This is a genomic window from Phytopseudomonas daroniae (assembly GCF_004327275.1).
Classification (GTDB): domain Bacteria; phylum Pseudomonadota; class Gammaproteobacteria; order Pseudomonadales; family Pseudomonadaceae; genus Aquipseudomonas; species Aquipseudomonas daroniae.
Genome location: NZ_QJUJ01000003.1, coordinates 1 through 57,671, shown reverse-complemented (window position 1 = coordinate 57,671; position 57,671 = coordinate 1). Strand labels below are relative to the sequence as shown.

General features: G+C 62.3%; 49 protein-coding genes (1 of these 49 running past the window's edge). 28 read left to right on the top strand and 21 right to left on the bottom strand.

The genetic code is table 11. The features are described 5' to 3' along the window. Nucleotides 1-2,205, top strand: partial view of a penicillin acylase family protein gene (locus DNK10_RS08280; RefSeq protein ID WP_131191220.1) — the 3' portion only. The gene continues 180 nt to the left of window position 1, outside the view; only the last 2,205 of its 2,385 coding nucleotides appear in the window; its start codon lies off the left edge, out of view; its stop codon occupies nucleotides 2,203-2,205. An 82-nt stretch (nucleotides 2,206-2,287) separates the two neighbouring features. On the opposite strand, the gene rpmG is transcribed toward DNK10_RS08280, so the two are convergent. Next, entirely contained in the window at nucleotides 2,288-2,443 is a 156-nt protein-coding gene (gene rpmG / locus DNK10_RS08275) for a 50S ribosomal protein L33 (RefSeq protein WP_083723973.1), read from the bottom strand. A gap of 9 nt (nucleotides 2,444-2,452) precedes the next feature. Then, nucleotides 2,453-2,689 (bottom strand): 50S ribosomal protein L28, encoded by a 237-nt coding sequence (gene rpmB / locus DNK10_RS08270; protein WP_084303647.1) that lies wholly within the window; start codon nucleotides 2,687-2,689, stop codon nucleotides 2,453-2,455. Between the two features lie 381 nt (nucleotides 2,690-3,070). On the opposite strand from rpmB, the gene DNK10_RS08265 reads away from it, so the two are divergent. After that, nucleotides 3,071-4,648, top strand: coding sequence for an ABC transporter substrate-binding protein (locus tag DNK10_RS08265; protein WP_131191219.1), 1,578 nt, complete (start codon nucleotides 3,071-3,073; stop codon nucleotides 4,646-4,648). A gap of 317 nt (nucleotides 4,649-4,965) precedes the next feature. Continuing rightward, nucleotides 4,966-6,192, top strand: a complete 1,227-nt coding sequence (locus DNK10_RS08260) for an esterase-like activity of phytase family protein (RefSeq protein WP_244216230.1) — start codon at nucleotides 4,966-4,968, stop codon at nucleotides 6,190-6,192. Nucleotides 6,193-6,210: 18 nt separating this feature from the next. Here the strand turns inward: DNK10_RS08260 and radC are convergent, their stop codons facing one another. Beyond that, a complete protein-coding gene (gene radC, locus DNK10_RS08255) occupies nucleotides 6,211-6,885 on the bottom strand; it encodes a RadC family protein (RefSeq protein ID WP_131181627.1) in 675 nt (224 codons plus the stop codon). Between the two features lie 176 nt (nucleotides 6,886-7,061). Between radC and coaBC the strand changes: the two genes are divergently transcribed. The 4 genes from coaBC (at nucleotide 7,062) to argB (ending at nucleotide 12,292) form a co-directional block, all read left to right on the top strand. Then, nucleotides 7,062-8,270 (top strand): bifunctional phosphopantothenoylcysteine decarboxylase/phosphopantothenate--cysteine ligase CoaBC, encoded by a 1,209-nt coding sequence (gene coaBC / locus DNK10_RS08250; protein WP_131181626.1) that lies wholly within the window; start codon nucleotides 7,062-7,064, stop codon nucleotides 8,268-8,270. A 31-nt stretch (nucleotides 8,271-8,301) separates the two neighbouring features. Next, nucleotides 8,302-8,757 carry a dUTP diphosphatase gene (gene dut, locus DNK10_RS08245; protein ID WP_131181625.1) on the top strand — a complete coding sequence of 152 codons (456 nt, stop codon included), beginning with the start codon at nucleotides 8,302-8,304 and terminating at the stop codon, nucleotides 8,755-8,757. A gap of 1,213 nt (nucleotides 8,758-9,970) precedes the next feature. Beyond that, nucleotides 9,971-11,362 carry a phosphomannomutase/phosphoglucomutase gene (gene algC, locus DNK10_RS25995; protein ID WP_207389948.1) on the top strand — a complete coding sequence of 464 codons (1,392 nt, stop codon included), beginning with the start codon at nucleotides 9,971-9,973 and terminating at the stop codon, nucleotides 11,360-11,362. A 24-nt stretch (nucleotides 11,363-11,386) separates the two neighbouring features. Next, entirely contained in the window at nucleotides 11,387-12,292 is a 906-nt protein-coding gene (gene argB, locus DNK10_RS08235) for an acetylglutamate kinase (RefSeq protein ID WP_131181623.1), read from the top strand. Between the two features lie 240 nt (nucleotides 12,293-12,532). Here argB and DNK10_RS08230 read toward each other — a convergent pair whose 3' ends face one another. After that, nucleotides 12,533-13,630: a TRAP transporter substrate-binding protein gene (locus tag DNK10_RS08230; RefSeq protein ID WP_131181622.1), complete on the bottom strand. Its 1,098-nt coding sequence runs from the start codon at nucleotides 13,628-13,630 to the stop codon at nucleotides 12,533-12,535. A gap of 311 nt (nucleotides 13,631-13,941) precedes the next feature. On the opposite strand from DNK10_RS08230, the gene DNK10_RS08225 reads away from it, so the two are divergent. From DNK10_RS08225 to yihA, 4 genes are all read left to right on the top strand, one after another. Then, entirely contained in the window at nucleotides 13,942-14,487 is a 546-nt protein-coding gene (locus DNK10_RS08225) for a TRAP transporter small permease subunit (protein WP_131181621.1), read from the top strand. Next, entirely contained in the window at nucleotides 14,480-15,856 is a 1,377-nt protein-coding gene (locus DNK10_RS08220) for a TRAP transporter large permease (protein WP_131181620.1), read from the top strand. Before DNK10_RS08225 ends, DNK10_RS08220 begins: the two co-directional genes overlap by 8 nt. Nucleotides 15,857-16,045: 189 nt before the next feature. Further along, on the top strand, nucleotides 16,046-16,942 hold the full coding sequence (locus DNK10_RS08215; RefSeq protein ID WP_131191216.1) for a D-hexose-6-phosphate mutarotase: 897 nt from the start codon (nucleotides 16,046-16,048) through the stop codon (nucleotides 16,940-16,942). 82 nt (nucleotides 16,943-17,024) lie between these two features. Next, a complete protein-coding gene (gene yihA / locus DNK10_RS08210) occupies nucleotides 17,025-17,669 on the top strand; it encodes a ribosome biogenesis GTP-binding protein YihA/YsxC (RefSeq protein WP_131181618.1) in 645 nt (214 codons plus the stop codon). Between the two features lie 632 nt (nucleotides 17,670-18,301). Here the strand turns inward: yihA and polA are convergent. Further along, nucleotides 18,302-21,124 (bottom strand): DNA polymerase I, encoded by a 2,823-nt coding sequence (gene polA, locus DNK10_RS08200; RefSeq protein WP_131191214.1) that lies wholly within the window; start codon nucleotides 21,122-21,124, stop codon nucleotides 18,302-18,304. A 75-nt stretch (nucleotides 21,125-21,199) separates the two neighbouring features. Here polA and DNK10_RS08195 point away from each other — a divergent pair, with 75 nt between their 5' ends. Next, a complete protein-coding gene (locus DNK10_RS08195) occupies nucleotides 21,200-21,484 on the top strand; it encodes a DUF2782 domain-containing protein (protein ID WP_131181616.1) in 285 nt (94 codons plus the stop codon). A 12-nt stretch (nucleotides 21,485-21,496) separates the two neighbouring features. Beyond that, nucleotides 21,497-22,447, top strand: coding sequence for a homoserine kinase (locus tag DNK10_RS08190; RefSeq protein WP_131181615.1), 951 nt, complete (start codon nucleotides 21,497-21,499; stop codon nucleotides 22,445-22,447). Nucleotides 22,448-22,492: 45 nt separating this feature from the next. Here the strand turns inward: DNK10_RS08190 and znuA are convergent, their stop codons facing one another. Then, nucleotides 22,493-23,467 (bottom strand): zinc ABC transporter substrate-binding protein ZnuA, encoded by a 975-nt coding sequence (znuA, locus tag DNK10_RS08185; RefSeq protein WP_131191213.1) that lies wholly within the window; start codon nucleotides 23,465-23,467, stop codon nucleotides 22,493-22,495. 180 nt (nucleotides 23,468-23,647) lie between these two features. Here znuA and DNK10_RS08180 point away from each other — a divergent pair, with 180 nt between their 5' ends. From DNK10_RS08180 to DNK10_RS08130, 11 genes are all read left to right on the top strand, one after another. Next, entirely contained in the window at nucleotides 23,648-24,148 is a 501-nt protein-coding gene (locus tag DNK10_RS08180) for a Fur family transcriptional regulator (RefSeq protein WP_131181613.1), read from the top strand. After that, nucleotides 24,145-24,948: a zinc ABC transporter ATP-binding protein ZnuC gene (znuC, locus tag DNK10_RS08175; RefSeq protein ID WP_131191212.1), complete on the top strand. Its 804-nt coding sequence runs from the start codon at nucleotides 24,145-24,147 to the stop codon at nucleotides 24,946-24,948. Before DNK10_RS08180 ends, znuC begins: the two co-directional genes overlap by 4 nt. Beyond that, nucleotides 24,941-25,729 carry a zinc ABC transporter permease subunit ZnuB gene (znuB, locus tag DNK10_RS08170; RefSeq protein WP_131191211.1) on the top strand — a complete coding sequence of 263 codons (789 nt, stop codon included), beginning with the start codon at nucleotides 24,941-24,943 and terminating at the stop codon, nucleotides 25,727-25,729. Before znuC ends, znuB begins: the two co-directional genes overlap by 8 nt. A gap of 71 nt (nucleotides 25,730-25,800) precedes the next feature. Then, a complete protein-coding gene (locus DNK10_RS08165) occupies nucleotides 25,801-26,712 on the top strand; it encodes a LysR family transcriptional regulator (protein ID WP_131191210.1) in 912 nt (303 codons plus the stop codon). 100 nt (nucleotides 26,713-26,812) lie between these two features. Then, nucleotides 26,813-27,859: a putative urea ABC transporter substrate-binding protein gene (locus DNK10_RS08160; protein WP_131191209.1), complete on the top strand. Its 1,047-nt coding sequence runs from the start codon at nucleotides 26,813-26,815 to the stop codon at nucleotides 27,857-27,859. After that, nucleotides 27,856-28,569, top strand: a complete 714-nt coding sequence (locus DNK10_RS08155; RefSeq protein WP_131191208.1) for a cysteine hydrolase family protein — start codon at nucleotides 27,856-27,858, stop codon at nucleotides 28,567-28,569. The genes DNK10_RS08160 and DNK10_RS08155 overlap by 4 nt, the downstream gene beginning before the upstream one ends. Nucleotides 28,570-28,895: 326 nt before the next feature. Beyond that, the gene (locus tag DNK10_RS08150; RefSeq protein ID WP_131191207.1) at nucleotides 28,896-29,717 is read left to right on the top strand and encodes a hypothetical protein; all 822 of its coding nucleotides are present in this window, start codon (nucleotides 28,896-28,898) and stop codon (nucleotides 29,715-29,717) included. A 235-nt stretch (nucleotides 29,718-29,952) separates the two neighbouring features. Beyond that, nucleotides 29,953-30,957: a methionine ABC transporter ATP-binding protein gene (locus tag DNK10_RS08145; RefSeq protein ID WP_131191206.1), complete on the top strand. Its 1,005-nt coding sequence runs from the start codon at nucleotides 29,953-29,955 to the stop codon at nucleotides 30,955-30,957. Next, nucleotides 30,957-31,622: a methionine ABC transporter permease gene (locus tag DNK10_RS08140; protein WP_090423656.1), complete on the top strand. Its 666-nt coding sequence runs from the start codon at nucleotides 30,957-30,959 to the stop codon at nucleotides 31,620-31,622. The genes DNK10_RS08145 and DNK10_RS08140 overlap by 1 nt, the downstream gene beginning before the upstream one ends. A 62-nt stretch (nucleotides 31,623-31,684) precedes the next feature. After that, nucleotides 31,685-32,461, top strand: a complete 777-nt coding sequence (locus tag DNK10_RS08135; RefSeq protein WP_131191205.1) for a MetQ/NlpA family ABC transporter substrate-binding protein — start codon at nucleotides 31,685-31,687, stop codon at nucleotides 32,459-32,461. A gap of 196 nt (nucleotides 32,462-32,657) precedes the next feature. After that, nucleotides 32,658-33,476, top strand: a complete 819-nt coding sequence (locus DNK10_RS08130; protein ID WP_131191204.1) for an alpha/beta fold hydrolase — start codon at nucleotides 32,658-32,660, stop codon at nucleotides 33,474-33,476. Nucleotides 33,477-33,518: 42 nt separating this feature from the next. Here DNK10_RS08130 and DNK10_RS08125 read toward each other — a convergent pair whose 3' ends face one another. From DNK10_RS08125 to DNK10_RS08115, 3 genes are all read right to left on the bottom strand, one after another. Then, a complete protein-coding gene (locus DNK10_RS08125) occupies nucleotides 33,519-33,965 on the bottom strand; it encodes a GFA family protein (RefSeq protein WP_131191203.1) in 447 nt (148 codons plus the stop codon). 75 nt (nucleotides 33,966-34,040) lie between these two features. Beyond that, nucleotides 34,041-34,469: a YbaN family protein gene (locus DNK10_RS08120; protein WP_423228073.1), complete on the bottom strand. Its 429-nt coding sequence runs from the start codon at nucleotides 34,467-34,469 to the stop codon at nucleotides 34,041-34,043. Then, complete coding sequence (locus DNK10_RS08115) at nucleotides 34,462-35,052, bottom strand: biliverdin-producing heme oxygenase (protein ID WP_131191202.1); 591 nt, start codon at nucleotides 35,050-35,052, stop codon at nucleotides 34,462-34,464. Before DNK10_RS08115 ends, DNK10_RS08120 begins: the two co-directional genes overlap by 8 nt. A gap of 470 nt (nucleotides 35,053-35,522) precedes the next feature. On the opposite strand from DNK10_RS08115, the gene DNK10_RS08110 reads away from it, so the two are divergent. The 3 genes from DNK10_RS08110 to DNK10_RS08100 all read left to right on the top strand — a co-directional run bounded on the left by DNK10_RS08110 (nucleotide 35,523) and on the right by DNK10_RS08100 (nucleotide 39,781). Beyond that, nucleotides 35,523-36,044 (top strand): RNA polymerase sigma factor, encoded by a 522-nt coding sequence (locus DNK10_RS08110; protein WP_131191201.1) that lies wholly within the window; start codon nucleotides 35,523-35,525, stop codon nucleotides 36,042-36,044. Between the two features lie 62 nt (nucleotides 36,045-36,106). After that, entirely contained in the window at nucleotides 36,107-37,054 is a 948-nt protein-coding gene (locus tag DNK10_RS08105) for a FecR family protein (protein ID WP_244216229.1), read from the top strand. Between the two features lie 108 nt (nucleotides 37,055-37,162). Then, the gene (locus DNK10_RS08100) at nucleotides 37,163-39,781 is read left to right on the top strand and encodes a TonB-dependent receptor (RefSeq protein WP_131181602.1); all 2,619 of its coding nucleotides are present in this window, start codon (nucleotides 37,163-37,165) and stop codon (nucleotides 39,779-39,781) included. Between the two features lie 169 nt (nucleotides 39,782-39,950). Here DNK10_RS08100 and DNK10_RS08095 read toward each other — a convergent pair whose 3' ends face one another. The 11 genes from DNK10_RS08095 to DNK10_RS08045 form a co-directional block, all read right to left on the bottom strand. Continuing rightward, the gene (locus tag DNK10_RS08095; RefSeq protein ID WP_131181601.1) at nucleotides 39,951-42,944 is read right to left on the bottom strand and encodes a TonB-dependent receptor; all 2,994 of its coding nucleotides are present in this window, start codon (nucleotides 42,942-42,944) and stop codon (nucleotides 39,951-39,953) included. A 314-nt stretch (nucleotides 42,945-43,258) separates the two neighbouring features. Then, the gene (locus tag DNK10_RS08090; RefSeq protein ID WP_242674630.1) at nucleotides 43,259-44,257 is read right to left on the bottom strand and encodes a FecR family protein; all 999 of its coding nucleotides are present in this window, start codon (nucleotides 44,255-44,257) and stop codon (nucleotides 43,259-43,261) included. A 46-nt stretch (nucleotides 44,258-44,303) separates the two neighbouring features. After that, entirely contained in the window at nucleotides 44,304-44,810 is a 507-nt protein-coding gene (locus DNK10_RS08085) for an RNA polymerase sigma factor (RefSeq protein ID WP_165493585.1), read from the bottom strand. Between the two features lie 346 nt (nucleotides 44,811-45,156). Next, complete coding sequence (locus DNK10_RS08080) at nucleotides 45,157-46,506, bottom strand: TolC family outer membrane protein (protein ID WP_131191199.1); 1,350 nt, start codon at nucleotides 46,504-46,506, stop codon at nucleotides 45,157-45,159. Nucleotides 46,507-46,508: 2 nt separating this feature from the next. Continuing rightward, nucleotides 46,509-47,840 (bottom strand): HlyD family type I secretion periplasmic adaptor subunit, encoded by a 1,332-nt coding sequence (locus tag DNK10_RS08075; RefSeq protein ID WP_131191198.1) that lies wholly within the window; start codon nucleotides 47,838-47,840, stop codon nucleotides 46,509-46,511. Nucleotides 47,841-48,074: 234 nt separating this feature from the next. Further along, on the bottom strand, nucleotides 48,075-49,841 hold the full coding sequence (locus tag DNK10_RS08070; protein WP_131191197.1) for a type I secretion system permease/ATPase: 1,767 nt from the start codon (nucleotides 49,839-49,841) through the stop codon (nucleotides 48,075-48,077). Between the two features lie 224 nt (nucleotides 49,842-50,065). Further along, a complete protein-coding gene (locus DNK10_RS08065; RefSeq protein WP_131191196.1) occupies nucleotides 50,066-50,641 on the bottom strand; it encodes a heme acquisition protein HasA in 576 nt (191 codons plus the stop codon). Between the two features lie 114 nt (nucleotides 50,642-50,755). Then, a complete protein-coding gene (locus DNK10_RS08060; protein WP_131191195.1) occupies nucleotides 50,756-53,704 on the bottom strand; it encodes a TonB-dependent hemoglobin/transferrin/lactoferrin family receptor in 2,949 nt (982 codons plus the stop codon). A gap of 678 nt (nucleotides 53,705-54,382) precedes the next feature. Continuing rightward, complete coding sequence (locus tag DNK10_RS08055; protein WP_131191194.1) at nucleotides 54,383-55,360, bottom strand: FecR family protein; 978 nt, start codon at nucleotides 55,358-55,360, stop codon at nucleotides 54,383-54,385. 90 nt (nucleotides 55,361-55,450) lie between these two features. After that, on the bottom strand, nucleotides 55,451-55,954 hold the full coding sequence (locus DNK10_RS08050) for an RNA polymerase sigma factor (RefSeq protein WP_131181593.1): 504 nt from the start codon (nucleotides 55,952-55,954) through the stop codon (nucleotides 55,451-55,453). Between the two features lie 59 nt (nucleotides 55,955-56,013). Further along, nucleotides 56,014-56,877: a LysR family transcriptional regulator gene (locus tag DNK10_RS08045; protein WP_131191193.1), complete on the bottom strand. Its 864-nt coding sequence runs from the start codon at nucleotides 56,875-56,877 to the stop codon at nucleotides 56,014-56,016. Nucleotides 56,878-56,973: 96 nt separating this feature from the next. Here DNK10_RS08045 and DNK10_RS08040 point away from each other — a divergent pair, with 96 nt between their 5' ends. Continuing rightward, nucleotides 56,974-57,399, top strand: coding sequence for a VOC family protein (locus DNK10_RS08040; RefSeq protein WP_131181591.1), 426 nt, complete (start codon nucleotides 56,974-56,976; stop codon nucleotides 57,397-57,399). 1 nt (nucleotide 57,400) lies between these two features. On the opposite strand, the gene DNK10_RS25990 is transcribed toward DNK10_RS08040, so the two are convergent. Beyond that, a partial coding sequence (locus DNK10_RS25990) for a hypothetical protein (RefSeq protein WP_208738799.1) occupies nucleotides 57,401-57,671 on the bottom strand: 271 nt, incomplete at its 5' end.

The following is a 57,671-nucleotide window of genomic DNA, read 5'->3' as shown; positions in this document are numbered from 1 at the left end:
GCCGACATGTATCGTGCCCTGGGCTTCGTGCAGGCCCAGGATCGTCTGTTCCAGATGGAAATGCTGCGCCGCCTGGCCCGTGGCGAACTGGCAGAAATTCTCGGCGCCAGGCTGCTGCCCACCGACCGTCTGTTCCGCAGCCTGGAAATCCGCGTGCGCGCCGACCAACAGGCCCGCGAGCTGGATGCCAATAGTCCCCACGCCAGGGCACTCGCCGCTTACCTGGACGGCATCAACCAGTATCAGAGCAGCCGCCCGGCGCCGCTGGAGTTCGACCTGCTGGGCATCGAGAAACGCCCCTTCACCGCGGCGGACACCCTGTCCATCGCCGGCTATCTGGCCTACAGCTTCGCCGCGGCGCTGCGCAGCGAACCGCTGCTGACCCATATTCGCGACGAGTTTGGCAGCGACTACCTGAAGATCTTCGATATCGACTGGCACCCTGAAGGCGTGATCGATACTTCGCTCAGGCAGAGCGATTGGCAAATGCTCGAACGCCTCGCCCAGCTCAGCCAGCAGGCCCTGGCCGACAGCGGTCTGCCGCAGTTCGAGGGCAGCAATGCCTGGGCGGTGTCGGGCACGCGCACCGCCAGCGGCAAGCCGCTGCTGGCCGGTGACCCGCACATTCGTTTCGCCGTGCCGTCCGTGTGGTACGAGGCTCACCTCAAGCATCCGGGCTTCGAGTTGTACGGCCACCACCAGCCTGCGACGCCGGTGGCCTTTCTCGGCCATAACCGCGACTTCGCCTGGAGCCTGACCATGTTCCAGAACGACGACATGGATCTGATCGCCGAGCGCGTCAACCCGAACAATCCCGAGCAGGTCTGGTACCAGGGTCGCTGGGTCGATCTGCAACATCGCCAGGAGATCATCCAGGTCAAGGACGGCGAGCCGGTGCTCCTGGAGCTGCGCCGTTCGCCCCACGGCCCGATCATCAACGATGCGCTGGACAACGCTGACGGCACGACACCGATCGCCATGTGGTGGGCCTTTCTGGAAACCGAGAATCCGCTGCTCGATGCCTTCTACCGCCTGAACCGTGCCGACACCCTGGACAAAGGCCGCGCGGCCGCAGAACGCATCCATGCACCGGGCCTCAATGTGGTCTGGGCCAATGCCCGTGGCGATATCGCCTGGTGGGCCGCGGCGAAATTGCCCAAGCGGCCATTGGGAGTGAATCCGGCGTTCATTCTCGACGGCAGCAGCGACGCGGCGGACAAGCTCGGCTTCCAGCCTTTCAGCGCCAACCCTCAGGAAGAGAATCCAGCACGCGGCTATATCGTTTCGGCCAACTTTCAGCCGCGCTCGCCCAGCGGCATCGAGATTCCCGGTTATTACAACCCGCCGGAACGCGGCCAGCGCCTGAATCAGCACCTGGCCAACCCGGACGTGCGCTGGGATCTGCACAACAGCCAGGCCCTGCAGCTGGAGACCGGCACCGATTATGGCCCACGGCTATTGGCACCGATCCTCGACGACCTGCGCGCCGCCGCGGCGGATGAGCATGAGCATGAGCACAAACTGGTGGAATCGCTGGCGACCTGGACGGGTGATCATCCACTGGATTCGCTGGCCGCTACCCTGTTCAACCAGTTCACCTTCGAGCTGAGCCGCGCCACCATGGCCGAAAGACTCGGCCAGACTTCCTTCGAACAGTTGCTGTCGACCCGCATGATCGACAGCGCGTTACCGCGTCTTACCGCCGATCCGCAGTCGCCCTGGTGGACGCGTGCCGACGGCCAGCCCCGCAGCCGTGCCGATGCGGTAGCCGAGGCCTGGCGCGCTTCCCTGCAGCACCTGCGAGCGACCCAGGGCGAGAACAGTGAACAATGGCGCTGGGGCCTGCTGCACACCCTCACCCATCAACATCCGCTGGGCGTGCAATGGCCGCTGAACGCGTTGCTCAACGTTGGCCCGCTGGCAGCGCCTGGCGGTCATGAAACGCCCAACAACCTGTCACACCGTATCGCCAGCGCGCCCTGGCAGGTGGGCCACGGCCCCTCGACGCGGCGCCTGGTCGATATGGCCGATGCCAGCCGAAGCCTGGGCATCAACCCGCTCGGCCAGAGCGGCGTGCCCTTCGACCGCTATTACCGCGACCAGGCGCAGCACTTCATCGGCGGCGAATACGTGCCGCAGCACTTGAGCACTGAGGACGTCATCGCCAATACGCGCGGTACGCTGACCTTGCAACCTGCGCCCTGACAGACATCGACAGCCCGCCGAGGCAAATCCCAGGCATGAAAAAGCCCGCCAGGCGGGCTTTTTCAACAGGGTCGCCGATCAATTACTTGATCTTGGCTTCCTTGTAAGTCACGTGCTTACGTACGACCGGATCGAATTTCTTGATTTCGATCTTGTCGGGCGTGGTGCGTTTGTTCTTGTCGGTGGTGTAGAAGTGGCCGGTACCGGCACTGGACACCAAACGGATCAGTTCGCGCATGATAGCTCCTTAAACCTTTTCGCCGCGGCTGCGGATTTCAGCCAGCACTACGTCAATACCACGCTTGTCGATGATGCGCATGCCTTTGGCAGTAACGCGCAGACGAACGAAGCGTTTTTCGGACTCGACCCAGAAGCGGTGATGCTGCAGGTTCGGCAGGAAACGACGACGGGTTTTGTTGTTGGCGTGGGAAATGTTATTCCCGGTTACCGGACCCTTACCGGTAACTTGACAGACTCTCGACATACCTCAGCCCTCTAAAACCACATGCCCAACCCGGCATGGGTTGGCCGCTTAATCTCTGTTTTTCGGCGCTGGGCGCCGCGTTTCTTCAGGGTCTTACCGGCGATAGATCGTAATCAAGCAACCGGGCCCCTAGAAAAGAGCGCTGCTTTATACCAGAAAGCCCCCGGAGCAACAAGCGCGAACACACTTTAATGGCGGGCCCAATGGCGCGCCGGCCCAGCCATGCAGGCGCGACCGGCAACGACCATTCGTCGCCACGATACGTTGTTCCCCTGCGACTTATCGCTTAGTGTCTGTTCACGCGTCAACGCGACCCACCTCAGTCAGCGTTTTCCATTCGACGGCCCGCCGGATGCGCGCCGTCCCGTTCAGGAGTTCACCATGCGTCTCGCTCTTTTGCCGCTGCTCATCGCCCCGCTGTTCGCCCAGGCCGCCACGCTCAGCGTCTGCACCGAAGCCAGCCCGGACGGGTTCGACGTGGTGCAGTACAACTCCCTGACCACCACCAACGCATCGGCCGACGTGCTGATGAACCGCCTGGTGGAGTTCGATGCCGCCAGCGGCAAGCTGGTGGCGAGCCTGGCGAGTGATTGGGAAATATCCCCGGACGGCCTTACCTATAACTTCACCCTGCGCCCCGACGTCCAATTCCATCGCACCGACTACTTCAAGCCCAGCCGCCCTCTGGAAGCCGACGACGTGCTGTTCAGCTTCCAGCGCATGCTCGACCCCGTCCAACCCTGGCACAAGGTCGCCACCAGTGGTTATCCCCACGCCCAGTCCATGCAATGGCCGGAGCTGATCAAGGCAGTCGAGAAGCTGGACACGCATCACGTACGCATCGTCCTCAACAAACCCGATGCGACCTTCCTTGCCACCCTGAGCATGGGCTTCGCCTCGATCTATTCGGCTGAATACGCCGACCAGCTGTTCAAGGCAGGCACTCCGGAGAAATTCAACAGCCAGCCCATCGGCACCGGCCCCTTCGTGTTCAGGCGCTTCCAGAAGGATGCGGCGGTGCGTTACGTCGCCAACGCCGACTACTTCGGCGGCAAGCCGAAAGTCGACGCGCTGGTGTATGCCATCACCCCGGACGCCAACGTACGTCTGCAGAAGCTGCGCCGAGGCGAGTGCCATATAGCCCTGTCGCCCAAACCGATGGATGTCGAAGCGGCCAGCAAGGATGCCAACCTCACCAGCGTGAAGACCGCAGCCTTCATGACCGCCTTCGTCGGTATCAACAGTCAGCATCCGCCGCTGGACAAGCCTGCCGTGCGCCAGGCCATCAACCTGGCGTTCGACAAGGCCAGCTACCTGAAAGCGGTATTCGAGAACAGCGCAGAACCCGCCAGCAGCCCTTATCCGCCCAACACCTGGAGCTACGCCAACGACCTGCCGGGCTATGCCCATGACCCGCAAAAAGCCCGTGCGCTGCTGGCCGAGGCGGGTCTGGCCGACGGTTTCAAGACCACCATCTGGACACGCCCGTCCGGCAGCGTGCTCAATCCCAATCCCAGCCTTGGCGCACAACTGCTGCAGGCCGATCTGGCTGGAGTCGGCATCACGGCAGAGATTCGCGTGATCGAGTGGGGCGAGCTGATCCGCCGGGCAAAGGCCGGCGAACACGACCTGTTGTTCATGGGCTGGGCGGGCGACAACGGCGACCCGGACAACTTCCTCACCCCGCAATTTTCCTGCGCCTCGGTGGAGTCCGGCCTGAACTTCGCCCGCTACTGCGACGCCAAGCTCGACAAGCTGATCGCCGACGGCAAGGCGATCAGCGATCAGGCAAAACGCAGCGCGCTATATAAGGACGCTCAGGCGATCATCCAGCAGCAGGCGCTGTGGCTACCCCTGGCCCACCCGACGGCCTATGCCCTGACCCGCAAGGATGTCGAGGGCTACAGCGTCAGCCCGTTCGGCCGCCAGGATTTCTCCAGGGTCAGCGTAAAGCCCTGATACACCGCTCGTTGATCGCCGCCCGCCAGCGTCAGATCCATGAACGTGGCAGGCAGCGGTTGCCAACCCGCAGGGCTCGGGCAGCCCTGGGCCAGCAGTTCGGCGACAGGCAGTTGTCACAGTCATGACATACGCCTGTTCCACCCTGTCCGTTCTTCATAGACGGGGTTGTTCAGGCCATGCGCTTCAATGTCAGTGTTTGCAAACTGCTAGCCACCACACTCTGCTGCGTCCCGCTCCTCTCTCACGGGCAGGACACGGCCACCGCCTACCCCGCGATACTGGCCGGGCACGCCGTGCTGCCGGCAGCCAGCTTCGTGAGCCCACCTGCGGATGCACCGGCAGATTTCGCCGTCAGCGGCAAATTCTCCAATGGCCAGCGCACGGAGAAAATCGGCAGCGTCGAGGGGATGTCGGCCAATCGTCCCACGGGCATGTCGCTGCCTTTCGAAGGCCAGCCGCTGCAGGGCCATTCCGGCATCAAGCACATGCCCGACGGCAGTTTCTGGATACTGACCGACAACGGCTTTGGCACCAAGGCCAACTCCGCCGACTCGATGCTCTACCTCAACCACTATGACGTCGACTTCCAGACAGGCGAGTTCGAGCGGTTGGCGACTGTATTTCTCAGTGACCCGGACAAGAAGGTGCCGTTTCGAATCGTTCATGAGGGCTCGAAAGCGCGCTACCTGACGGGCGCCGATTTCGACCCCGAGAGTTTCCAGTTCGCAGGTGATGCCATCTGGATCGGCGACGAGTTCGGGCCTTACCTGATCAAGACCGACCTGCAGGGCCGGGTGCTGAACGTATTCGACCTGCAGGTAGCGGGCAAACCGGTGCGCTCGCCCGACAACCCCGCGGTGAAGCTGCCTGGCTGGCCTGCCGAACCGATGAGCTTCGAGGTGCGTCGATCCAAGGGCCTGGAGGGCATGGCGGCCTCCAGCGACGGCAGCAAACTCTATGCACTGCTCGAAGGCCCCTTGTGGGATGCAGCCAGCAACGACGCCGAGCAGCACGATAGCAAGAGCGTGTTGCGCATGATCGAGTTCGACGTCCAGCGCGAGGCCTGGACGGGCCGCCACTGGCTGTACCCCCTGGAGCAGCCCGGCCACGCCATCGGCGACTTCAACATGATCGATGCCACCAGCGGGCTGATCATCGAACGCGACAATGGCGAAGGCACGCCCGACAAGGCCTGCCCTGCAGGCGAGACCGGCAGCACCTGCTTCTCGGACATCGCCCGCTTCAAGCGCGTATACAAGGTGGCCCTCGACGACAGCAACCTAGGCAAGCCGGTGCGCAAGGTCGGCTATGTCGACCTTCTCGCGATCCAGGATCCGCAAGGCCTGGCACGTAAGCCGTTGAACGACGGGGTGCTGACCTTTCCGTTCTTCACCATCGAGAACGTCGACATCGTCGATGATACGCACATCGTCGTCGGCAACGACAACAACCTGCCGTTCTCCAGCAGTCGCGAGCCCAACCGCGCGGATGACAGCGAACTGGTTCTGCTGAAAGTGGGCGAGCTGCTGCAAGCCAGATAGCCGGCATGGCCATGCAGGCTACATCCAGCCGCGCTCGGCCATGGACAACGGTTCGCCGTCGCCGACGATGAAATGATCGAGAATACGCACCTCGACCAGGGCCAGGGCATCCTTCAGTCGCCGGGTCAGCACGCGATCCGCCTGGCTCGGCTCGGCGACGCCTGACGGATGGTTGTGGGTAAGAATCAACGCGGCGGCATTGTGTGCCAGGGCACGTTTAACGACCTGTCGCGGGTAAACGCTGGCGCTGTCGATGGAGCCCTGGAACAGCGCCTCGAACGCCAGCACGCGGTGCTTGGCATCGAGAAACAGGCAGCCGAACACTTCGTGGGGTTCGTGACGCAGCAGCGCCTTGAGGTAATCACGCACCGCCTGCGGGCTTTCCAGGGCCGAATCACGGCGCAACTGCTCGGCCAGGTGCCGACGGGCCATTTCCAGCACCGCCTGCAACTGGGCGAACTTGGCGGGCCCAAGCCCGAGGCGTTGACTGAATGAAGGCAAGTCGGCCTGTAACAGCGACCGCAAGCTGCCAAAGTCGGCGAGCAGATGACGCGCCAGATCCACCGCACTCTGCCCCGCTACACCGGTTCGCAGGAAGATCGCCAGCAACTCGGCATCGGTCAGGCTGGCTGCGCCCTGAACCAGTAATTTTTCCCGCGGGCGCTCTGCCGCGGGCCACTCACGAATACTCATAAGACGCTCCTTGTCCTTCCAATTCGGCATCGCGTACCGCCGGCAACAGGCTTGCCCGGCACGCCGCTGCTCCCCTGCTGCCGCTGTGCTATCGTAGCCCGGTTTTTCGCGTGGTGCCGGGCCTGGGGAGGTCTCGGTCACCTGCGTCTGTAACTACACACGACAAAGGCAGAGTTATGCAGCGGCTGTATCGCAAACGCATCATCCTCGGCGTGGGTGGCGGCATCGCGGCGTACAAGAGCGCCGAGCTGGTTCGCCGACTCAAGGATCAGGGCGCCGAAGTGCGCGTGGTCATGACCCAGGGCGGTCGCGAGTTCATTACCCCCCTGACCCTGCAGGCGCTGTCTGGCCACCCGGTGCATCAGGATCTGCTCGACCCGGCTGCAGAAGCCGCCATGGGGCATATCGAACTGGCGCGCTGGGCCGATCTGGTATTGATCGCGCCGGCGACCGCCGACCTCATGGCACGCCTGGCACAGGGCGTGGCCGATGATCTACTGACCACCCTGGTACTGGCCACCGATGCGCCCGTGGCCCTGGCCCCCGCGATGAACCAGGCGATGTGGCGCGACCCTGCAACCCAGGCCAATGCCGAGCTGCTGCGCGCACGCGGTCTGCGCCTGTTCGGGCCGGCATCCGGCAGCCAGGCCTGCGGCGACGTGGGCATGGGCCGCATGCTCGAAGCCGATGACCTGGCGCAGCTTGCTGCCGACAGCTTCGAGCACCGGGCACTGACCGGCAAACACGTGCTGATCACCGCCGGCCCGACCCAGGAAAACATCGACCCGGTGCGTTACATCACCAACCACAGCTCCGGCAAGATGGGCTTCGCCCTCGCCGAAGCCGCGGTGGAAGCCGGCGCCAAGGTCACCCTGATCAGCGGCCCGGTACACCTGGCGACGCCGGATCGGGTCAACCGCATCGACGTGGTCAGCGCCCGCGACATGCTCGCCGCCTGCGAAGCGGCCATGCCGTGCGACATCCTCATCGCCGCTGCAGCCGTCGCCGACTACCGCCCGGAAGTTGTCGCCCAGCACAAATTGAAGAAAGATCCCAACAGCGGCGATGGCCTGCTGTTGCAGATGGTGCGCAATCCGGACATTCTCGCCACCCTCGCACATCGCGACGACCGCCCCTTCAGCGTCGGTTTCGCCGCCGAGACCGAGAACCTGTTGGCATACGCCTCGCGCAAGCTCCAGGACAAGAACCTCGACCTGATCGTCGCCAATGACGTGGCCAACCCCAGCATCGGCTTCAACAGCGAAGACAACGCGATCACCATCATCGATCGCGAGCTACACCAGAGCAGCTTCGCGCAGACCAGCAAAGGCAAGATCGCCCGGCAACTGATGAGCTTCATCGCCGCGCACCAGCCCAAACCCTGACATTCATCAGCACGGACTACCTGATCGCCCCATGCACGCCCTACAAGCCAAGATTCTCGACCCCCGCCTCGGTAACGACTTCCCCATGCCGGCCTATGCCACTCCAGGCTCGGCAGGCCTCGACCTGCGCGCCATGCTCAAGGAAGACCTGACTCTGGAGCCGGGCCAGACCGTATTGATCCCCACTGGTTTGGCGATCCATATCGCCGATCCTGGCCTGGCGGCGCTGATCCTGCCGCGCTCGGGCCTGGGCCACAAACACGGCATCGTGCTCGGCAACCTGGTCGGGTTGATCGACTCCGACTACCAGGGCGAGTTGATGGTGTCGTGCTGGAACCGCGGCAACACCGCCTTCAAGATGGCGATCGGCGAGCGCATCGCCCAGCTGGTGCTGGTGCCCGTCGTGCAGGCACGCTTCGAAGTGGTCGAGGAATTCGACGACAGCGAGCGCGGCGCCGGTGGTTTCGGCCACTCCGGTAGCCACTGAAGCAGACCCAATCGCCAGGAGACGTTCGATGAAAGGCTTCAAACGCGCGCCCAAGGAAGAACGCTCCGGCGACTCGCAAACTATCTCCCGGCCGAAACACAAGGCCACGACCGAGCTGCTGCCCGGCGCCCTGGCGGCCACTCTCGGCGTGGTGCTGGCCGGCGCGCTGCTGTGGGTCACCGCCGTCACTCCGGCCCAGCAGCGGCAGCAGGAGCAATTGATCCAGGCCTGGGGCAAGAGCCAGGCCGCCAGCCTGCAACAGGCGCTCAAACAGCTCAGCACAGACACCCTTGTGGCAGCGCGCAACCCGGAGCTTTCGCGCGCCCTGCAGAGCGGCGACGAGCAGCAACTGCGCAATGCCGAACAGGCGCTGCGCTACTGGAACGGCGTGGTCGATGCCCAGCTCAACCTCACCGGCCAGGCCGTTCCGGACAGCAGCCGCACAGCGCCGATGAACTTCGCCGCACTGGACATGCTGCGCCGCCTCGAGAGCGGGCAGGCACCGGCTGTCGAAGCCTACCGGGTGGGCGAACGTTGGCTGGCCTACAGCGTTGCCCCGGTGCGCCAGGACGATACCCGGCCGATGCTCGGCACCCTGCTGCTGGCCGTCGACCTCAACCGAGTGCTCGCCAACCTGCCGCCGCTACCGGCCGATGTCGGGCAGATCCAACTGGTGCAGCGCTTCGACGGTGGCGCCCCGCAGGTACTGACTCAGCGTGGCCAGGCCGATGGTAACGCCCAGGCATTCGTGACCGGCAACCCACACTGGACGCTGAACTTCACACCAGCCTCCAGCCTCGGCAATAACGGGTTGTCGCCAGCGCTGCTGGCGCTTGCGCTGCTGGTCGCGCTGGCCGGTGCCCTGGCAGGGCTCTACCTGGTCAACCGACGCCTGCAGCAGCGCCTGAAAAGCGACATATCGCAATTGACCCAACTGGTTAAAGAACTCTCCGCGGGCAAAGCCGTCAAAGCCTTCAGCTTGAGCCTGCCCGCCCTGCATGACCTGGCGCAGAACCTGAGCCGACTGCCCCGTCGCGCCCAGGAACCGGCCAAACGCCCGGATGTCGTCGCCAGTCAGCAACCCAGTAGTAGTAGTAGTGTCGCGGCCAAGCCAGCGGATCTCGTAAATCCGCTGTTTCAAGACACCGATATCCTCGATATCGACATTCTCGACGACGACCAGGATCTCCTGGGACTGGAGCAGACCCCGACCATGACCGCGCCGCAAGCCCCGAAACTCCCTGCAGACATCTTCCGTGCCTATGACATCCGCGGCGTAGTAGGCGCTGGCCTGACTCCGGAAACCGCGTACTGGATCGGCCGCGCCATCGGTTCCCAGAGCCAGGCCGAAGGCGAGCCCAACGTCTCCGTCGGCCGTGACGGCCGCCTGTCCGGCCCGGTACTGGTGCAGCAACTGATCCAGGGCCTGGTCGACAGCGGTTGCCAGGTCAGCGACGTCGGCATGGTGCCGACGCCAGTGGTGTACTACGCCGCACACGTGCTGGCCGGCAAGTCCGCGGTAATGCTCACCGGCAGCCACAATCCACCGGACTACAACGGTTTCAAGATCGTCATCGCTGGCGATACCCTGGCCAACGAGCAGATTCAGGCGCTCAAGACACGCATCGACGACAACGACCTGGTCAGCGGTGAAGGCAGTGTCGAGGCCATCGACCTGCTGCCGCGTTACCTGGAACAGATCCGCAACGATATCGCCATGGCCAAGCCTCTGCGCGTGGTGGTCGACTGTGGCAACGGCGCCGCGGGCGTGATCGCACCACAGCTGATCGAAGCCCTGGGCTGCAAGGTGATCCCGCTGTACTGCGAGGTCGATGGCAACTTCCCCAATCACCACCCGGATCCGGGCAAGCCCGAGAACCTGGTCGACCTGATCGCCAAGGTCAAGGAAGAGAACGCGGACATCGGCCTGGCCTTCGATGGCGATGGTGACCGCGTTGGCGTCGTCACCAACACCGGCGCCATCGTCTACCCGGATCGCCTGCTGATGCTGTTCGCCAAGGACGTGGTGTCGCGCAATCCGGGCGCCGACATCATCTTCGACGTCAAATGCACCCGTCGCCTGACCCCGTTGATCAGCGGCTACGGCGGTCGCCCGGTGATGTGGAAGACCGGCCACTCGCTGATCAAGAAGAAGATGAAGGAAACCGGCGCCCTGCTGGCAGGCGAAATGAGCGGCCACGTGTTCTTCAAGGAGCGCTGGTTCGGCTTCGATGACGGCATCTACGCCGCCGCCCGCCTGCTGGAAATTCTCAGCCAGGACAAGCGCACCGCCGAGCAGGTGTTCGCTGCGTTTCCCAATGACGTGTCGACCCCGGAACTCAACATCCAGGTCACCGAACAGACCAAGTTCCCCATCATCGAGCGCCTGCAACGCGAAGGGCAATGGGGCGAAGCCAGTGTGACCAACCTTGATGGTGTGCGCGTCGATTACCCGAAAGGCTGGGGCCTGGTGCGTGCATCCAACACCACGCCGGTTCTGGTGCTGCGCTTCGAAGCGGAGAACCAGGCAGAACTCGAGCGGATTCAGGAACTGTTCCGCTCGCAGCTGCGCATTGTCGCCCCCGATATCAAATTACCGTTCTGACCCGCCCAGCACTGGAGCCCCCGCATGACCCTAGAGCGTGATGCCGCCACCAATATCGCCAAGGTTCTGTCCGAAGCATTGCCGTACATTCGCCGCTTCGTTGGCAAGACCCTGGTGATCAAATACGGCGGCAACGCCATGGAAAGCGACGAGCTGAAGACCGGCTTCGCCCGCGACATCGTGCTGATGAAGGCCGTCGGTATCAATCCGGTGGTGGTACACGGCGGCGGCCCGCAGATCGGCGATCTGCTCAAGCGGCTGTCCATCGAAAGTCACTTCATCGACGGCATGCGCGTTACCGATGCGCAGACCATGGACGTGGTGGAAATGGTGCTCGGCGGTCAGGTCAACAAGGACATCGTCAACCTGATCAACCGTCATGGCGGCAGCGCCATCGGCCTGACCGGTAAAGATGCCGAGCTGATCCGCGCCAAGAAGCTCACTGTCAGCCGCCAGACCCCGGAAATGACCCAGCCGGAAATCATCGATATCGGCCATGTGGGTGAAGTCACCGGGGTCAATGTCGAACTGCTGAACATGCTGGTCAAGGGCAACTTCATCCCGGTGATCGCGCCGATCGGCGTGGGCCCGGATGGCGAGTCCTACAACATCAATGCCGACCTGGTGGCCGGCAAGGTCGCCGAGGCGCTGAAGGCAGAGAAGCTGATGCTACTGACCAACATCGCCGGCCTGATGGACAAACAGGGTGAAGTACTCACCGGCCTGACCACCGAGCAGGTCGATGGCCTGATCGCCGACGGCACCATCTACGGCGGCATGCTGCCGAAGATCCGCTGCGCACTGGAAGCGGTGCAGGGCGGCGTGACTACCGCGCACATCGTCGACGGTCGCGTGCCGAATGCCGTGCTGCTGGAAATCTTCACCGACACCGGTGTGGGCACCCTGATCAGCAACCGCAAGCGTCACTGAGCGATCCGTGAAACGAAAACGCCGGCTTCGCAGCCGGCGTTTTTGTTTCACTCCCCCGTAGGGTGGGTTAGCGACGCTATGTATCACAATGCCTAACACAACGATTTCAGTGCGTCGCGTAACCCACCAAACGATATCCGGTGCTGCGCCTATGGTGGGTTACGGCGCAACTGGAACCACACAGGTTTCCAGCCTGCAACAGGCACCTAACCCACCCTACGGTTCTTCGCTGACCTCGTCTCAACGAATGGCGTAGATATCCTTCTCGTTGGCTTCGGCATATTCGTACAGGCGTGCCAGGTAAGCCTTCTGCTGTTCCCAGACCTTTTGCGCGGCGGGATCGGAGGCGGCGGTGGCGTCGACCACTTCGGCGGAGACTTCCTTGAGCCTGGCCAGTACCTCGTCCGGCAGACGGCGCACGTCGACGCCCTCCTTCTTGAGCTGCTCCATGGACTCCATGTTCTTGGCGTTGTAGTCGTCGAGCATGTCGCCATTGACGTCGCGGGCAGCGGCGCGAACGATGGCCTGCAGGTCGGCCGGCAGGGTTTCCCAGGCCTTGATGTTGATGTCCAGTTCGAAGGTGACGTTCGGCTCCTGCCAACCCGGCGTGTAGTAATACTTGGCCGCCTTGTGCAAGCCCAGCGCCTGGTCGTTGTACGGGCCGATCCACTCGGTGGCGTCGATGGCACCGGTCTGCAGGGCAGTGAAGATCTCACCGGCCGGCATGTTGACCACGGTTCCGCCGACCTTGGTCAGCACCTCACCACCGAGGCCCGGGGTACGCATCTTCAGGCCCTTGAGGTCATTGACCGAATTGATTTCCTTGTTGAACCAGCCGGCGGTCTGCACGCCGGTAGCACCGCAGGCCATCGGCAGCACGCCGTAGGGCTTGTACACTTCTTCCCACAGCTGGATGCCACCGCCGTAATGCAGCCAGGCATTCATTTCCTGGGCGTTGGGGCCGAATGGCAGAGCACAGAAGAATTGTGCAGCAGGCACTTTGCCCTTCCAGTAGTAAGGAGCGCCGTGGCCCATCTCGGCAGTGCCGCGCGAGACCGCGTCGAACACTTCAAGGGCTGGCACCAGTTCACCGGCGGCGTAGACCTTGACCTTCAATCGACCACTGCTCATCTGCTCGACCAGCTTGGCGAAACGCTCGGCGCCCACGCCTACACCCGGGAAGTTCTTGGGCCAGGAGGTGACCATTTTCCAGTTGAAGGTCTTGGCTTCGGCAGCCGGTTGCGACGAATCGGCCGCACCGGTTTCCTCTTTGCACCCGACCAATGCACCCGCGGCAATGCCGACGCCCGCAGCAGCCAGTATTTGGCGACGTTTCATAGGTAGCTCCTTGTTGTTGTAATAATGACCTTCGGGCCGTTCCGGCCTTGATAACATAGTGGCGATCCGCCAACCGCCCCGCGCGTTATCCTATGCCCGCATAACAACCATACATCGGGGGCAAATGTTTCAAATCGTGTCCAGGCATCGACCTATAACCAACGCCAACGGCTCAGCCCGAATACTTTAAGGGCAATCAGTCCGTTCCGCGGGCGGACGCCACTAAAGTCGTATCGCCATTGCCGTATGCTCGGCCTCCTGCCTAAAATCCCCAGCTTTTTCGCTCTTTTCGATAACTATAAGGACGCCTTATGTCCAATACGCCTTCACTTCCGCTGGGGATCGCGCGCGTCATCGACGTGGTGAACTTCCGCTTCGGCCAGGCCTGCTCCTGGCTGACTCTGTTTCTGGTACTCGGTACGGCTCTGGTCGTGATATTGCGCTACGGCATGAACATGGGCGCGACCGCGCTGCAGGAAGCCGTGCTCTATGCCCACGCGCTGGTATTCATGGGCGCTGCGGCCTGGGCACTGCAGCGCAATGCCCACGTGCGTGTGGATATCTTCTACCAACAATTCAGCGGCCGCCGTCAGGCATTGGTCGAGGTGCTCGGCACCCTGTTCCTGCTGCTACCCGTCTGCCTGTTTCTTGGCTGGGCGAGCTGGGATTACGTGGCCAACTCCTGGTCGACCCGCGAGGGCTCCAGCGAGTCGGGTGGCCTGAAGTTCGTCTACCTGCAAAAGAGCATCATTCTGGTGCTGGTGGTCAGCCTGAGCCTGCAAGGCATCTCCAACCTGATCAAGGCGATCTACCTGCTGTGCGGTGTGCTGCCCGAGCCGGAGGTGAAACATGGCTGAAGTCATGTCGATCCTGCTGTTCCTGTGCATCTGCGTGGTGCTGATGGGCGGCTTCCCGGTGGCCTTCACGCTGGCGGGTGTGTCCCTGCTGTTCGCCGGTATCGGTATCGTCACCGGCACCTTCGACGCCGGCTACCTGAGCGCCCTGCCCAACCGCCTGTTCGGCATCATGAACAACCAGACCATGCTGGCCGTGCCGCTGTTCGTGTTCATGGGCGTGATGCTGGAAAAATCCAAGGTTGCCGAAGACCTGCTGGAATCGATGTCGCGCCTGTTCGGCGGCATCCGCGGCGGTCTGGCTATTTCGGTTTGCCTGGTCGGCGCCCTGCTCGCCGCCAGTACCGGCATCGTCGGCGCCACTGTGGTGACCATGGGTCTACTGGCCCTGCCGACACTGCTCAAGCGTGGCTTCGATCCCGCAGTCTCCACCGGCACCCTGGCCGCCACTGGCACTCTGGGGCAGATCATCCCGCCGTCGATCGTGCTGGTACTGCTCGGTGACGTGATGTCCAGCGCCTACCAGCAGGCACAGCTGCGCATGGGCATCTTCTCGCCGAAGACCGTGTCGGTCGGCGACCTGTTCATGGGCGCGCTGGTGCCGGGTCTGCTGCTGGTGGTGCTGTATGTCACCTACCTGATCATGGTGGCGATCTTCCAGCCGCAGAAAATGCCGGTCGTGCCGAAGGAAGAACTCGGCGAAGTGGAATGGGGCAAGCTGCTCGGCTCCCTGATACCACCACTGGTGCTGATCATCGCGGTACTCGGTTCGATCCTCGCCGGTTACGCCACGCCGACCGAAGCAGCGGCCATCGGTGCCGTCGGTGCGACCCTGCTGGCACTGTTCAAGGGCCAGCTGAACCTGACGCAGCTGCGCGCCGTGGCCCAGGGCACCACGGAAATTTCCAGCATGGTGTTCCTGATCCTGATCGGCGCCTCGCTGTTCTCCCTGGTGTTCCGTGGTTTCGGCGGTGAAGCGCTGATCGAGGATGTGTTCCATCAATTGCCAGGCGGCGTGCTCGGTGCATTCTTCCTGGTCATGCTGGTGATCTTCCTGCTCGGTTTCATTCTCGACTTCATCGAAATCATCTTCGTGGTGGTGCCGATCGTCGGCCCGGTGCTGCTGGCCATGGGGCTGGATCCGGTCTGGCTCGGGGTGATGATCGCCCTGAACCTGCAGACCTCGTTCCTCACCCCGCCGCTGGGCTTCTCGCTGTTCTACCTGCGCGGCGTGACGCCACGTTCGGTGAGTACCGCCACCATGTACCGGGGCGTGATCCCATTCATCATCATCCAGTTGACGATGCTGGTCATCGCCTACCAGTTCCCGGGGCTGATCACCTGGCTACCGAATAAGATCTACGGTTCGTAAACCGACAAGCAGGAAAAAATCGCCGGGAGCGATTTTTGCCGTCGGCTCTGCCGACGGCCCGCAGGGTGGCCGCCAGGGATGGCAGGCCGCACAGAACGCCCGTCTCGACGGGCGTTTTTCATGGCAGCGAGCGAACCCCGCGGCCCCGCCGTGGCCCAATAGGCAACGTCTACCAGGAGCAGCATTTTCATGAGCACCACCAACGAACGCATTCAACTGGGCGACCTGGTCTGCTGGCGCATCCGCCACGCTGGCGCCGAGTTGCTGGTGAGCGAGCAAGGCGCGCAAATCCTGCGCTACCAGCCGGCCAACGGGCAGCCGCTGATCTGGCTGAGCGATCAGGCGGCTTATGCAGCCGGGCAAAGCGTACGCGGCGGGGTTCCGGTGTGCTGGCCCTGGTTCGGCGATCTGCAGCGCAACCCCGAAGCGATACGGGCCGCCCATACGCGTCCTGAACATGCACCAGCACACGGTCTGGTGCGTAACTGCGACTGGCAACTGATCGGCCTGAACACCGAGGAGGATGGCGTGACACTGTCGTTCGCTTTCGATACTGCCGCACAACCGTTCGCAGAGTGGCCGTTGGCCGCCGAGCTGCAGCTCGATATCCATCTGGGTGAACGCCTGAAGCTGACCCTGACCACGCGCAACCTCGGCGACAGCGAACTGCCGATCAGCCAGGCGCTGCACAGCTACTTCGCGGTCAGCGACATTCGCCAGGTGAAGGTCGAAGGCCTGGATGCCTGCCGCTACATCGACACCCTCGACGGCTGGAAAAAAGTCAGACAGAAGGGCGCGCTGGCGTTCAGTGGCGAGACCGACCGCATCTACCTCGACACACCGGCGCAGTTGAGCATCGTCGATCCCCAGTGGAAGCGCCGTATCCTCATGCGCAGCGAAGGCTCGGGCTCGGCGGTGGTGTGGAACCCCTGGATCGACAAAGCCAAACGCCTGTCGCAGTTCGCCGACGATGCCTGGCAAGGCATGCTCTGCATCGAGCACGCCAATGTGCTGGACGATTCGCTGATTCTCGCACCGGACGCCGAATACCGGCTCGCTGTAACACTGTGGTCGCAACCGCTTTGAGATAAGGCCAGCAGCCCATATGCGTCAGCGGGGCCCCAGCCTGATAGACTGCCGCGATGCACGCCCTCCACCGGATACCCCGATGCAAGCAAAGAACCCTGCAATCGGCTTGTGTCAGCAAGCCACCTTTCTGATCAGCGCCGCCAAGGTCGACCAATGCCCGGACGATCAGGGCTACGAAGTGGCCTTCGCCGGGCGTTCCAACGCCGGCAAATCGAGCGCGCTGAACACCCTGACCCACGCCAGCCTGGCGCGTACCTCGAAAACGCCAGGGCGTACCCAGCTGCTCAACTTCTTCCGCCTGGATGACGAGCGCCGCCTGGTCGACCTGCCCGGCTACGGTTACGCCAAGGTACCGATCCCGCTCAAGCTGCACTGGCAGAAACACCTGGAAGCCTATCTGGGCAGCCGTGAAAGCCTGCGCGGGCTGATTCTGATGATGGACATCCGTCACCCACTGACCGAGTTCGACCGCATGATGCTCGACTGGTCCGGCGCCAGCGGCATGCCCATGCATATCCTCCTGACCAAGGCCGACAAGCTGGCCTTTGGCGCGGCGAAGACTGCGCTGCTCAAGGTTCAGCAGGAGATACGCAAGGGTTGGGGCGACCACGTCAGCATCCAGCTGTTCTCGGCACCCAAGCGCATCGGCGTGGAAGACGCACAGACCGTTCTGGGACATTGGCTGGGCCTGATCGGGGAAGAAGACGAGCAGGCTGAAACCTGACTCTGCTGCTCGTCGCCAACGCAAACGCCCCGCTCCAAGCGGGGCGTTTTGCATCAAGCGGCCGCATGGCGCAGCGCTTCAGGCAATCAGCGCAGGAGATTGAGGGGAGGAGCTGCCTAGGGTCTGTTGCCGTTTCACGCACGGCCGCGCCGGAGCCCGTTTTGCCGCGAGGCAAGGCACGAGCCGCGAAGTTTGGCTGGCCAAATGAGCCGGCGAGAAACGCAGCATCGCGGCAAAACGGGCCCGGCCCTGCGGGTTGCGCGGGAAATCTCGCCATGCGTCGTTGGAGGACTTGAAAAGGGAATGCCATTCCCTGCGTCCTCCGCCTAACCTGGCGAGATTTCTCGCGGCAACGCGGCTCGCGTTGAAACGGCAACAGACCCTAGTACTTTTCTACAGGCAAAAAAAACCCCGAACTTCGTATGGGGAGGGAGAAGATCGGGGTTTAAGGGTCTGAACCGCTAGGGCGGGGCTCAGATGTCTGCCAACACTTAACACAACAAAGGAGCATCGAAGGGCTTTATGGGCCATTCACAAACTCTGACCGGGTGGACAGAAGTAAAGTTCAGCGATGCTTAGATTCCTTTGTTTGGTTTTAATATCGGCTAAGAGCTCTCAGCACTAACTGACCTTCAATGAGCTTCATCCCAGTTATTGCCTACCCCGATCTCGACGAGCATCGGCACATCCAGATCGGCGGCCTTGGCCATCAGCGGCCGAATCCGCTCGCTGACCTGTTCGACCAGATCCTCACGCACCTCCAGCACCAGCTCATCGTGCACCTGCAGGATCACCCTGGCATCCAGATCCGACTCGGCGAGCCAGTTATCCACAGCCACCATGGCCTTCTTGATGATGTCCGCCGCAGTACCCTGCATCGGCGCGTTGATCGCCGTACGCTCGGCGCCGGCGCGTTCCTGGGGCCGGCTGGACTTGATCTGTGGCAGGTACAGACGACGCCCGAACAGGGTTTCCACGTAGCCCTGCTCCGCGGCCTGCCGACGCGTACGATCCATGTACTCGCGTACGCCGGGGTAACGGGCGAAATAGGTTTCGATATAGGCCTTGGCCTGCTTGCTGTCGACGCCAATGTCCTTGGCCAGCTTCTGCGCGCCCATGCCATAGATCAGGCCGAAGTTGATGGCCTTGGCGCTACGGCGCTGATCCGGAGTCACCTGATCCAGTGCGACCTTGAAGACTTCCGCGGCGGTGGCCGTATGCACATCGAGGTTCTCGCGGAAGGCGTTCAGCAGCCCTTCGTCCCGCGACAGGTGCGCCATGATGCGCAACTCGATCTGCGAATAGTCGGCCGCCAGCAGCTTGTAACCCGCAGGCGCGATGAAGGCCTGGCGGATGCGTCGGCCTTCGGCGCTGCGCACCGGGATGTTCTGCAGGTTCGGGTCGCTGGACGACAAGCGCCCAGTGGATGCCACTGCCTGTTGATAACTGGTGTGGATGCGTCCGGTGCGTGGGTTGATCTGTTCCGGCAGGCGGTCGGTGTAAGTGCTCTTGAGCTTGCTCAGGCTGCGGTATTGCATCAGCACCTTGGGCAGCGCGTAGTCCTGCTCGGCCAACTCCGCAAGCACCGCCTCGGCGGTCGATGCCTGACCTTTGGCGGTCTTGCTGATGATCGGCAAACCGAGTTTTTCATAGAGGATGGCGCCGAGCTGCTTGGGCGAGCCGAGGTTGAACTCCTCACCCGCGACCTCGAAAGCCTGACGCTCCAGTGCGACCAGCTTCTCGCCCAGTTCCTGGCTGTGCCGGCCGAGCAGATTGGCGTCGACCAGCGCACCATTGCGCTCGATACGCGCCAGCACCGGCACCAGGGGAATTTCGATATCGCGCAGCACGCTCGCCAGGCCCGGCTCCTTTTCCAGGCGATCCCACAAGTTCTGGTGCAGACGCAGGGTCACGTCGGCATCTTCAGCCGCGTAAGGGCCCGCCTGCTCCAGAGCGATCTGGTCGAAAGTCAGCTGCTTGGCGCCCTTGCCCGCGATGTCCTCGAAACGGATGGTGCTGTGGCCCAGGTACTTGAGCGACAGGCTATCCATGTCGTGGCGCGTGGCGGTGGAGTCCAGCACGTAGGACTCGAGCATGGTGTCGAACGCCACGCCTTGCACGGTGATGGGCGTGGAGGCATTGGCGAGGATGTTGATGTCGTACTTGGCGTGCTGGCCGACCTTGGCCTTGGCCGGGTCTTCGAGAATCGGCTTGAGCGCGCGCAGCACCGCATCGCGATCCAGTTGTTGCGGCACACCCATGTAGCTGTGGGCGACCGGCACGTAGACAGCCTCACCCGCCTTGACCGCGAACGACAGGCCGACGAGTTGCGCCTGCTGGGCATCCAGGCCGGTGGTTTCGGTATCGAAGGCAATCAGCTCGGCCTGCTGCAGTTGCGTGAGCAGGGCGTCGAACTCGCTCTGCTCGAGCACCGTGCGGTAGTCACCGGTGGTCACCGCCTGCTCTACGTCGGCAGTAGCCAGGTCACCGACCGTCGGCGCCAGGTTGATCGCGGTGCTGAACAGGTCGTCCGCCGTCGGCGTGAGTGCTGCCTTGGCCTTGGGTGCAGCTCCCTTGTTCTGGCGTAGCAACTCGTCCAGCCAGCTTTTGAACTCCAGCTCTTCGTAGAGCGGAATCAACGCGTCGATATCGGGCTCGCCGGGATGCAGCTTGGAGCAGTCGAGATCCAGCGGCACATCCAGCTTGATGGTCGCCAGCTGATAAGACAGATACGCCATCTCGCGGTGTTCTTCGAGCTTGGCCGGCAGCGTCTTGGCACCGCGAATTGGCAGGCCTGGTACCTTGTCGAGGTTGGCGTAGAGCACGTCGAGGCCGCCGCCAACACCGACCAGCAGGCCAAGGGCGGTTTTCTCGCCAACGCCCGGCACGCCAGGAATGTTGTCGACCTTGTCGCCCATCAGTGCCAGGTAATCGATGATCAGCTCAGGGCCGACACCGAATTTCCCTTTCACGCCATCGATGTCGTAAACGCTACCGGTCATGGTGTTGACCAGCGTAACGTGCTGGCATACCAACTGGGCCATGTCCTTGTCACCCGTGGAGATCACCACGTCGCGGCCTTCGGCGGCGCTCTGCCGGGCCAGGGTACCGATCACGTCGTCGGCCTCGACACCCTCGACGCACAGCAGCGGCAACCCCAGCGCACGCACGCTGGCGTGCAGGGGTTCGATCTGCAGCCGCAACTCGTCGGGCATGGCCGGGCGGTTGGCCTTGTACTCGGCGAACAGCTCATCGCGGAAGGTTCCGCCCTTGGCATCGAAGACCACGGCGAAGGGGCTGTCCGGGTACTGCCTGCGCAGGCTGCGCAGCATGTTCAATACACCTTTGACCGCACCTGTCGGCAGACCTTTGGAAGTGGTCAAGGGCGGCAGGGCATGGAAGGCGCGGTAGAGGTAGGAGGAACCGTCGACCAGGACGAGGGGGGCTTGGCTCATGAGCGTGATCAACCTTTTCGGCGGGCGTGGCGCTAGAATACGCAGTACCGTTGATATCAAAGGGACAAGGTTACCATGGGACTCTTCAATCGCTTGATCCTGCTTGCCGTACTGGCCGCTGTGCCGTTTGCCGCGCAGGCCGACGATGCCCCCTCGGCGGATCCTGATGTAACCATCCGCCAGGACGGCGACCGCACCGTAGAGGAGTACCGGGTCAACGGCTTCCTCTACGCCATCAAGGTCACCCCGAAAGGTGGCAAACCCTATTTCCTGGTTCGGGCCGATGGCAGCGACGGTAACTTCGTGCGCTCCGATTCGCCGGATATGCTCATCCCGGCCTGGGAAATCTTCAGCTGGTAAGGCAGTCAATTCATGTCGGTGTTCACCCCGCTGCAACGTCCGCAACTGGACACGTTTCTCGCGCCCTACGGGCTCGGTCGCCTGCTCGACTTCCAGGGCATCGAGGCCGGTAGCGAAAACAGCAATTTCTTCGTCAGCCTGGAACAGGGCGAATTCGTGCTGACCCTGATCGAACGCGGGCCAAGCGCCGATCTGCCGTTCTTCATCGAACTGCTGGACGTCCTCCACGATGCCGGCCTGCCAGTACCCTACGCCCTGCGCACCGACAGCGGCGAAGCCCTGCGCAGCCTGGCGGGCAAGCCGGCGCTGCTGCAGCCGCGGCTGAGCGGCAAGCACATCAGCGCGGTCAACGCCCACCATTGCCAGGAAATCGGTAGCCTGCTGGCGCGCATTCACCTGGCGACCCGCGAGCGCACACTGCCACGCAAAAGCGATCGTGGGCTGGAGTGGATGTTGCGTGAAGGTGCGGCACTGGCGCAGCGGCTGCCGGCCGAACAGGCCAGCCTGCTGAATGCGGCACTGGAAGAAATAACCACGCTGCAGGAACGTGTACACAAGCTGCCGGGCGCCAACCTGCATGCCGATCTGTTCCGCGACAACTGCCTGTTCGAAGGCACTCACCTGAGTGGCGTGATCGACTTCTACAACGCCTGCTCCGGCCCCATGCTCTATGACCTGGCAATTGCCGTGAACGACTGGTGCTCGGATGAGCAGGGGCGGCTGAATGCCGAACGCACCCGCGCCCTGCTCGGCGCCTATGCCGCGTTGCGCCCGTTCAGCGCCGCCGAAGCCGAGCTATGGCCTGCCTTGCTGCGCATCGGTTGCGTGCGCTTCTGGCTATCGCGCCTGATCGCCGCTGAAGCCTTCGCCGGCCAGGATGTGCTGATCCACGACCCGGCCGAGTTTCAGCGCCGTCTGGCAGAGCGTCAGCACGTCGACTTGGCGCTGCCGTTCGCGCTGTAGATCGCCGTCAAAAGCCTGGGGCGTCCATGGCACGGACGCCCGGGCTCAAAGCTTGCCCAGACAACCACTCAAGCCATCGGCCAGCCCTTGCAGCAGGTTTTCGTAACCGTCTGCGCTGATTGGCGCTACCGCGCCCATGGCATCCAGCTCGGCCAGGGTCGCCGGCAAACCGGCGGTCAGGGTTTCGGCCAGACGCGGGCGCAGCGGTGGCTCGCTGAACACGCAGCTCGGCCCTACCCGCTGCAGTTGCTCGCGCATCGCAGCCACGTGGCGAGCCCCCGGCTGCACCTCGCTGGCCACACTGAATACGCCGACGTGCTTGAGGCCATAAGCGGCCTCGAAGTAGTCGAAGGCCTCATGGAAAACGAAGAAGGGCTTGGCCGCCAACGGTTTGAGCTGAGCCTGTAGACGCGGCTCCAGCGCATCGAGACGCTTGTCGAACGCATCCAGATTGGCCTGGTAGCGCGGAGCGTTGGCGGGATCGGCCTTGCTCAGGTCGGCGGCCATGCCCGCGGCGATCACCCGAGCGTTGGCCGGCAGCAGCCACAGGTGAGCGTCCAGACTGCCGGGACGGTGGTCGTGGTCATGCTCGCCGAGCGCCTCATGCGCTTGATCGTGATCGTGATCGTGATCGTGATCGTGATCGTGATCGTGGCCATCATCCTCGCCGAAATGCCGCAGCGTCATGTCCGGCAGGCTCTGCACCGCCACGCTGGGCTTTTCACGGGTAGCCAGAACGCGGGGCATGAAGCTCTCCATGTCCGGCCCGATCCAGTACAGCAGATCCACTTCCTGCACCCGGCGCATATCGGAGGGGCGCAGCGCATAGTGGTGCGGTGACGCGCCCGGCGGCAGCAGAACCTCGGGCTCACCCACGCCGTCCTGCACCGCGGCGGCGATCAGCTGCAATGGCTTGATGCTGGTGAGCACACGCACATCGGCCTGGGCGGCGCCGGTCGTGGTGAAGAGCAGGAAAAGAGGCAGTGTGAGCGACGACAAGGAACGCAAGCGCGGCAGCATGGGCAGAGATTCATTCGAGAAGCAAAAGGGGTAATACAATAACATCCTATCTATCCGAATTGGCACTCATCCGCCGAACGACCCTCGCTCACGCGCCTGGCAGACGGGCAACCGGTACATTCGTGGCATCCGGCGGCCGATGCGTAATAGAATAACGTCCTACGCTTCGAGGCCCTCGCCATGTACAAACCCGTCAGCGTCGTGCCACCCCTGGCATCGCGCCCCCATGACCACTCCCACTGCGTCAGCCATGCGCTGGCCGAAGCCGAGGCTATCTGCGCCCGTCAGGGCCTGCGCCTGACCGCCCTGCGCAAGCGCGTACTGGAGCTGGTCTGGGCCAGCCACAAGCCGCTGGGCGCCTATGACATTCTGGGTGTACTCAGCGAGGAAGACGGCCGCCGCGCCGCGCCGCCGACCGTTTACCGCGCGCTGGATTTCCTCCTGGAAAACGGCCTGGTACACCGCATCGCCTCGCTCAATGCCTTCGTTGGCTGCAGCCACCCGGCACACGCTCATCAGAGCCAGTTCCTGATCTGCCGCAATTGCCACGCCGCCGTGGAGCTGGAGCAGGCGGCGATCAGCGATGCCATCGTACGCGGTGCCAAAGGTGTCGGCTTCAATGTCGAAAGCCAGACCGTGGAAGTCGTCGGCCTGTGTGCAGGCTGCCAAGGCAGCAAATGAGCAACGCTCTGATACGCCTCGAAGGCGTGACTGTCGGTTTCTCCGGGCAAACGGTGCTCGACAATGTCGAGCTGACCATCAAGCCCGCTGAGATCGTCACCCTGATCGGCCCCAACGGCGCCGGCAAGACCACCCTGGTGCGCGCCGTACTCGGCCTGCTCAAGCAGGACAGCGGCAGCGTATGGCGCAAGCCGAAACTGCGGATCGGCTACATGCCGCAGAAACTGCACGTTGACCCGACCTTGCCGCTCAGCGTACTGCGTTTTCTGCGCCTGGTACCGGGCGTCGACCGCACCAGAGCGCAATCGGCACTGGCCGAGGTGGGTGCCAGCCAGGTACTCGACAGCCCGCTGCAGGGCATTTCCGGCGGCGAGTTGCAACGTGTGCTGCTGGCCCGTGCGTTGTTGCGTGAGCCGCAACTGCTGGTGCTCGATGAGCCGGTGCAGGGCGTCGACGTGGCCGGCCAGGCCGAGCTGTACCGGCTGATCACCCGCCTGCGCGACCGCCACGGCTGCGGCGTGCTGATGGTGTCCCACGACTTGCACCTGGTGATGAGCACCACCGATCAGGTGGTGTGCCTGAACCGCCACGTGTGCTGCTCGGGCCACCCGGAGCAGGTCAGTTTCGATCCAGCCTTCGTCGAACTGTTCGGTCGCGACGCCCAGAGCCTGGCGGTCTATCACCACCACCACGATCATGAGCACGACCTGCATGGCAGCGTGGTCAGCGACAAACCGGGCCTGGGCATAAACGGCCCACTGCGCCCGCACGTACACGGAGATGGCTGCAAGCATGGCTGATTTTCTGTTCAACGCCCTGCTCGCCGGCCTCGCTCTGGCACTGGTCGCCGGCCCACTGGGCTCCTTCGTGGTGTGGCGGCGCATGGCCTATTTTGGCGACACCCTGTCCCATGCCGCGCTGCTCGGCGTGGCGCTGGGCCTGATGCTGGACGTCAGCCCGACCTTCGCGGTGACCGTCGGCTGTGTGCTGCTGGCAATCCTGCTGGTCACCCTGCAGACCCGCCAACCCCTGGCCAGCGATACGCTGCTCGGCATCCTCGCCCACAGCACCCTGTCGCTGGGCCTGGTGGTGCTGAGTTTCATGCGCGACGTGCGCATCGACCTGATGGGTTACCTGTTCGGCGATCTGCTCGCGGTCAGCCCGACCGATCTGGCCTGGATTCTCGCTGGCAGCGCTCTGGTACTGATCCTGCTGGTGCTGATGTGGCGCCCGCTGCTGGCGATCACCGTGCACGAAGAACTGGCCAGAGTCGAAGGCCTGCCCGTGGCGGCGATCCGTCTCGGCCTGATGATGCTGATCGCCATCGTTATCGCCGTGGCGATGAAGATCGTCGGCGTACTCCTGATCACCTCGCTGCTGATCATCCCTGCCGCCGCCGCACAACGGCATGCACGTACACCGGAGCAGATGGCCTTTGGCGCCAGCCTGCTGGGCATCGTCGCGGTGTGCTGCGGCCTCAGCCTGTCCTGGCTGCAGGACACCCCGGCCGGCCCGTCCATCGTGGTCTCAGCGGCCAGCCTGTTCTTGCTGAGTTTCGCGCTGCCGCGCCGCAAGGCCTGAATGCTGCTGCGCAGGTTCGTCACGCGACGGCAAGTCGTTTAAGCTGCGGACGCCCCCTTGCAGACGCCACCATGAACATCGACAGCAGCGACATCAAACACCTGAGAATCTTTCTCGCCGTGGTCGAGGCGAACGGCATTTCCAATGCCCAATCGATGCTCAACAAGGACGCTTCGACCATCAGCCGGGCAATCAGCGCGCTGGAAGTACGCCTGGGTCTGAAGCTGTGCATACGCGGTCGCCAGGGATTCGAGCTGACCCCGGAAGGCAAGGCGGTGCAGGAGGAAACGATCATGCTGTTCTCCTCGATGCGCGCCTTTCAGAACCGCATCGAGAGCCTTGGTGGAAATGGCGTCGGACGTCTGGCGATCGGTATCATCGACAATATCATCACCGATGCCAATTGCCCCGTGCAGCGAGCCATCGCGCGCATCACCAACCATTTTGGCGAAAACCTGCATATCGACCTGCACGTCAAAACGCCCCATGAACTGGAAAAGCACCTGCTCGATAAACGCATCGATATCGCGCTGGGCATCTTCGAGCGTCGCCATGATGCGATCCAATATCAGGCTCTCTACGAGGAAACGGACTACCTGTACTGCGCATCCGGCAATCCAGTGGTGGATACCATTGACCAGGGCGCCTCGCACGAGGAGGTGCTGGCGACACTGAGGCACCAGAACTTCTGCGCCCGCAGTTTTCTCAACGAGCGGGATCTCATGAGCCTGGGCTTCACCCTGCTCGGCGACGTCACCTACACCACCAACCTGGAGGCCATCGCCCTGCTGGTGCTGTCCGGCAAGTTCGTCGGTTTCATGCCCGATCACTATGCCCGTCGTCATGTGGACGCGGGAACATTGCTGCCCATACTCCCGTCATGCATTTCCCGCACCTCGGAACTCCTGCTGGCGCACCGCAGAGGCGAAGAAGGAACCCGGCAGATCATCGCCAAGTCTCTGTCGCTGGTAAAGAAATCCTGAGCGTGCATTTCCCGCATGTGAGCGTGCCAAGAGCGTCATGTAACCGCTGAGTCCGCGCCATTAGCCTGCCAGACAGAACAACCCTGCGGAGGACTCTTACATGGCCAGGCTCGTTTCACTCGCGTCCATGCTGTTCGCTTCACTGTGCTTCTCCTCGCTCGCCCCGGCCCAGGAAACCTACAAGGTCGCCTGGACCATCTATGCCGGCAGCATGCCGTTGGGCTATGCCCAGGATCACGGCGTCCTGCAGAAATGGGGCGACAAGTACGGCTTCAAGCTCGAAGCCGTGCAAATGAATGACTACATCGAAGCCCAGACCCAGTTCTCCATGGGCCAGTTCGCCGCCACCATCGCCATGTCACTGGACGCCCTGACCATTCCCGCCGCGTCCGGCACCGACACCACGGTGGTCATGCCGCTCAGCTCATCGATGGGTAGCGATGGCATCGTCATCCGAGGCAGGGACAAGACACTCGCAGACCTCAAGGGCCGAACCATCAACCTGGTCGAATTATCCGGATCGCACTACATGCTTGTTCGGGCACTGGATCGGCTTGGTCTGAAAGAGACCGACGTCAAACTGATCAACACCTCGGACAGCGATATGGCGGCCGTTTTCCTCGACCCCGCGACCATGGCCGCGGCGACCTGGAAACCGCAACTGAGCGAGATCCTGGCGCAGGATCAGGATCTCTCCCTGGTGTTCGACTCCTCGGACATCCCCGGCGAGCTGGTCGACGTCCTGGCAGTCAACAGCGAACTGCTGCGCCGTGAACCCAATCTCGGCAAGGCCCTGGCCGGTGCCTGGTTCGAGACGCTGGCCATGCTGCAGCCTGACCACCCACAGCATGCGCAACTCATGGCTTACATGGCACAGGCGCTCAGCACCACGCCCGAGGGACTTGCCGATCAGCTCAGCACCATCGACTTCTTCACCCCGGCGCAAGGGCTCGATTACGTCAACTCGGCAGCCTTCAAAAGCAAGATGACTGAAATGACACGCTTCGCGTTCCAGCACGGCCTGTTCGAGGGTGCCAAGGATGCCGACTTTGTCGGAATCGAAGCCGGCGATGGCCAGATTCTGGGCAGTGCCGACAATATCAAGCTGCGCTTTTCCTCCACCTGGCTCAGCGAGGTGCAACCGTGACGCGCCTTGCGCAACTGACCGGCACCTCGCCCTACGCCTGGCCGCTGTCTGGAAACTGGAGCGTCAGAGACACCGCAGTGGTCACCATCGACATGCAACGCGACTTCCTCGCTGCCGACGGCTACTTCGGCGCTCTTGGCGAGAGCAACGGCCATCTGACCAGCGCCATCGGGCCAGCGCAAAACTTCCTGCAGCGCGTCCGTCTATATAGCCTGCTGATGATCCACACCCGCGAATCACATCGTCCGGAGTTGGTCGACCTGAATGACAACAAGCGACAGAAGGCCATGCGCATGGGCTCGCCGATAGGCAGCCAGGGGCCGATGGGACGACTATTGGTACGCGGTGAGCGAGGCTGTGATTTTCATGACGGCTTCCAGCCGCTGTCTGGCGAAATCGTAGTGGACAAACCCGGCAACAGCGCCTTCTACGCCACTGACCTAGAGCACATTCTGCGCGCACGGCATATCCGCAATCTGATCCTGCTGGGCGTCACCACCGACGTCTGCGTCTCATCGACCATGCGTGACGCCAATGATCGTGGCTTCGACTGCGTACTACTGGAAGACTGCTGTGGAGCGGCCACTCAGGCGTTGCATGATGCCGTCGTCGCCAGCATCCAGCGCGAAGGCGGCATTTTCGGCAGCTGTGGAAAAAGTGCTGACGTGCTCGAAGTGCTGGCTTCGGCGCAAGCTGCGTCGCCGCCTTAGGAGCGAGAGGCAACCGGACAAGGCAACCACCGGGCTTATCGCATTTTCGTGGGAAAATCTTGAAGCCGCCACTTTCCCGAGGCTCGGCGAAGAACCAGATACCTGGCCAGACTCTGCGTTGCCGTGCCGAAGCGGCGAAACCTGTAGGGGCGGGGCGCCTGCCACGATCGTTGTATGGTCATCGTATGGGTGCGTAGCACGGCGCTATACGTGGGTCGTCATCTCATCATGGCAGTACGTGATAGAGACTGCTACGCGGGCATTTGGTGGCCAGCACGGCAGCGTGTAGAATTGCGTGTTTTTTGCACAAATCGAGACTCGCAGCCATGACACCGTTCCCTATACGCTGTGCCACGCTGGCCGCACTGGCTCTGCTGATGATCGGCTGCCAGAGCCGCCAGGAAGCCGAACCGGCCCCGGTTCCCGTGGCGGTTGCGCCAAGTGCCCAGGAACAGTTCGACGCCAATCTTGCCGAAGGCCGGTTGGCCGAAGCTGAAACGCAGCTCGAAGCCCTGCAGCAGAGCGGCGAACCTGCCGTGGTGCTGCACACCCAGCGGCGGCTGGCCGAGGCCTATTTGCTGGAAGGTCAGAAAGCCCTGGAAAACGGCGATCTCGACAAGGCTGCAAAATCCCTTGGCCACGCGCGCAACCTGATGCCCAAGGCGCCGGCACTGACCACCGGTCTGGATGGCGCCATCGGCAAAGCCCGTGAGGCCGAGTTGAGCGCAGTGGAACAGGCGCGCCAGGCGGGCGAACAGGCTCAGGCCGCACGTCAGGAGCGACTGCGCCTGTTGCGCCAGGCCGCCGAAGCACAGGCCGCTGCTACCCGCACCGCCGATGACACACCGCCCGAAGCAGCGGCCACCCTGATAGATCCTGCTGACAAACGCAGTGACATCAGCCTGCCGATGCTCGACAGCCGCGACGAAGCTGCGCTGCTCGAGCGGCTCGATGCGGTCGCAGCCGACGTGGTGACCTTCGATCGCTCCGTTCACATAGAAGTGCGCAGTGCCGAGGATCTGCGCCGGGTCAGCAGCCTGCTCGAAGCGCGGGTGATGAAGCGTGACCCGGCCTTCAAGCTGACGCTCAGCCATGCGGTGAAGCCGGTTCAGGTCCCCCGCCTGGTGTTGCTTTCGCGCGATCAGTAAGTACGCGAATGCGCCGTCTGAGATGATATAAACCATCTTTTTAGCTATAAACATAGGCCTACAAATATTTTTGAGGTCTAACAAGCGCCGGGTAAACTAGCAGTCCGGTGAAAACCTAGGCGAAGCAGCCAGCGCAAGGCAAAAACGGGCGACGGCAACGCCGTTAGTTTTCCAGCGGCTTGCTAGTGCTTCTCATGCCTATCCGGCAGAACAACGAACCCAAAAGGTTTAATGCGTGATCGACTTTCATCAGGTTCACAAGGCGTACCGCGTCAGTGGCCGCGATATCCCCGCCCTGCAACCCTGCGACCTGCACATCGACCGTGGCGAAGTGTTCGGCATCATCGGCCACTCCGGTGCAGGCAAAAGTACCCTGCTGCGCCTGATCAACCGCCTCGAAGAGCCCTCCGGCGGCCGCATCGATATCGACGGCGTGGACGTGACCGCACTCGGTGCCGATGGCTTGCGCCAGTTCCGCCAGCAGGCCGGGATGATCTTCCAGCACTTCAACCTGCTGTCATCCAAGACGGTCGCCGCCAATGTCGGCATGCCGCTGAAGCTGGCTGGCGTAGCGGCCAGGGAGATCGAGCAGCGCGTTGCCGCGCTGCTCGAACGCGTCGGCCTTCAGGATCACGCCAACAAGTACCCGGCCCAGTTGTCCGGCGGACAGAAGCAGCGTGTGGGCATCGCCCGTGCGCTGTCGACCCGACCGAAGATTCTGCTCTGCGACGAAGCCACCAGCGCCCTCGACCCGCAAACCACGGCGTCGGTGCTGCAGCTGCTGGCCGAGATCAACCGCGAACTGGGCCTGACCATCGTCCTGATCACCCATGAGATGGATGTGATTCGCCGCGTCTGCGACCGCGTGGCGGTCATGGATGCCGGCGTGATCGTCGAGCAGGGCCCCGTCGCCGACGTCTTCCTGCACCCGCAACACGCCACCACTCGGCGCTTCGTGCTCGAGGCGGAACAGGTGGACGAAAACGAACAGCGCGACGACTTCGCCCATGTCGAGGGCCGCATCCTGCGCCTGACCTTTCAGGGTGACTCTACCTATTCGCCGATGCTTGGCCAGGTCGCCCGCGAGACCGGTATCGACTACAGCATCCTCGCCGGGCGTATCGACCGCATCAAGGACACGCCCTACGGCCAGCTGACCCTGGCACTGAGCGGCGGCGATATCGACGCGGCCCTGGCCCACTTCGAAGCGGCCGACGTGCACCTGGAGGTTCTGCGCTGATGGAAACCTTACTGCCCAACGTCGACTGGCTGGAAATCTGGCAGGCCAGCCTCGATACCCTGAACATGCTCGGCGGCTCCATGCTGTTCACCGTGCTGTTCGGCCTGCCCCTCGGCGTGCTGCTGTTCCTCACCGGCCCGCGGCAGATGTTCGAACAGAAGGCGCTCTACGCGGTGGTCTCGCTGTTGGTGAACATCCTGCGTTCGGTGCCCTTCGTGATCCTGCTGATCCTGCTGATCCCGGTCACGGTGCTGATCACCGGCACATCGCTGGGGGTTGCCGGCGCCATTCCGCCACTGGTGGTCGGTGCCACGCCGTTCTTCGCACGCCTGGTGGAAACCGCACTGCGCGAGGTCGACCGCGGCATCATCGAAGCGACCCAGGCGATGGGCGCCAGCACCCGACAAATCATCTTCAATGCCCTGTTGCCCGAGGCCCTGCCGGGCATTCTGGCGGCCGTCACCGTCACGGCCATCACCCTGGTGTCCTACACCGCGATGAGCGGCCTGATCGGTGGCGGCGGCCTGGGCGACCTGGCGGTGCGTTACGGCTATCAGCGTTATCAGCCGGACGTGATGTTCGTGACAGTGGCGCTGCTGGTGGTGCTCGTACAGATTCTGCAAACCATCGGCGACCGGCTGGTGGTGCACTTCTCTCGTAAATAAAACAGCTGGAACGGACGACCGGCACTTCGCCGCCACGCCGCCTCATCTCAAGGAGTCAAACGATGAAAAAACTGCTTACTGCCCTGGCTGTCGTCGCAGCCTTCTCCAGCGCTGCCCAGGCTGAAACCCTGAGCGTCGCGGCCTCCGCCGTGCCGCACGCGGAGATCCTCGAGTTCGTCAAACCGGCACTGGCCAAAGAAGGCGTGGAGCTGGACGTCAAGGTCTTCACCGACTACGTGCAGCCCAACGTACAGGTCGCCGAGAAGCGTCTGGACGCCAACTTCTTCCAGCACCAGCCTTACCTGGACGAGTTCAACAAGAGCCGTGGCACCACCCTGGTCAGCGTAGGTGGTGTGCACGTCGAACCCTTCGGCGCCTACTCGAGCAAGATCAAGAACCTCAGCGAACTGCCCCAGGGCGCCAACGTGGTGATCCCCAACGACGCCACCAATGGCGGCCGTGCCCTGCTGCTGCTGCAGAAAGCCGGCGTGATCACGCTCAAGGATGCCAACAACATCCTCTCCACGACGAAAGACATCGCCGAGAACCCGAAAGGCATCAAGGTGCGTGAGCTGGAAGCCGCGACCCTGCCGCGCGTACTGACCCAGGTCGACCTGGCGCTGATCAATACCAACTACGCGCTGGAAGCCAAGCTGAACCCGACCCAGGACGCCCTGGCCATCGAAGGCAGCGACTCGCCGTACGTCAACATCCTGGTTACCCGTGAAGACAACAAGGACAGCGCCGCCGTACAGAAGCTGGTCAACGCCCTGCACAGCGACGAAGTGAAAGCCTTCATCCTGGAAAAATACAAAGGCGCGGTCGTTCCGGCGTTCTGATTGCCGTTACACCATCCCTGCACTCGATGCCGCGTAGCCGATCCAGCTACGCGGCATTTTCATTTGCGCGCCTGACGAGCGGTGCGCCGGAAAGACCGAACGCTTCGCCATGCCTCCACTCAATAACTCAGTAGTCCGCTGCTCGGTGCCTTGCCCAGGTAGCGATCAAGAACCTGAACCTGCAGAGGAGTGTTCCATGACCACTTTCATCACTCGCGACGGTACCGAGATCTATTACAAGGACTGGGGTTCGGGAAAACCGATCCTGTTCAGCCACGGCTGGCCGCTGGACGCCGACATGTGGGAGTACCAGATGCTCCACCTGGCCTCCCACGGCTACCGTTGCGTGGCCTTCGACCGCCGTGGCTTCGGGCGCTCCAGCCAACCCTGGTCAGGCTACGACTACGACACCTTCGCCGAGGACATTCACGAGCTCATCGAGCATCTCGACTTGCGTGAGGTGACGCTGGTGGGCTTTTCCATGGGTGGCGGCGACGTGGCCCGTTACATCGGCAAGCATGGTTCCGAACGCGTCGCCGGGCTGGCCCTGCTGGGTGCGGTGACACCGATCTTCATCAAGACCGCCGATCATCCGCAAGGCGTGGAGAAAAGCGTCTTCGACGAGATCCGCGCCAACCTGCTCGAGGATCGTGCTCAATTCATCGCCGACTTCGGCTCTACGTTCTATGGCCTGAACAAAGGCCAGGAGGTCTCCGAAGGTGTGCTCACCCAGACCCTCAACATCGCCTTGCTGGCTTCGCTGAAAGGTACCCTGGACTGCGTGACGGCCTTCTCCGAAACCGACTTCCGCGCCGATCTGGCCAAGGTCGATGTACCGACGCTGATCATCCACGGCGATGCCGACCAGGTCGTGCCGTTCGAGGCCACCGGCAAGCTGGCCGCCGAGCAGATAAAGGGTGCTGTGCTCAAGGTCTACCCAGGGGCGCCCCATGGCTTTGCGGTGACCCATGCAGACCAGTTGAATGACGATCTCCTGGCCTTCGTGTCGCGCTGACCGCGATCCGCGGATGCACTGAAGCAGGGAGCTGAAGGGTGGTCAGTGCGATGCGTCCGCAGGCGCAGGGATGAAGCGCAGCACGCCCACCTGCCTCGATACAGCCCCGCTGACATCGTCCGCCGGATGCAATACTCCGTCGCTGACCGGCACCTCGGCGAAGTCGAACGGGCTGATGCCGTCGAGGCAGGCCACGTTGATGCCGTACTGATGAGGATTGGAACGGCGTTGATGATGGGTGTAAATGCCGCAGCGCGAGCAGAAGTAATGCCGCGCACTGCGGGTGTTGAATCGATAGACCGTCAGCAATTGCTCGCCCTGCAGCACCTGAAAATCCGTCAACTCGGCAGATACAGCGACCGCCCCGCGCATCCGGCAATAGGAACAGTTACAGCGCCGCGCCGTATGCAGGCCGTTGCTCAGGCGCACCTGGAAACGCACGCCGCCACAGTGGCAGGCACCGCTGATCTCGCCGATATCCTTGTTCATCGCTTATGCCCTAGGGTCTGTTGAAGCGCATAGCATAGGACACGCATCGCTCCAGATCCTGTAGACGATTCACGCTCAGCGGGTTTCCGCTGCCTGCTCGTCGTCCTTACGCCTGACCTGCTCCGGCCGCGACCAGATCCACAGCGCACCACAGCTCATGCCCAGCCCGGCGAAAATCAGCGACGGCGTATGCGCCACCGTCAGCAGCATGATGCCGAAGGCCAGCAGCATGCTCAGGCTCGCCGCCAGCTTGGTACGCCGAGTGATCACCCCACCATCGCGCCAGTTGCGCAGCAATGGGCCGAACAGGCGGTGGTTTTCCAGCCAGGCACTGAGCCGTGGCGAACTGCGCGACGCGGCCCAGGCCGCCAGCAACACGAACTCGGTGGTCGGCAAACCAGGCACTACCACACCCACCGCCGCCATGCCGATGCTCAGGTAGGCGAGCGCCAGCCACAGCCAGCGTGTCCAGCCACTCGCCATCGCCCGCGGGGTATCAGGCAAAACTACGTTCCAGGTGCACCACGAAGCGCTCGAACGCGGCAATCGCCGCCGCCTCCGCCTCACGCTCCTGTTCGGCATCCAGCTCGATCGCATCCAGGGTCGCGACGAACGCCTTCCAGCCTTGCGCTCTGCCGCCTTCCGGCTCGCCGAGATGGCGCGCACCAAAGGTCTCGCTCAGGCCCAGTGCAGGCATGCGCTTGAGCAGAAAGGCCGCGCCGAGCTTCGAGCCTTCGGATACGAATAGCCAGGCCAGGGCGGCGCCGAGCCCCAGAGAACGGCTACGAATGGCGTCATCGCCCTGCGGCACCGGCAGGCCGAGATCGGCCAGATCCAGACGCGCCTGCTCGACCCGGCAGCGCGCCGGCAGGTCGGGTACCAGCTCGATCAGGGCGGGGTCGGTATAGAGCTTTTCCAGGTCGTACTGGAACAGGTACTGGGCCGCGACGAAGCGCGCGAAGCGTTCCCGGCTGCTGAACGGGTCATGGCTCTTGACCAGGTCATCGAGCTTGCTGTGCGGCTCGTGAGTGATCTGGTTGAGACGCTGGGAACGCAGGGCATGGGACAGGGGCGATGATGCAGTCATGAGGGGTCTCATTGATGACGGAGAAACGATAGGGTTGCGCAGACTCGGATCCGAATGGCGTCGTCGCCGTCTGGACATCGGCGGTCGGCCATCGGCACGCCAGCAGGCCATGCGTACAGCCAACCTTTCACATTGATCATTAATAAGAGACGAACGAGCCCCCCGGAGTCAGTAAAAAAACTCGACGGGCGCTCAAGCGCCGGATCAGCTTTCTGAGCGGATCCGGGTCTCCCTGGACAAGGCCGAGGCATTCAGACCGGGTGGACAACGCTCTTTTTGTCCACCGTTGCGATCGTAAAACGGTGGACGGATCGGACCGCGTAGGTGAAGCGTCAGCTGCGCGCCCCGATTCACCCTACGAACCAAAGGCGATAGGCCTGATCCGGCCACGCCTGAAAGGATAGCATCCGGTAGCCGGCCCCATTAAAAGTGATTATCATTAACTCGTAGTCGGCGAACCGGATCTGCCCGTGACCACCTCTAATCTCGACAGCGTATTTCTGACCCAGCGCACCCCGCTCCTGCGCACACTGGTCAAGATGGTGAAGAACGCCAGCATCGCCGAAGACCTGGTACAGGAGACCTATCTACGGGTCGCCCATAGTCTGCGCGAGCACAAGGTCGAGCACCTGGAGCCCTTTCTGTTCCAGACCGGACGCAATCTCGCACTGGATCACCTGCGGCGCGTACGCATGCAGTCCAGAACCCTGCTCGACGATGTACCGGACGAAGTGATCCAGGCCGTCCCCGCACCCGGCTCCTCCAACGAGGACAGCCTGCATGCGCAAAGACTCCTGCAACGCCTGGGCAGCATGCTGGAGCAACTGAGCGAGCGCCAGCAGCGGATCTTCATCCTCAGCCGCCTGCACGGCCAGAGCCACGCGCAAATCGCCGCCCAACTCGGCGTTTCGCTGAGCACGGTGCAGAAAGAACTCAAACTGATCATGGCCATCTGCATGGCCCTGCTCGACAGGCTGAATCCGCCGACATGAGCGACTATCGTTTACCTGGACGTTCGGCCAGAATGGACGCCCCCAGTCGCGAGAATCGCTCGATGTCCCAACACGGGCCCACTGCCGAAAACCACACGCCGCAGGATCAGGCGCTCACCTGGCTGATCCTGCTGGAAGACGCAGACGATGCCTGCCGCGCGCGTTTCGCCGAGTGGCTGGACGTATCGCCGGCCAATGCCGAAGCCTTCCGCCAGGTACAGAGCCACTGGCAGTCGCCGCTGCTGGTCGAAGCGGCGGCGCGCCTGGAAACCCGGCGGCAAACCGCTGCGCCCGCTCGCAGGCACATGCGCAGGCTGCTGGCGGTCGCCGCCTCGCTGCTACTGGCCTGTGGCGTCATCGTGCAAAGCGATCTGCTGCTGCGCCTGAAGGCCGATCATGTCACCGCCGTCGGCCAGCGGCAGAGTCTGGAACTGGCCGACGGCTCGCATGTGCTGCTCAATACCGATACCGCCATTTCCAGTCAGATCGACGAGCGCCAGCGGGTCACTCACCTGTACCGAGGCGAGGCCTATTTCGATGTAGCCCGCGACAGCAGCCGCCCCTTCGAAGTCAAGGCCGGCCCCGTGCAGGTTTCGGTGCGCGGTACCGCTTTCGCCGTGCGCTACCTGGGCGACGAAGCCGAGGTCAGCGTCGAGCGGGGCGAAGTCGAGCTGCACTCGCGTGACGACGACACCCGCGTGAGCCTGGGCAGTGGCGACAGCATTCGTGTCGGCCGCAACGGTTTCGGCAACCTCGTCAATCGCGCCTCGGCCCCACAACTCGCCTGGGTGCAAGGCCGTCTGGTATTCGACAACCGTCCATTGCACGAGGTACTGACCGAGCTGCGGCGCTACTACCCGGGCTGGATCGTCAGCAACAGCCCGCACCTGAACGATCTCAACGTCACCGGCAACTATCGCCTCAACGACCCCCTGGAAGTGATGCGCTCGCTGGCCCAGGTGACCTCGGCACGACTGCATGAGTACCCGGCGCTGCTGATTCTCAACTGACCCTGAAAAATTTTTACGGCATTTCCCGCTCTCGTTCGTCCCGTCAGAAGCCAATGCAAATAATTCGTATTTTGCTACGTTTCGACGAACCCTCCAGAGAGCTCAACGATGACCATTCACTCCAGGCGCCCGCTGTCGCGCCGACTGTCCACTGCCAGCCTGTCCCTGCTGGCGCTCGCCATTTCGTGCGCCAGCCTGCCGTCGAGCGCCCATGCCGCCGATGATGGGCAGGGTGCGCAGCAGCAGAACCAGGCGAGTGGTTACCGATTCACCATCGCCCGGCAACCACTGGTCAGCGCGCTCAATACCTTCAGCGAGGTAACCGGCTGGCAGGTCGGCCTGCCCGCCGAACTGGCCAGCGGCGTCTATTCGCCCGGCCTCACGGGTCAGTTGCCGGCCGAGCAGGCGCTCGCACGCCTGCTCGAGGGTACCGGCATCACCTACCACAGCGTCGGCGCCCGCAGCGTGGTACTGATCAGAACCCCCACACAGGCGATGGCGCTGCAACCGCTGACGGTGACCGCCACACGCCGGGCGCAGAGCGTGAGCGAAGTCCCCAGCTCGGTCAGCGTGCACAGCCGCGAGCAGCTCGACCGGCAGAACGTCAACACCATCAAGGAGCTGGTACGTGACGACCCCAGCGTCTCGGTCGGCGGCACCGGCCAGCGCGCCGGCATCAGCGGCTATAACATCCGCGGTATCGACGGCGACCGGGTACTGACCCAGATCGACGGTGTCGAAGTACCGGCCAGCTTCTTCAACGGCCCCTACGCCAATACCCATCGCAACTATGTGGATCCGGAAATCGTCAAGCGCGTGGAAATCCTCCACGGCCCGGCTTCGGCGCTGTATGGCAGCAGCGCCATCGGTGGCGCGGTCAGCTACTTCACTCTCGACCCGGACGACATCATCAAGCCCGGCCAGGACGTCGGCGCACGCCTGAAGACCGGCTACAGCTCGGCCGACGATAGCTGGCTGACCTCCGCCACCGTGGCCGGCCGCCATGGCGACTTCGACGCCCTGCTGCACCTCTCCCAGCGCAACGGCCACGAGACCGAATCCTACGGCAGCACCGGCGGTACCGGGCTGACGCGTACCGAGGCCAACCCCGAGGACGTACGCACCACCAACATCCTGGCCAAGCTCGGCTGGAACTACAATGACAGCGACCGCCTGCAACTGACCTACGAGAAATACAAGGACGACCGCGATACCAACCAGTTGAGCGCGGTGGGCGGACCGTTCAATGCCGGTAGTGGCTTCGGCTACTACCATTCGCGCCAAGGCAACGACACCATCACCCGCGAGCGCTTCGGCCTGGAGCACAGTCTGGCCCTGGACAGCCTGCTGGCCGACAACCTGAAGTGGAGCCTGAACTACCAGATCGCCAAGACCGACCAGAGCACCGTGGAGAACTACGTTCCCACCAACTTCGTCACCGGTGCGGTGACTCGCGACGTGATGCGCTACCGGGACACCTACTACAAGGATCGCCAGTGGGTGCTCGACGCGCAGCTGGACAAGGCCTTCGCCATCGGCGACACCGACCATCTGCTGACCTACGGCGCCAACCTCAAGCACCAGAAGGTCACCGGGCTGCGCACCGGCTACGGTATCTGCCTGGCCGCGCAGACCAGCGGCACCATCAACTGCAGCGCCGTCGGCGCGGTGAGTACCGCCAGCGCCGACACTCCGACCCCGCAGAGCGACTTCCCCGCCCCGACCATCGACACCTACGGCCTGTTCGTCCAGGACGAGATCCGCTGGAACCAGTGGACCTTCCTGCCCGGCCTGCGCTACGACTACACCCGTCTGGAGCCGAAACTGACCGACGAGTTTCTCGCCACCATCACCGCCAGCAACGTCACCGAGTACAGCGACGAAACCAAGACCTGGCACCGCGTGTCGCCCAAGCTCGGCGTCACCTATGCCTTCGACGACCACTACACCTGGTTCGGCCAATACGCCGAAGGCTTCCGTACGCCGACCGCCAAGGCGCTGTACGGCCGTTTCGAGAACCTGGCCGGCGGCTATACCGTGGAACCCAACTCGGATCTCGACCCGGAGAAAAGCCGCGGCGTGGAAACCGGCCTGCGCGGCAACTTCGAGGGCGGTAGCTTCGATGTGGCGCTGTTCTACAACCGTTACCGCGACTTCATCGACGAAAACGCCATCACCGCCAACAGCAACGCCCTGGCCTTCCAGAGCCAGAACATCAGCCATGCCAGCATCCGCGGCGTGGAACTCAAGGGCCGCCTGAACCTGGACAGCTTCGGCGCCCTGCCGGGCCTCTACACCCAAGGCTCGATCGCCTATGCCCGCGGCCGCAACGACGATACCGGCGAGCCGCTGAACAGCGTCAACCCACTGACCGGCGTGTTCGGCCTGGGCTACGATCAGGAGCGCTACGGTGCCCTGCTGAACTGGACCCTGGTCAAGCGCAAGAGCCGCATCGACGACAGCGCCTTCAATGCACCGGACGGCACCAGCGGCCAGTTCCGCACACCGGGCTTCGGCATTCTCGACCTGAGCGGCTACTACAAGCTGACCGACGACCTCACCGTCAACGCCGGCCTGTACAACCTGACCGACAAGCAATACTGGCTGTGGGACGACGTGCGCGGCTATGACGGTGTAGGCGAAGCAGGGGTGACCAGCCCGGCCAACCTCGACCGTCTGACCCAGCCGGGGCGCAACTTCTCGGTCAATCTGGTGTGGGACATCTGACCCTCCAGCAAACACAGGGTGGCGCGCACGTCTGCCATGAGCGCCGTGCCCCATCCACCACACGTCGTAACCATGGCGGATGAAAGAGCGTCAACCGCATCGCTCGATGCCGGTTTCCGCGCTCTTTTCAGCACGGTTCCGTAGTGACCATCGAAGGCAGTGGTCACTGTCAGAACTGCAGCTCGAAGCCGCCCATGACGGTGCGGCCCGGGCCATAGGATTTGGTGAAGATGTCGGAGTAACCGCTGACGTAGCTGCGGTCGCGAATGTTCTCTACCGTGGCACGCAACAACAGGTTGCGGCTGACCCGGTAGCTGGCGAACAGATCCCAGGTGGTGTAGCTGGGCCACAGGTCGTAGTCCCAGTCCTCAGGGCCGCCGGCAGCGCTGTAGTTGAGGCGGGCGCCGAGCTCCAGGCTTTCGTTGAACCATCGGGTACCGACTACCCAGCTGCCGCGATCCATCGGCAGGTTGCGCGCACTGTTCATGCCGAACACATCGCCAGCGCAGGATTCCTGGGCATCCAGGTAGGCCTCGTAGGAGGCATAACCAGCTGCGATGGCGTCGTTATGGAAGTCCGAATAGCTGCCGTCTTCGCGGGGCATGTCTTCGCGAATGTTATCGCTGCCCAGGGGGTAGATTCTCTGGCAGATGTCGTTATCACCACCGATCACATGGGTGTAGTTGATACCCGTGTACCAGCGCCGTGCGTCGTAATCGAGTTCGAACTCGATACCACGAAAGTTCATCGGCACCTGATTATTGACGAACATGGTGTTGCCGAGGCCGCCGGTTCGGCCGGGCAGAGTGTTGACGATAGAGGTGATCAGGTAATTGTCGACCCGTGTGTCGTAGTAGGCGACCTTGGCCTGGAAACGATCGTCGGGGCGGATCAGCCCGACATGGTCGACATTGAAGCCCAGCTCCCAGCTGCGTGAGGTCTCAGGGTCGGCATAGGGGTTGGGATACATCCGCGCGAAGGGATCGCCGGGGTGCGAGCCCTGCATCAGCGACTCGGTAAGGGCCGGTGGGCGCCAGGACTTGCCCCAGGATGCAAACACTTCCAGCCAATCAGTCGGACGATACGCCGCCGAGAGCGTGGGCAGAAGCTTGTCTTGATGCTCATCTACCTGATATTCCCGCATTCCCGGATTGGAAGACCATCGGCCGGCATAGAAATCGGTGGAGTACCTGGAATCCGTAGTCGGATCGGCTAAGTATCCTTCGAACCGGGATATGTTGTTACAGGCATTGATCCGCTGGCTTTCCCGGAGGCTGAAGTCGGTGCAGTTTCTCCGACTGGTCTCAAGAGATTGCGTAATTTGCCTGTTGTAATACTGGGAGCGGCTTTCATAGGCCCAGTCAGTAACTGGAAGCTGGGTCTTACCCTTCAGCCAGTAACTGTCGTAACGCAGACCGGCAGAGAGGGTCACCTGCTCGGTCTCGAAGGTCAGGCTACCGAAGGCGCTGGCGATGCTGCGCTTGCCATTGGGATTGAGGGTGTTCTGCGCCGAGGCGATGGTTTCGCCCTGGTAATCGCTGCTGGTCTTGGAGGTGCCCTTGTCCTGGTAGTACTCCAGGCCGTGGTTGAAGCTGAAGCCCTCGGCACCGCCGAGGGTGAAGCGCGCGGTGTTGTCCAGGGTGAAGCCATAGGTATCGATACGCGTCTCGGTCTCATTGCCCAGGCCAGCTTCGCAGGCGGGTTCCCAAGACGCCGGGATCGGGTTCTGTCGGCAGAATCCCAGACGCCAGGCTGTCTCGGTCATATCCACGCCGTCGGTCACAATTGGCCGGCCAGCGTCGTTATCGCGTTGATTCTTGGTAGTGACGTAGTAGAGCTTGGCCTTGAAGTCGATCAGCGGCGAGTCCGGGTTGAAGGAGTAATCAAGGCCGAACGATTGCGAACGTGCGCTGGCATCGCCGTATTTGATCCAGGCCTCCTCACCGTCGCGAGCGGAACCGTCCACCGGGTTGGTTACCCGACGATCAGAGACATTGTTGTAGCCGAGGTCGGTTCCCACGTAGGTGAACTGCAGGGATTGCTCAGGGGTGAGGGTGAGACGGCCCTTGAACAGCTCGGAGTCCTGCTCCTGATTGGAGAACTTGATGCGGTCGACCACTTGGGTGACTCCTTCCCTACCATCCTGAACGCCGGAGGTGAGAAAGTCGAAATTCTCCCGCCGCGAGCCGGGGGAGTAGTCGCCGAAACTGCGGCGGCTGCGGGCGCCGAGCAGTTCCAGATTGTCACCGAAGCGCCCGGCCACCGCAGCACTGCCGATGAAGTTGACGCCATTGCCGTGGCCGCCCAGGCCAGTCATGCCCCGCAGGCGCACGCCCTGATCCTGACCCGGCAGGATGATGTCGTCATAGGCCAGGGTGCCGAAGTTGGCACTGCCGGCGATGGAGGTGGCACCGGTGACGTCCGAGCGTGGCCCCTTCTCGATCACCACACTGCTGATCAGCTCGGAATCCACATAGAGCTGACCATTGCGCTGCTGGTGGCCGTTCTCGTTGAAGTTCTGGCGCATGCCATCGATCATGGTGTTGACCCGACCGAAGTCCTGCATGCCGCGGATGTTCACCGACAGGCCGGGATCCTGGGCACTCACCGCGCTGTACACGCCCGGGGTCTCGACCAGCATGTCGGCAGCGTGCCGCGGCGGGTTGCGGTCGAGTTGCTCGCGGGTGATCACGCTGACCGATCTTGGCGTCTGGTAGATCCATTCATCAACGCGATCCGCCTGCACCTGAGTGGCACCCAACTCCAGCGCCGAGCCGGTCTGTTCGGGCAGCAGCTCCAGCAGTGCGCTGTCGGCGGCGACCAGGCGAAAACCCAGGCCGGTTCCCGAGAGCAGCCGCTGCAAGGCCTGCTCCGGGCTCAGCTCGCCTGCCAGCGCGGCGGACTGCCTGCCCCGGGCGATGACGGCCGGCACACCGACCTCCCAACCGGTGATATCGCTGAATCGGTTCAGGGCAGAGGTCAGCGGTTGCGCCGGAATGCCGAAGCGGTAGCGTTGTTGCTCGCTGACGATCTCGTCTGTTTCCGCCGCCTGGAGCACGCCACCGGCCATCGCCTGGGTCAGTCCGAGAACGATCGCCAATGCCAGTGGGTGGCGTTTATACATACCCTGTTTTCTCGGGTATTTGCCGATTGCCTGATCCATTGCCTCTCCCGTCACGAGTCATGTTAATGCGTATTAATCGCAAAGCCATGACATGACGACCCGGCCTATCGAATCGCGTAAAAATTTCTGCCAGGTTCGGACAAGGCCAGTGAACCGACACGGCCGAACGGTACCCAGCCATCCACCCGAACTGGCGGTTTCGCATCTGCAGGAGCCGGCCTACTCACTACATCTCGAACGTAGGATGGGCGACAGCCCATCACCCATGGATACCTGACGGATCACGGCAATTCGCTTCTCGCACAAGGCTCGGCAAAAGAGTTCGCCTCTACACCCTATGAATTACAAAAGCCTCAACGCCGCAGAATCAACACCCCCGGCCATTCGCTGAGTTCGGCACCGGCCAGGGCGGCGAGCGCGCGAAGCGTCACCTGGGGATTGTCCAGGCGATAGTTGCCGGTTACCGCCAGGGACTCCAGTTCAGCATCGGCCACCAGGATCAAGCCCGGATAATGACGGCGCAGCTCGTCGACGATCTCGCCCAGGGGCGCATCCTCGAACGCCAGGCGTCCCTTGATCCAAGCCAGGGACTGGCCAGTCGAGCGCTGCACACTCATCCGGCCATCGCTCAGACTGGCCTCCTGGCCGGCGCTGAGGCGTATGCTTTCGCTACCGGCGCTGACCTCGACGATGCCGCGTTCGACGCTGACCCGCACCTGCTCGTCCAGGTAGCGCACCGCGAATGCGGTACCGACCACGCGTACCTGTGCACTGCCAGCCTCGACCAGAAAAGGACGGGAAGGATCACTGGCCACATCAAAATAGGCAGCGCCACGCAGCAGCCGCGCACGCCGCGTTCGAGCATCGAAATCCAGCGCCAGGGCCGAGGCGCTGTCGAGCATGACCTGCGAACCATCCTCCAGGGGCAGGCGCTGCTGTTCGCCACGAGCGGTGATGATGTCGGCCTGCAAGCGTGTCGGTAGATCCGCCTGGGTGCCCAGCAGCAACGCCAGTACCAGGCTCGCTGCCGTCGCCCAACGCGACCAACGGCGACGGCGCCGTGTCCCCGCAGGCGTATGCGGTGCTGGCAGGGCGACCGCGGGGGCAGGCGCAAGGCGTGCGGCGGTGCGCACCGCCACGGCGCCGGCAAGCGATGAGTTCCAGGCACGCTCTGCCTGGTCGAAGGCCGCGGCATGGGCCGGGTCGGCATCCAGCCAGAGGATGAAGGCCTCGCGCTCGGCGGGATCGGCTTCCTCCAGGCGGATCAGCCAATCCAGCGCCGTATCCATCACCGTGGGCGGTGCCTGGTCAGGGATCTGCGATGACAGCACGGTATCGTTCTCGTTGGGCATTTTCACGGTCTTATCTTGTAGACGTCTGGGCGAGTGAAACGCGTAATCATGGCGCCTCCAGCCGGCTGTGAACGGCGACGCAGAGGGCCATGGCCAGCTTCAGATCCTTCTGCACGGTGCTCAGGGACACATCGAAATGCGCGGCGATCTCGGCATAACTCCAGCCCTGCAGGCGATTGAGTACGAAGGTTTCCTGCTGGCGCAGGGTCAGGCCGGCGATGGCGGCATCCAGCGCCTCCAGCAACTGCTGGTTTTCCAGGGTGCTTTCGGGCGTGGCGGCACGGGCGGGAACCTGCTCGATGACCGCGCTGGGCACGTCCGTCTGCACGATGAGGTTCTGCCGACGCAATCCGCGCAGGTGGTCAAGGGCCAGATTGCGGGCAGTCTGGAACATGAAGGGTGCCAGGTGCTCGACCGGATGCTCGGCCAGGGCAGCGGATACCCGCAAGTAGGTTTCCTGCAGCAGATCCTCGGCGGTGCTGCGGTTGCCGACCATGCGTTGCAAGGTACGCAGCAGGGTGCCGCGCTGTGCCAGGAACAACTCGTCGAACATCGCTCAAACCATCACGCTATACGAATCGCAAGGATGGTAATGCTTCTCATCTGCTGTGGGTAAAATAACTGTCGAGCGCCTGCAGATCAGCCAGGCAACCAGCCATTAGGCGATTGATGGGTTGGCACCTGCGCGACCCGACCCATCCTACTGGCTGCTGGCTTCCAAGTAGACCTCGCGTAACGCTTGTTTCGGCCAGCACCGCTCACGCGGTGGATGATGTTTTAGCACCATCCCTTTCAAGCTGTTCGGTACAGATGGCTACAACCAGGCGATAACTGCCATCAGAGTAGGATGGGTGAAACCCATCGGCGATTGATGGGTTTCACCTGCGCGCCCGCCCCTCCTACGGGGCATCTGCCGGGGCTGGAGATGACGCTCTTTCTGGACTGGGGAAGTAACCGCTCAATTGCTGTAAATCCGCTTCTCCCAATACCCCGGCCAGGTAGCGCAGTTGCAGCCAGGCACGCAGGTAACCGTAACGGGCCTCGGCCAGGTTGCTCTTCGCCTCGAACTGCTGCTGCTCGGCATCGAGCACGTCGAGGTTGACCCGCTCGCCGCCGATGACGCTTTTCTGCGTGGCTTCGACCAGGGTACTGGCGGAGGCCACCGCCAATTCGTAGGCGCGCACCTTGGCCACGCTGCTGACGCACTGGTTGTACTGGCGTCGCAACTCGACCAGGGTCGCGGCGGTCTGTGCATCCAGCTCGTAACTGGCTTGCTCCAGTTGCCGCGAGGCCTGCCGGCTGGAGGCCGTTACCCGGCCGCCGGCGAACAGCGGCATGCTGAACTGGATGCCGATGCTGTCGGTGTCGTACTTCTGGTTGTAGCTGCTCTCGGAATCCGAGCTGGTCAGACGTGAGCTGGCGTAGGCACTGAGGGTCGGCAGATGGCCGGCACGCAGACGCTTGACGTTCTGCTCGGCGACCTCCAGGCCATGGCGCTGGCTGGCCAGATCGGCGTTACTGGCCAGGGCCATATCGCGCCAGGCATCGAAACGCTGCGGCTGCAGTGGCTGCACCTCGAAGGTCTCGGTCATGGGCGTCAGATCCTGCATGACCAGAGGCTCGCCGACGATGGATTGCAATTCGTTCAGCGCTGCGTCCAGAGCGTCTTGCGCCTCGATTTCCTGAGCCAGGGCCAGTTCATGGCGAGCCTGGGTTTCCAGCATGTCGGTGCGGGTACCCTCTCCGCCCTCGAACAGCCGCTTGTTCAGCGTCAGTCGCCCGCCATAGGCACGGCGCTGGGCCTGGGCCAGGGAACTGCGTTCGGCAGCCAGCAGCGCGCTGCTGTAGGCCTCGAACAGGCGCACCAGCAACTCCTGGCTGCGGGCGCGAAAACGCTCGTCGGCCAGCAGCGCCCTGGCCACGCCCTGGCGGTATCCGGCCCAGGCGGCATAGTCGAACAGCGGTTGCTGCAGGGTCAGGTTGGAGGAGTAGCTGCGGTAATCGCGTTCGATACGGGTATCCGACTGGGTGACCTCCGATTCGTTGCGGGCATTGCTATAGGTGTAGCTGAGCCTGGGCAGCAGCGCCGCACGGCCAATGGCGATTTCCTCCTGTCCCGCCTCGTGCTCTTTGAGCGCGGCATGGAAGGTCGGATCGTTACGCAGTGCCAGGGCATAGGCATCCTGCAGGTCGAGTGCGTGGACGGATGGAACGAACAAGGCGACGAGCAACCACGACAGGCGATGCATCATCATTCTTCCACCAGAGCCATATGAGTGCGGTCGGCCAGCGGTTTGAACAGGTAGTTGAGCAATGAACGTTCGCCGGTACGCACGAAGGCTTCGACCGGCATGCCGGGGCGAATCTCCAGCCCTGCCAGTTGACGCATGCCCTCTTCGCTCACCTTGGTGCGTACCTTGTAATAGGGCATGCCGGTCTGCTCATCCACCAGGCGGTCAGCCGATACCAGAGTGACTTCGCCACTGACGCGAGGGGTCTTGCTCTGGTTGAAGGCGACGAACATCAGTTCCACCTGCAGGCCGGGATGCAGCTTGTCCACCAGCTCTACCGGGGCCTGGGCATCGACCAGCAGCGGTGCATCCCTGGGCACGATTTCCATTAGCGGCTGGCCCGGGCTGACCACACCGCCCTCGGTGAAAACGTTCAAGCCGACCACCGTACCGCTGGCCGGCGCCCGCACCTGGGTATTGGCCAGGTCGAACTCGGCGCCGTGCAGCCGGCTGGCCAGTTCCTCGGCGCTCAGGCGGCTGTCCGCCAACTGCTGCTGCACTTCCTTGCGGTACTCCTCCCGGCGCTGCTCGCTACGCAAACGCAGCTCCTGCACCTGGCGCTGGGTTCTACCGAGCTCGCCCAGGTCGCGGGAAATCTCGCCATTGATCTGGGCGTACAGGCGTTCGGTCTCCAGCAAACGATTGCGCGGGATATAGCCCTCACGCGCCAGCTCGCGCAGCCCGTTCAACTGTTCCTGCATGGAACTGCGCTGCGCTTCCTTGTAGGCTTTCGAATCGCGCAGCCCCTGCAACGTCGCCTCGGTGCCGGCGATGGTTTCACGTAACCCGGCCAGCTCCGAATCCAGAGCCTGGCGGCGACTGATCAGCAGTTGCTGCTGCAGGCTCAACGCGGTAGCGACCCAGGGATCGTTGCGATCCTGCTGCAGATCCGCGGCGAAATCGATTTCGCTCAACCCATCGCGCTCGGCCAGCCAGCGTGCCTCGCCGGCCCGGGCGTTGATGTATTGCACACGCAGGGAATCGCGCAACGCGCGCGCCTGGGTTTCATCCAGTTGCAGCAATACCTGGCCGGCCTGCACCTGATCGCCATCGCGCACCAGGATGCGCTCCACCAGGCCACCGGCCACATGCTGCACCGCCTGGCGGTTACCGGCGACTACCACGTTGCCGGAAACGGCCACACCCTTGTCCAGCGGTGCCAGCGCGGCCCACAGCAGGAACCCGCCAAAACCGAGCATGACCAGCCAGCGGCCGAAACGGGCATAGCCGCGCTCATCGAGTTGCAACACATCCGCGCTGATGGCGGCATCCTGTTTGAGGCTGGTTTGCATGGGTATTCCCGATCCTTGATACGTAGGAGCTGTTGCACAGCAACAGGCCGTAGGATGGGTCGGGCCGCGCAGGTGCCAACCCATCAGTTGCCGATGGGTTTCACCCATCCTACAAAATCAATAAAAATCAATTGGTTAGTATATTTTTACGAGAGCCGCCGCCAGCGTGTCGGTAGTAACAACGGGGCACCTCACCTTGCCGGCTCCTACGGTTTTCAATTTAATTTTCGATGCTCAGACGGATGTGCTCGGCTGGCTGCCATAGCTCATGCTGATGGAAGGCGCGACCTTCAGCGCCGGGGCGACCTGCGGCCGGGCGGCGGCCTGCAGTTCCTGCATCACCTTGGCCGCCGGGCCGAAGGCCTGCATCTGCCCGCCACGCAGGATCAGCAGCTTGTCCGCCCCCGCCAGCAGAGCCGGCTTGTGAGTGATCAGCACCAGCGTGCGCTTGTGTTGCTTGAGCTGTTCGATGGCCGACAGCAACGCCTTCTCGCCGGGGTCATCCAGGTTGGCGTTCGGCTCGTCGAGTACGATCAGTGCCGGCAGGCCATACATCGCCCGGGCCAGACCGATACGCTGGCGCTGCCCACCGGACAGGCCCGCACCGGATTCGCCAAGCACCGTGTCATAGCCCTGAGGCAGTTGCAGCACCAGTTCATGCACACCCGCCATACGTGCGGCGGCGACCACCTGGTCGGCATCCACCACACCAAAACGGGCGATGTTCTCGGCGATGGTTCCGGCGAACAACTGCACGTCCTGTGGCAGGTAACCCAGGTGCGGGCCCAGGTCGGCCTTGTCCCACTGATGCAGGTCGGCGCCATCCAGCCGTACCTTGCCGGCAAGCACCGGTTGCGCAGCCACCAGCAGACGCGCCAGGCTGGACTTGCCCGAGCCGGATGGGCCGAGCACACCCAGCATATCGCCGGCTTCCAGAGCGAAGCCGACATTGCTCAACACCGGATTGCGCGTGCCTGGCGCACAGGCGGTGATCCGCTCGACCTGCAAGGCGCCCAAGGGTATTGGCAAGGCCATCGCTTCGGCACGAGCCGGATTGCTCTGCAGCAACTGGCTGAGGCGCTGGTAGGCCAGGCGCGCCGACGTCCACTGACGCCAGACGCCAATCAGTTGATCCAGCGGGCTGAGCACCCTGCCGACCAGAATCGAGCCGGCGATCATCATGCCCGGAGTGATTTCGCCGGCCACGGCCAGCAAGGCGCCGAGGCCGAGCATCAACGACTGCAGCGCCAGGCGGACACTTTTCGACCAGGCACTGATCACTGCACTCTTCTCGCTGGCCAGGTTCTGCTGATAGAGAAACGCCTTGTGCTCACCGAGCCAGCGCTGGCGCAGATTGGCCAGCATGCCCATGGCTTCGATGGCTTCGGCGTTACGCAGGTTGGCCGTGGCCTGCTGATTGGCACGAATGGAGATGCGCCCGGCCTCGGCGAGCGGCGCGCTGGACATGCGCTGATTGAGCCAGGCCAGCAGCGTCAAGACTACCGCGCCAGCCAGCGCCAAAGCGCCCAGCCAGGGGTGGAACAGAAAGATCACCAGCAGATACACCGGGAACCAGGGCGCATCGAAGAAGGCGAACAGCGCGTTGCCGGTGGCGAACTGGCGCAGGCTGGTGAGGTCGCTCAGCGCCTGCCCGGCGGCCAGGTTGCCGCTTTTCAGGTTGGTTTCGAAGGCCGCGTTATAGACGCGCTGATTCAGGCGCATGTCCATCTGCGTACCCAGGCGAATCACCACATGGCTGCGCACCCACTCCAGCACGCCCATAAAGGCATACAGACCGACCATGATCAGGGTCAGCATCGCCAGGGTCATCTGGTTGCTGGAGGCCAGCACGCGGTCGTAGACCTGCAGCATGTACAGCGCCGGCGCGAGCATCAGCAGGTTGATGACGGCAGAGAATATGCCGACGCTCCAGAAGGCGCTCTTGTAGGCGGAAAGGGCCTCGATGATCTCGTTGCCCTTGTTGGTATTCGCAGGCTTCATGGGCGCCGCTCCAGACAACACAGCAATCGGGCAGCACACACAGCCCGGCTTATATCCGGCACGCACGCGTTGGTCGGAGACAGTCCGCTCATGATTGACTCGATAACGAAGGGGGCGGGAGAATCCCGCAGTCCACGCAACCAGTCTCGGCAAAAAGCTTGGTTGCGTGGGTTTTCCGGGCGGGTAAAAGAGCGATCTTTTATCCGCTTTTTACTGCATGGCGATCAGGCTGCCAGCAGGTAGTCTTCGGCTTCGGCGACACCGACCAGGGAGGCAAACGGCGTGCCGAGATCCTCGATGGTATCGACGTCAACATCCACACCGTAGCCGCTCTCCAGCACGGCGAGCAGGGCGCTGACATTGGCATTCATCAGGCCGTAGACCACCTCATGCACGTCGCCGCTGAAACCTTCAGAAAGCTCGCTGGTAAGCGGAGTATCAAAGGTAATGGTCAGGAACGGATTATTGACGGTACCGTTACCCGTCAGGCCACCCCCAAAGGAGATGGAATTGACAGTGCCGTAGACAGTATGGGTGCCTTGGTAGGTCTGCAAATCGAAGTCATACGTCAGATTGCCTTGAACCGAGAAGGCGTAACCATTTCCAGTGGTGAAGGCGTAAGTGTCGCCGTAGAGGTTGCCGTAATCCACTCCGCCGGTGAAGAATCCGCCGGTGTTGGTCGGGTGAGTGCCGGGAATGCCACTGCTAGCCCATGCCTCAAGTACGTCCTTGAAAGTGTCATCCGCATAGTAGTCGTACGGAAAGTAGCTCTCGTTGTAACCAACAGTTACTGTGCTCATTTCTGAACTCCACGATTAAGTTAATGTTCACACTGTTCATACAGTAAAACTGTATGTCCAACCAAGCAACGGCCTTGCCGCTACCATTCCATCGAGCGAAATCACTTCACTCAATTAGAATCTCAACTCGGAGCCCACTAGGAACGTACGCCCCGGGGCATATGTTTTCGAATAGTTGTCTGAATACCCACTTTGGTAACTCTCATCCCGTACGTTCTCCACAGTAAAGCTCAACAACAGGTTCTGCGTTGGCTGATACCGGGCATAGAGATCCCAAGTGGTATATGAATCCCATGGCGGCTCATTACCATAATCCGTACTGGCTTCGCCACGATGATAACGCACCCCAAGATCCAACGTCCGAGAAAACGCTCTCATCCCAAGATGGATACCATGCTGATCCATCGGCATGATTCGCGCCGAGTTCATGACTGATGAAGTAGGACATACAACCCTTGCGTCCAATAGTTCCCGGTACGAACCATATCCCGCTGCGATTGCCTGTAGATGCTCCGAAGTCATCGATCCATCCTCATTAGGCTGATCAAGACGATCAGACTGGACGCCTAATGGATAGAGTTTCTTGCAGAAATCATTTGGCCCGCCCAAATACTTCGTATATTGCCCACCGACATACCAACCGCCAGCGTCATAGTCTGTCTCCAGCTCAACCCCTCGAAACTTCATTTCCGCGAGGTTATTCACAAACATTGCATTGCCCAGCCCAAGAGCCGGAATCTGGCCAGGCATGCCATTAACCGACGAGGTATAAATAAAATTATCTACTCTCGTGTCAAAATAAGCCATCTTCATGCTTACTTTATCACTGGGCTTAAATAGATCACGATGTAAGATATTAAACCCCAGCTCCCAACTGGTAGAGCGCTCGGGCTCCAGAAGCGGATTGGGATACATATAAGCGGAAGTATCTCCGCTATGACCGCCCTCCCATAGGGTTTCAGTCATGGCAGACGGGCGGAAGCCCTTGCCCCAGTTACTGAATAGTTCGAACCAGTCCGTAAGCTGCCAAGAGGCCGAAATAAAAGGAGAGAATCTGCCCATGCTGCGGTCGACATCATATTCATAAGAACCCCGTTCTTCAATCCAATGGGGTTCGAAACGTACATCTGTCCATAGATCGACCGGACGCCTGCCGTCCAACAAGAAAGCTACCGCACCATCAATGCCCCCTGCATATCCCGCGGCGCAAGCGGCCGGGTTGTTTTCATTGACCTGCCCACAATGAAAATAATCCATGAACGAATCAAATCTATCCAGATAACTACTTTGTGTACCTGGCACATCTGTTTTTCCACGCAGGTGATACCAGTCATAGCGCAAGCCTGCTTTTAGCGTGAACGGCTCATGCTTTACTGTCAATGAAGCAAAGGCGCTAGCAACATCACGACGCCCATTGGGGTTCAAATTATTCCCAGCGTACTCATTGAGATACGCAGTAGAAACTCCATTACGATCAATGGAGTTTTTAGATTTACCCTCATCTTGAAACCACTCAAAACCATAATTCGCAGAAACATCCAAGTCACGCATGCCAACATCGAAATATGAGGTATTCTCCAGCGTCACCCCCCATGTATCGGTGCGAGTATTGACTTTATTCCTCATTCCATCCATGCAGTACTGAATCCAATCAGACGACACGGGGTTTTGTAGACAAAAATTTGCACTAGCGTTCCATACATTATCCGCCTCCGAATTTGGAGTAGGCATTGTTACACGCTGGTTATCGGTTGTAACAAAATACAGCTTCGCCTTTAAATCAATAAGCGGGTTATCTGGCGAGAAATTCCAATCTAAAGAATAAGAGTCTGATGACGCCTTCGCATCACCATAGGCGCTCCATCCATTAATATTTCGTTGCGACCAAGCTGAAACATTAGCGTAGGAATTTTCTGTATTTATATAAGAAAATTGAAGACTATGATCCTCATTTATTTTTAAACGGGCCTTGGCTAGCAAAGAATCCTGTTCCTGGTCGGAAAAACGAACTTCTCTAATTTCCTCTTGGCCTGTAGGAGTGATTCCTGAAGGGGGCAGCCCTGATGTGAACCATGTGCGACCGCGATCTCCGACCCTATACTCTCCTTGGTTCTTATTACTGCGCGCGAACAATAGCTCTAACCGGTCATCGAAGCGTCCCGCAACTGCCGCACTGCCTTGGAAATGCATGCCATTTGCATAACCGCCAACGCCGGTAGTGCCGCGCAGACGTACACCTTGATCCTGCCCCGGCAAAATGATGTCGTCGTAATCCAGCGTGCGGAAATTGGCGCTACCGGCAATCGCATTGGCGCCATACACTCCGGCGTTAGGGCCCTTCTCGATGACTACGCTACTCAGGAGCTCCGAATCGACGTACATCTCACCGTTGCGCCGCTGGTGACCACTCTCCACATGGTTCTGGCGCATGCCATCGATCATCATGTTGACCCGACCAAAGTCCTGCATGCCTCGGATATTTACCGATAGAGCAGGATTGTGGCGATCTACCGCACTGGTCACACCGGGCGTATCCACCAGCATGTCGGCGGCATGCCGTGGCGGGCGTTTATCAATTTGCTCCCGCGTGATCACACTTACGGAACGTGGCGTTTCGTGCACCCAATCCCTCTCACGCTCCGCCTGCACCTGGGTGGCAGCTATCTCGACCGTCCCGCCAACCTGTGCCACCCGCTCCACATTCACCCGCCGCTCGCCGGTAAAGCTGTAGCTCACCGGCAACCCGCTGAGCAGCAGGCCCAACCCCTGCTGCGGCGAATGCAGGCCTTTCAGTTCACGGCTTTGCAGGCCGGCCAGTTTGCCGCTGTCGAAGAACACCTGAATCCCGGCCTGCTCGGCGAAGGTGACCACAGCGCTCCCCAGCGGCTGTGCGGGAATATCGAAGGTGATCTGTTCGGCGTTGGTACTGGCTGGCGCCATGTCGCCGGCGGCCTGCTGCGCCCAGGCGGCGCCGCTGAAAGCGAGTGTCGCGCCTACCACCAGACTGCCGGCCAGGCGAACGGAGCGTTGCGCTCGTGATGCCCTGGCTACTTGATGACTCATTCCCCTAGCTCCCCATTTACCCTGCTTGTCGTGTGCCTTTCTAGTAATGAAAATCACTATCAATAGGCAAGACGCTCCAGCCCGGAAAACTCAGTAAGGAATTTTCGAGTTTTTTTCACAGGCGTTTGCAAACGGTGGAGAGCCGGGAGACGGCCCTACGGGTGGCCCAGCAGATCGCGGGAAACACTTCAGCGGCGATTGGGCCGTGAGGGCGCAAAAGCATCGCCGGCAAGCCGGCTCTCATCAAAGCTCAGATAACCCATTGATTTATATGAGCCTGCAGGATGGGTCGGGCCGCGTAGGTGTTAACCCATCGAAAATTGATGGGTTGCCACCCATCCTACAGGCTGCGTCGGCAAGCCAGCGTTCGTGTAGGAGCACGCTTGCGGGCGATTCGATTGCGCCATTCGGCAAGATTCGCGGCATGTGCAGGTCGTAGGATGGGCCGGGCCGCGTAGGTGTTAACCCATCGGCAAATTGATGGGTTGCACCCATCCTACAGGCCGCGTCGGCAAGCCAGCGTTCGTGTAGGAGCACGCTTGCGGGCGATTCGATTGCGGCCATTCGGCAAGATTCGCGGCATGTGCAGGTCGTAGGATGGGCCGGGCCGCGTAGGTGTTAACCCATCGGCAAATTGATGGGTTTCACCCATCCTACATGTGCGGCAGGCACCGGTGCTCAGTAGATCAGAGTGACACCGAGCAGGTCGGTATGCCGGGCGTGCAGTTCGCCGGTCAGGGTGGCGACGGCGCCGTCCAGCGAGTCCAGGCGGAATACGCCGCTGACCTTGCGTTGCGCCAGTTGGCCGTCGGCGATCAGGATATGCCCGTCGCGGTAGCGGTTGAGCTGCTGCGCCACCTGCGCCAGCGGCACCTGGTCGAAGATCAGCAGCCCGCGCTGCCAGCTGCTGGCGCGCGCCAGGTCGAGGTCGAGGCGCTCGATATGGCCATCGGCGTCGTAACGGGCGCTCTGCCCTTCTTCGAGGATCAGGCTGTGACTGTTCTTGCTGACCGCGACGCGGTGCTGCATGACGCCGACCAGGGCCTGCTCGGCGTCATTGCGGCTGACCAGAAAGCGGGTACCCAAGGCCTGGGCCTTGCCGCCGGCGCTTTCGACGATAAAGGGCCGTGATTCATGCTTGCCCACGGGGGCGGTCTGGAAGATCGCCGAGCCGGCCAGCAGTTCCACACGGCGTGCCTGCTCGGTGTAATCGAGACGGATGGCGCTGCGCGCGTCGAGGATCGCCTGACTGCCGTCGGGCAGTTCGACCGTGCGCACTTCGCCGGTGGCGGTCAGATGGTCGGCGACCAGCGGCAGGTACAGGGCCGGGCCCTGCGTCCAGCCGATTGCTGCCAACAGCAACAGTAGCGAAGCGCTGCTCAGCCAGCGCAGAGCACGTCGCCGACGTGGGCGCGCAACGGCAACGGCGGCGGTTGGTACACGACGTGGCGCCTCCTGCGCGGCAACCGGCAGGGCCGCCAGATCGCCCCAGGTTCGGCGGGCGAGCTGCAGCGCCTCGGCATGCCGAGGGTCGAGGGCGAGCCAGGCCCGTAGCGCCTGCTGCTCGTCCTCGCTAAGCGGCGAGTCGCTCATGCGCACCGCCCATTCGGCAGCGGCCTGGCGAATCCCGCGATCCTGCAGGTCTGGGCTATTCACGTCGTGCTCTCGGTTTCTCTTATAGGGGTAATGACGCTTGGGCGGCCCTTTTACCGTAAAAGTGCCCGGTGATATCGGTAACTTTTACGGTCATGGACGTTCACCCAGTCGTTCCATGACATGCGCCAGCGCCTTGGACAGGTGTTTTTGCACCGAGCTGTCGCTGATTTCCAGGCGCCTGGCGACCTCGGCATGGGTCAGGCCTTCGATGCGGTTGAGGTGAAAGATTTCGCGGGTACGCGGCGGTAGTTCGGCCACTGCACGTTGCAACAGCTCCATACGTTGCTGCCTCTCGGTCGTGTCTTCCAGACTGTCGACCTCATCTTCGACAGCGTTGAGCACCTCGTCGCCCACCAGGTCGGTCTTGCGGCGTTCCTGCTGACGGCGATGGTCGATCAGCAGGTTGCGCGCGGTGCGGTAGAGATAGGCCGGTGAGTTGTCGATGTGCTCGTGCCGCGCCTGCTCGGTCAGACGCAGGAAACTCTCCTGTACCAGATCGGCAGCCAGGTGCGGGTCACGGCTCTTGCGCAGCAGGAAGCTTTGCAGCGCTCTGGCGTGCTGCTGGAAAAGGCCTTTGAGATCCAGATCCGACAATCGACATACCTGACCTGAGCGGGAAGGAGCAGCATCTTACCGGCCGATGAGAATAGTTTTCAATTATCATTTTTGCCAAGACACTGCAGTAACCAGTCCAGTGCCGGCTGGCGCTGTGCCCGGCGCAGAATCGCCACCAGCTCACGGTGAAAGGTGAGTTCGCCCAGCTCCAGCACGCGTAACGCCGAGGGTCGCTGGCACCAGAGCCCGGCACGGGGAATCAGGGAAACCCCCAGGCCGCACTCGACCATGCGCACGATGGCTTCCAGTTCATCCAGCTCCAGTGCTTCACGGGGCGTCAGGCGCTGCTCGCGCAGGAAGCGCTCGACCTGGCGGCCACCGAAGGAACGCCGGTCGTAACGTACGAAGGGCTGCTCGCGCAGCAGCTGCAGTGGATCGTCTCCCGGCAGATCGGGCGGGGCGATCAGCACGAAAGGCTCGCGTACCAGCTCGACCTGCAGCAGCTCCTTGGGCAGTTCGAACGGCGGGCGGATCAGCACGGCCAGATCCAGCTCGCCGGCATCCACCTGGCCGAGCAGATCGAGGGAAACGCCGGGCACCAGCTTCAGTTCCACCTGCGAAGCCTGGGTACGAAAACGCACCAGGGCCTCGGGCAACAGCCCGGTCTGTACGCTGGCGATGGCACCGATCTTCAGTTCGCCCTGCCATTCCGCCAGCGCCGTGGGCAGGGCCATCTGTGCGTAGAGGCCCAGGATCTGCTCGGCCAATGGCAGCGCGTGACGGCCACCAGCGCTCAGCACCGCGCTGCGCCCGCTGCGGTCGAACAGGCGCACGCCGAGGTTCTGTTCCAGCACGCGCATCTGCGCGCTCACCGCGGACTGGGTAAGGCCGACACGCAGCCCGGCCGCGGCGAAGGTGCCATAGCGGGCAACGGCGACGAAGGTCTTCAGTTCACGGAGCATTGATCGACTTCATTTGAGCTGGATGGCAAGAATATTCGCTTTTAATCAAAAATCTTGCACTTAAAATCGATGGGCACCGACCTAAGGAGCCTGATCATGGCATTGTCCCCGTTTCACCTGGCCATTCCGGTCTACGACCTGGCAGCCGCCAGACATTTCTATGGCGAAGTCTTCGGCTGTGCCGAAGGCCGCAGTAGCGACCACTGGGTGGATTTCGATTTCTTCGGCCACCAGTTGGTGATCCACGAAGCCCCGAAGATGGCACACCAGGAAGCCGCCCACAGCAACCCGGTGGACGGCCACGATGTGCCGGTACCGCACTTCGGCGTGATTCTCGAGTGGCCGGTCTGGGAAACCCTGGCGCAGCGCCTGCAGGAGCGCGAGACGGCGTTCGTGATCGAACCCTACGTGCGCTTCAAGGGCCAGGTGGGCGAACAGGCCACCATGTTCCTGCTCGACCCGTGCGGCAACGCCCTGGAGTTCAAGGCGTTCAAGGATATGAGCCAGCTGTTCGCCAAGTAACTCAGCCGCCCAATCCTGCTCGGCTGCCCATGCCGACCCTGCGGATGGTCAACTCGTACCACACGGGGAATGGCGGGGAATGCATGATGGGTTTCACCCATCCTACGGGCCGCGCATCCCAATCCTTGTAGGATGGGTGCAACCCATCGCCGCCCAAACCCGCTCGGCTGCCCACACCGACCCTGCGGATGGTCAACTCGTACCACACGGTGAATGGTGGGGAATGCATGATGGGTTTCACCCATCCTACGGGCCGCGCATCCCAATCCTTG

Excerpts from the sequence above, each read along its gene's own strand:
- rpmG (WP_083723973.1), bottom strand. The coding sequence starts at position 2,443 with ATGCGCGAACTGATCCGTTTGGTGTCCAGTGCCGGTACCGGCCACTTC.
- rpmB (WP_084303647.1), bottom strand. The coding sequence starts at position 2,689 with ATGTCGAGAGTCTGTCAAGTTACCGGTAAGGGTCCGGTAACCGGGAAT.
- DNK10_RS08265 (WP_131191219.1), top strand. The coding sequence starts at position 3,071 with ATGCGTCTCGCTCTTTTGCCGCTGCTCATCGCCCCGCTGTTCGCCCAG.
- radC (WP_131181627.1), bottom strand. The coding sequence starts at position 6,885 with ATGAGTATTCGTGAGTGGCCCGCGGCAGAGCGCCCGCGGGAAAAATTA.
- coaBC (WP_131181626.1), top strand. The coding sequence starts at position 7,062 with ATGCAGCGGCTGTATCGCAAACGCATCATCCTCGGCGTGGGTGGCGGC.
- dut (WP_131181625.1), top strand. The coding sequence starts at position 8,302 with ATGCACGCCCTACAAGCCAAGATTCTCGACCCCCGCCTCGGTAACGAC.
- algC (WP_207389948.1), top strand. The coding sequence starts at position 9,971 with ATGACCGCGCCGCAAGCCCCGAAACTCCCTGCAGACATCTTCCGTGCC.
- argB (WP_131181623.1), top strand. The coding sequence starts at position 11,387 with ATGACCCTAGAGCGTGATGCCGCCACCAATATCGCCAAGGTTCTGTCC.
- DNK10_RS08230 (WP_131181622.1), bottom strand. The coding sequence starts at position 13,630 with ATGAAACGTCGCCAAATACTGGCTGCTGCGGGCGTCGGCATTGCCGCG.
- DNK10_RS08225 (WP_131181621.1), top strand. The coding sequence starts at position 13,942 with ATGTCCAATACGCCTTCACTTCCGCTGGGGATCGCGCGCGTCATCGAC.
- DNK10_RS08220 (WP_131181620.1), top strand. The coding sequence starts at position 14,480 with ATGGCTGAAGTCATGTCGATCCTGCTGTTCCTGTGCATCTGCGTGGTG.
- DNK10_RS08215 (WP_131191216.1), top strand. The coding sequence starts at position 16,046 with ATGAGCACCACCAACGAACGCATTCAACTGGGCGACCTGGTCTGCTGG.
- yihA (WP_131181618.1), top strand. The coding sequence starts at position 17,025 with ATGCAAGCAAAGAACCCTGCAATCGGCTTGTGTCAGCAAGCCACCTTT.
- polA (WP_131191214.1), bottom strand. The coding sequence starts at position 21,124 with ATGAGCCAAGCCCCCCTCGTCCTGGTCGACGGTTCCTCCTACCTCTAC.
- DNK10_RS08195 (WP_131181616.1), top strand. The coding sequence starts at position 21,200 with ATGGGACTCTTCAATCGCTTGATCCTGCTTGCCGTACTGGCCGCTGTG.
- DNK10_RS08190 (WP_131181615.1), top strand. The coding sequence starts at position 21,497 with ATGTCGGTGTTCACCCCGCTGCAACGTCCGCAACTGGACACGTTTCTC.
- znuA (WP_131191213.1), bottom strand. The coding sequence starts at position 23,467 with ATGCTGCCGCGCTTGCGTTCCTTGTCGTCGCTCACACTGCCTCTTTTC.
- DNK10_RS08180 (WP_131181613.1), top strand. The coding sequence starts at position 23,648 with ATGTACAAACCCGTCAGCGTCGTGCCACCCCTGGCATCGCGCCCCCAT.
- znuC (WP_131191212.1), top strand. The coding sequence starts at position 24,145 with ATGAGCAACGCTCTGATACGCCTCGAAGGCGTGACTGTCGGTTTCTCC.
- znuB (WP_131191211.1), top strand. The coding sequence starts at position 24,941 with ATGGCTGATTTTCTGTTCAACGCCCTGCTCGCCGGCCTCGCTCTGGCA.
- DNK10_RS08165 (WP_131191210.1), top strand. The coding sequence starts at position 25,801 with ATGAACATCGACAGCAGCGACATCAAACACCTGAGAATCTTTCTCGCC.
- DNK10_RS08160 (WP_131191209.1), top strand. The coding sequence starts at position 26,813 with ATGGCCAGGCTCGTTTCACTCGCGTCCATGCTGTTCGCTTCACTGTGC.
- DNK10_RS08150 (WP_131191207.1), top strand. The coding sequence starts at position 28,896 with ATGACACCGTTCCCTATACGCTGTGCCACGCTGGCCGCACTGGCTCTG.
- DNK10_RS08140 (WP_090423656.1), top strand. The coding sequence starts at position 30,957 with ATGGAAACCTTACTGCCCAACGTCGACTGGCTGGAAATCTGGCAGGCC.
- DNK10_RS08135 (WP_131191205.1), top strand. The coding sequence starts at position 31,685 with ATGAAAAAACTGCTTACTGCCCTGGCTGTCGTCGCAGCCTTCTCCAGC.
- DNK10_RS08130 (WP_131191204.1), top strand. The coding sequence starts at position 32,658 with ATGACCACTTTCATCACTCGCGACGGTACCGAGATCTATTACAAGGAC.
- DNK10_RS08125 (WP_131191203.1), bottom strand. The coding sequence starts at position 33,965 with ATGAACAAGGATATCGGCGAGATCAGCGGTGCCTGCCACTGTGGCGGC.
- DNK10_RS08115 (WP_131191202.1), bottom strand. The coding sequence starts at position 35,052 with ATGACTGCATCATCGCCCCTGTCCCATGCCCTGCGTTCCCAGCGTCTC.
- DNK10_RS08105 (WP_244216229.1), top strand. The coding sequence starts at position 36,107 with ATGTCCCAACACGGGCCCACTGCCGAAAACCACACGCCGCAGGATCAG.
- DNK10_RS08100 (WP_131181602.1), top strand. The coding sequence starts at position 37,163 with ATGACCATTCACTCCAGGCGCCCGCTGTCGCGCCGACTGTCCACTGCC.
- DNK10_RS08095 (WP_131181601.1), bottom strand. The coding sequence starts at position 42,944 with ATGGATCAGGCAATCGGCAAATACCCGAGAAAACAGGGTATGTATAAA.
- DNK10_RS08090 (WP_242674630.1), bottom strand. The coding sequence starts at position 44,257 with ATGCCCAACGAGAACGATACCGTGCTGTCATCGCAGATCCCTGACCAG.
- DNK10_RS08085 (WP_165493585.1), bottom strand. The coding sequence starts at position 44,810 with ATGTTCGACGAGTTGTTCCTGGCACAGCGCGGCACCCTGCTGCGTACC.
- DNK10_RS08080 (WP_131191199.1), bottom strand. The coding sequence starts at position 46,506 with ATGCATCGCCTGTCGTGGTTGCTCGTCGCCTTGTTCGTTCCATCCGTC.
- DNK10_RS08075 (WP_131191198.1), bottom strand. The coding sequence starts at position 47,840 with ATGCAAACCAGCCTCAAACAGGATGCCGCCATCAGCGCGGATGTGTTG.
- DNK10_RS08070 (WP_131191197.1), bottom strand. The coding sequence starts at position 49,841 with ATGAAGCCTGCGAATACCAACAAGGGCAACGAGATCATCGAGGCCCTT.
- DNK10_RS08065 (WP_131191196.1), bottom strand. The coding sequence starts at position 50,641 with ATGAGCACAGTAACTGTTGGTTACAACGAGAGCTACTTTCCGTACGAC.
- DNK10_RS08060 (WP_131191195.1), bottom strand. The coding sequence starts at position 53,704 with ATGAGTCATCAAGTAGCCAGGGCATCACGAGCGCAACGCTCCGTTCGC.
- DNK10_RS08045 (WP_131191193.1), bottom strand. The coding sequence starts at position 56,877 with ATGCTCCGTGAACTGAAGACCTTCGTCGCCGTTGCCCGCTATGGCACC.
- DNK10_RS08040 (WP_131181591.1), top strand. The coding sequence starts at position 56,974 with ATGGCATTGTCCCCGTTTCACCTGGCCATTCCGGTCTACGACCTGGCA.